The organism is Desulfatiglans anilini DSM 4660 (assembly GCF_000422285.1).
GTDB classification, from domain to species: Bacteria; Desulfobacterota; DSM-4660; order Desulfatiglandales; family Desulfatiglandaceae; genus Desulfatiglans; species Desulfatiglans anilini.
Map to the genome: position 1 here is coordinate 1 of NZ_AULM01000005.1, position 57,671 is coordinate 57,671.

A 57,671-nucleotide genomic window follows, 5' to 3' on the forward strand; every position below is an offset into this window, starting at 1 on the left:
AGATGCTGCTGGCCGCTCAGCATGGCCTCGATGCAGTTGGCCAGGTCTTTATAGTGTTCCGGTGAGAGGTCGACGGTTCCGAGGTTGAGTATCAAGCGCTGTCTCGGTCCGTTCTTTGTCCGAACGTTTTCGACGAGATGCAAATACTCGTAGACCTTCTTGGAGTGGCGATTGGATTTACGTACCCGTTTAATATACATGCTCAGAGGCATACCACTTATAGAGCCGCCTGTAAAGCAGAAAATGCAGCGATGGGTCACTACAGACGCCAAAAACAAGGCCTGAATACTGAAAAATCAACTACTTATGTCTGTAGATAGGTTGATTTTAGGGCCAAAATAACCCCCAATCTGGGATTTTTGGCAAACTTGGGTTAATTCCGGTAAGACCTGCGAAAGCGGTGCCCAGCTGGTTCGACAACCACAAACGATCCTTCCAGTTCCTTGAAGCTGTACCGCTCCAGGACACGCTTCAACTCCTTACGCACGGAATCGATGGTGGATGGGAGCACACGGAGATAGATGACGCCCGAACCAATGCTTTTTACAAAGACAAGGTGTCCAAAGTCTTTGTCCCTTGTTATGAGAACGGCCTGACGCTCCATGGCCGTGCGCAAAATGACCTCGCCGGAGAGCCCCGAAAGTCCCAAATCATATACGTTTGCTACGTCATGGTTAAGTGATTTCAGGAAGCGTCCAGTTACGGCGTAGACATCCTCATCAAGAAGAATTTTCATATGGATGCTTCCTGCAAAAGCACTTTCTCAGAAGCCACCAGTTGCACGACATATCTGACACAAGCCTTGATATCATCAATGGTCAGTTGTGGATAATAATCTTGAATAATCTTATCGAATGATATCCCTTCTTCTATAAGTTCCAATATATTCTGAACAGGTATCCTCGTTCCTGCTATACAAGGCTTCCCGAAATGAAAATTTGCGTCGACTGTAATTCGCTCCTTCATGATACTTACCTCTTTTTGAAGCCAAGGCAAAAATGTTTTCAGCAGTAAAAATAACGTCCAATTTTGTTAATGAAATTATATCTGAGTTTATCAAATATTTATTATCAATTTATTGTAAATCAAAAGCATGCAGCTATCACCTCTTTATCGATTGATTTTAGAATACTTCAAAAATTAATTTTTTCCACCTAAAAGGTCGACTATGACCTTTACCAGCCTTATGGTTTCTCAAGTGCCCCATTCCGTCCTGGATTTTTGGACTTCCATGTTCGCATTTGCCCATTGGCCCGAGGCACACTGTTCCAGGGCGTCTACATGCGAAAAGGAAAGCTTGTCAATCACGACCGCGTCTTTGTCTTCTATGACAAGTAGAATATCACCGGGCCTCAACCCGAGGCGTCTGCCGAGTTCTACGGGTAAATCGGTTTGTAGATTGTTGCTTACTTTTACAAGGCGCACGGTTGAACCCCCTGCAACGCATTTGCTACGTTATATAATCATTATATAATAAAACTATTGGCAGGATAACGTCAATCCAGTCACGCTCGCCTCTTCGGTGCGGTTCAGCGGTTTGTCTCTATTCGAGCCCGTATTTCTTGATCTTGAGGCCGAGCGTCTTGCGGTTGATGCCGAGGATCTCGGCGGCCTTGATCCTTTTTCCGCGGGTGAGGCGCAGGACGAAGGCGATGTACTTCTTTTCGAGTTCCTCGAGGGTAAAGGGCTCCTCCGAGAACATCTGAAACTCGCCCTGGCGCTGGGAGATGAAGGCGGGCAGGTCGCGTGCGCGGATGACCGGGGTGTCCTCCAGGATCAGGACCCGCTCGATGGTGTGCTCGAGTTCCCGGACGTTGCCGGGCCACCCGTACTCCTGAAGGATCTCCATCGCCTCGGAGGAGACCTCGGGGAGGGCGCGCTTCAGCTTGCGGCAGTACTTTTCGAGGAAGTGGTGGATCAGGAGCGGGATATCGTCGGTGCGCTCCCTGAGCGGCGGGAGCCTGAGCGGGACGACGCTCAGGCGGTAGAAGAGGTCTTCCCGGAAGGTCCCGGCGGCGACGCTTTCGGCCAGGTTCCGGTTGCTGGCCGAGAGGATCCGAATGTCGAGGCGCGTCTTTTTCTGATCCCCGACCTTCATGAACTCGCGCTCCTGAATCACCCGGAGGAGCTTCGCCTGGATCTTGAGGCTCAGGTTGGAGACCTCGTCGAAGAAGAAGGTCCCGTGGTTGGCGAGTTCGAAGAGCCCGTGCTTGGTCTGGATGGCGCCGGTGAAGGATCCCTTGACGTGCCCGAAGAGCTCGCTTTCGAGCAGCGTCTCGACGAGGGACGAGCAGTCGACGGCTACGAACTCCTGGTCCTTCCGGAGGCTCTTAGCGTGGATCGCCTGCGCGACGAGCTCTTTGCCGGTCCCGCTCTCGCCCGTGATAAGAACCGTGCTGTCCGTCGGCGCTACGCGCAGGATCTTTTCGAAGATCTTCTTCATGGGACGGCTCTGCCCGATGATGAGGCTGTCCTTGGAGTCGATCTGGAGGCCCTTTTCCCCCAGCGCCCCGGCATGGCCCTGGTCGCCCTCCGGCGGCCAGACGATCTTTTTGAGGGCGGCGTCGAGGTCGTCCAGGCGGAAGGGCTTGACGAGGTAGTCGAGCGCCCCCAGCTTCATCGCGTGGACCGCGGTGTCGATCGTCGGGTATCCGGTAATCATGATGACGGGGAGTTCGGGATGGGCGGTGCGGATGCGCTTCAGGAGTTCGACCCCGTCCATGTCCGGCATGCGGATGTCGAGGAGTGCCAGGTCAAAATGCTCCCGGCCGAGCATCTGGAGTGCCTCCTCGGCCGCGCTGACAGCGACGGGCTCGAGTCCACGGCTCTGCAGCGCGCGGCTGATGCCACTCCGGACGACCGCCTCGTCGTCGACGAGGAGGACGCGGCGGATGGATTCATAGGTCATCGGGCTTCCTTTTCTGGCTTCGATCCGGAAACACGGGTTGTCATTCAGGATTGCGGTAACCCAATGTTGTCGGCGCCCATGCGATCTTCAGGACGCCAGAGCGGGCAGGAGGATCCGGAAGGTGGTGCCGCCCTCCGGGACGCTTTCGACATCGATGCTCCCGTGGTGCGCTTCGATCACGCCCTTCACGATGGCGAGCCCCAGCCCGGTGCCCATGACCTGGCGCGTCCTGGGGTTCTTGACCCGGTAGAACTTGTCGAAGATCTTGGGCAGCTCCTCCGGCGCGATGCCGATGCCCCGGTCCTGAACCTTGATTTCCACGTACTCCCCTTGACCCTCGGCGGTGATGGTCACCTCGCCCCCGTCGGGCGAGTAGTTGATCGCGTTGCTGATGAGGTTCGTCATGACCTCGTCCATGTGCTTCGGATCGGCCGAGATGGGCGCCAGGTTCCGGGCGGTGAAGCGGATCGTCACGCCCTGTTCGCCGGCGCGAGGCTCCATCAGCGCGACCGTCTCCTCGATGATCTTCTGGAGGTCGGTCGGGACACGGGTCTGCACGTTGTGGGCGGACTCGATCTTGGCGATGTCCAGGAGGTCATTGATCAGGTCCAGCAGGCCGTCGATCTTCTTCATCCCCCGCGCGATGAAGTCCTTCTGCTTCGGGTCGAGCGGGCCGGCAAGCCCCTCCAGCATGACGCTCTGCTGCTGCCGGATCGAGACGAGCGGACTGCGCAGCTCATGCGCCACCATGTGCACGAAATCCGTCTTCATCGCATCGAGCTGCTTGAAGGGCGTGATGTCTTCGAGCACCGTCACGGTCCCCACGACCCCGTCTTCGGGGCCGAGGGCCGGCGCGGAGATGGCCCGCAGAAACCGCCGCCCGGCCTGGATCTCCCGGGCGACCGTGGCATCCGGGGCGGACTCGCCCGACTGGATCTTCTTGAGCGTCCCGATCAGGTCCTCGTCCTGCAGGAAGGCCTTGACGGAGGCGGGGAAGGCCGTGTCGGGTCCGAGTTCCAGGAGCCGCATCAGCGCCGGGTTGTGAAGCACCACTTCGAGGTTCCGGTTGGTCACCATGATGCCGTTCGCCAGGCAGTTGATGATCGTCCGCAGCCGGCTCTTCTCGAGGCTCAGGTCGTAGAGGTTGCGGCTGTTCTCCTCCTGGAAGCGCTTCGCCTGCTGCTCGAGGCGCCGCTTTTCCGCGGCCCGGGCGATGGTCAGGAGGAAGGGGTCGATCTGGAACGGCTTCGTGATGAAGTCGTAGGCGCCCTTCTTCATGCAGTTCACGGCCGTGTCGACCGTGCCGTGGCCCGTGATGATGATGACCGGGATGTCGGCGTAGCGCTCTTTCAGGATCTCGAGCAGCGTCTCCCCGTCCATGACAGGCATCTTCAGGTCGAGCAGGATCACGTCGACGGGCTGTTTCTGCAGGATGTCGAGGGCGACCTGGCCGTTCTCCGCTCCGGTGACCGTGTAGCCGCGGGTCGAAAGCACGCGGTTGCAGCCGTCCCGGATGGTCTTCTCGTCGTCTACCACCAGAATGTCGGGCTTGTCATCCGTCATCGTCCAGTCCAATGAATACGGGTTTTTCCTCTTCCCTGCACGAGTAGTCGAGCGGGAGTTCGATCCTGAAGGTCGTGCCGCCTCCCGGCGGGCAGTCGAAGGAGATCTGGCCGCCGTGGAGTTTGATGATGTTCTGGGAGATGCTCAGGCCGAGGCCCGTGCCTTTTCCCACGGGCTTCGTGCTGAAGAAGATGTCGAAGACCTTGTCGCGCAACTCCTCCGGGATGCCCGGCCCGCTGTCGGAGACCTCGATGATGAACCGGGACGCGCCCTCTTCGTAGCGCGCCTTGATCCCCAGGTGGCCCTTGTATTCCATGGCGTCGGCGGCGTTGATGAAGAGGTTGGTGAAGACCTGTTGGAGCTGCCCCATGTCGCCCAGCATATCGGGCATCTCGGGTTCGATCTCCTTCGAGACGCGGATGTTCTGGAAGGTCGCCTGGTGGACCAGGAGGTTCAGGGTCTTGGTGATGAGCTGATCGAGGCTGAAGGAGGCGACCTTGCCGACGGACTGACGGCTGAATTCGAGGAGTTCTGCGACGATGTGTTTGCAGCGCAGGGTCTGGTCGATGATCTCCTGGATGTCCTTCAGGTGTTCCTCGTGGTCCTGGAGCGCTTCCTTCAGCAGTTCGGCGTAGATGAGGATCCCGGAGAGCGGGTTGTTGATCTCATGGGCGACCCCGGCGGCCATCCGGCCGACCGAGGCGATGCGCTCGGACTGGACGAGGTGCACATGGGCCTCCTCGAGGTCCCGGCGCATCTGAAGCACCTCGCGCATGTCGGTGAAGACGCCGACGCTGCCGATGTCCCTCCCTTCGATCGTAATGAGCGAGGCGGTCAGGGTGATCGGGATCTTCTCCCCGTCCTTCGCCGTGATCTGCATGCTCGTCGGATTGAGCTTCCCGGGCGGTCCGTAGAGGCCGCTCCGCATCTTCTTCATGTTCGCCCGCGCGACGTCCATGTCGTAAAAGTTGCTGAGATGGCCGTGGTTCATGATCTCCTCGGCCGAAAAGCCGGTCAGGCGCTCCATCCCCTCGTTGAAGATGAGGACGTTCCCCTTCGTGTCCACAACCACGATGCCGTCGACGGTGCTCTGGATGACGTTCTGCAGAAAGATGTTGCTCTTTTCGACCTCCTTCTCGAGCCGGATGCGGTCCGTCACGTCCCGCGACGCCTCCAGAAGCTGCACGGTCTCGCCCTTTTCGTTCAGGATGGGGGAGACGGTCACCACCTCGTAGCGCGTCTCCCCGGTTTCGTCCTCGAACTCGTGGATCGTGCTGATGGTCTCCCCGGTCTTCTGCACCTCCTCGAGGTAGCACGCCCGCCCGCATTCCTTGCAGGGCTGGGTGAGCCCGTAACGCAGCTCGTAGCAGTGCTTGCCGAGGATGTCCTGGTAGTCGAGGCGGTTCTCGCGCAGGAAGGTCTTGTTGACCGTGTGGATCGTCATGTCGGTGTTGACGACCATGATGCGGTAGGGGAGGGAGTCGAGGATGGTCTGGGTGTCCTGCACGGTGCCCGGCGTGCAGACTTCGTGCGGCTCCGCCGCGTGCTCCCGGATGAGCGGCTGGATCAGGAGGCTGGAGATCTTGCGGTCGATCAGCTGCACCCCTGCGGGTTTGCAAGCCGCAACGGCGGCCTCGGCCTCCGGCCGGTCCCCCGTCACCAGCAGCGCGTCCAGCCCCGGCCGTTCGCACAGGTCCTCGTAGCGCTCCGTCGTGTAGATCCCCATCGACCGGGCAAGCTTCATGCCCGCCGCCTTCGGGTCGGGGTCGGCCACGCCGATCACCTTGACCGCCAGCCGCTGCCTGGGCCCCTCGTAAAGGCCTGTCAGGATCTCGCAACTGCGCTCTCCGCCGCCCGCGAGCCCGACACGGAGCATCTCCGTCGAAGGCCCTCGGCCGCCGCCAGGTTTGGCCGGAGGGATGACGTGCTTGTGGGGATCGGGTTTCAAGGCATCGGGGTCTTTCTCCAGCATGTGGCAGGTTTCGTCCCGGGCGGCGCACCTCCGCTCGATGTAGAGGATCTTTCTCTGGAAGGGCATCTCAGGCAAGGCGGTCACGGACCTTCCGTTCGAGATCGCGGATGATCGCCTTCATTGGCGCTCCGGCCTGGACGGGTCCGGACTCGTTCCAACCCTTTTCCAGGGCCTCCCGCTTCTTGTCCTGGAACTGCTCGAGGCTTGTCGAGAGGGCCTCCCAGGCAAACAATTTTTGAAGAATGTGCCGCTCCGGCGCCGAGAGGTCTTTGTCGGTGTCGAAGCTCTGGCCGCTCTGCGTGGTGAAGATCATGGGGTGCGCGTTTCCGGAAGAAAGTTCGGATCGAGAATGCTCCGGCTATTATCGGGAATATCGATCGGAATTCAAGGAAAAAAGATCCGCAGGCCTTTTGCGGAGCGGACGCTTTGCCCATTGCATGCGGAACCGGGTTGGGGTAAGAATGATGCTCATCGACGGAAACAGACTCATTCTGATATCATAGAATTTTGCGACGGGCATGGTTTGCCGGCTGCCATCCTTTCGGGATGGTCTCCGAAGCCGCTGCGAAGTGCGAGCATCGAGTCCGTCCCCTCGGGGATCACTCATATCAGGTGGTTGATATTCGCTATGTTCCGGGATTGAATCCGCCCCCTCGGGAATCACTCCTGGTGCTGTTACAGGCTGTGGGAGTTCCCTCCGATTTCTTCGCGATCGACCCCGGTGCTTCCCCAGCCTGCGGCGATAGAATCCGACCTCTTGGGCAATGGCCCCCGGTTTGTCTGACGTGCATGGCCTCGACAGGCCTCGCTCCCGGAGCCCGAGCCCTGCCAGGCGGCCTTGCCGGCCTCCACGTTCAGCTGAACCGAGCACAAGGCTCCCTGCGGCCCATTGGAAAGATTGCATGATGGTTGCAGACAACCCGCATAAAGGAAACCCGCTGCCGAATCATGTGCCCGGGCGGACGCCGCTGGATTCGCTCCCGATGCTCGGCCTCTACCTCCGCAACCTCGGCGCCAACCTGCTTGGGTTCGGGATTGTCCTGGGTCTGAATCTCCTGACGCCGCTCGGCTATTTTCGGGATCAGACAAGACTCTTCCTGATCGAGGGTGGCTGGATCCGGCTGCTCGTCTGGGAAGCGGCGATCATGCTCTTCGGGGCCGGCCTCCAGTACCTGCTTCAGCGGCCGCTCTCGGCTTATGCCTCCTGTCTCCGAAAAGGTGACAGCCCGCCTCCGGCCATGCGTGAGCGGGCGGAAAGGCGCGCCATCAACCTGCCCTTCGTTATCGCCCTGGCCAATTTCGGGATGTGGGTGGCTATCCCGGCGCTCCTCGTGACGGGCATGTGGCTCTGGTTCGACACCCGCACCGAGTCGGCGATCTTCGGTTACTTCCGCTCGGTGATGGTGGGGATGATCACGGCCACGGCCTCCTTCTTCCTGCTCGAAGACTACCTCCGCCGCGGGATCCTTGCGGCCTTGTTTCCGGAGGGGAGGCTCGCGGCCGTCCAGGGGACCATCAAACTCCCGATCCTCAGACGCATCCGTTTTCTCTACAGCGCCGGCACCCTCATCCCCATGATCATGCTGGTGGGAACCCTCTACCTGAGTCTGAAAGGCGCGGGGCATCTGCCCCCCGCCGCCCGCGAGGTGGCGCAGGAGATCCTCATCTTCTGCTTTTTCGTCTGTACGGTCTTCGCCCTCTTCGCCCTCCGCCTCAATTTTCTGGTCGGGCGATCGATTTCAAAACCGCTGACCGGGATGATGCGGGTGATTCGAAGCGTGCGGCAGGGGGATTTCACCAAGCGCATCCGCGTCGTGTCGAACGACGAGATCGGGATCCTCGGGGATGCCGGAAACGCCATGATCGCAGGCCTCGCCGAACGGGAGCAGATCCGCGAGACCTTCGGCCTCTACGTCAGCCCCGAGATCCGCGACGAGATCCTCTCCGGCCGAATCCCCCTCGAGGGCGAGCGCCGGATCGGGACGCTGCTTTTCAGCGATCTCCGCGACTTCACCGCGTATGTGGAACACCATTCCCCCGAGGAGGTGATCCGGAGCCTCCGCGCTTACTTCACCGAGATGGGGGCGGCCGTCCGCGCCCACAACGGCCTCGTCCTCCAGTACGTTGGCGACGAGCAGGAGGCGGTCTTCGGCGTCCCCGTCTATTGCGAAGACCACGCCGACAGGGCGATCCTGGCCGCGCTCGAGATGCGCCGCCGCCTGGCTTCCCTGAACGAAGAGCGCGTCCGCGCCGGCCTCGTTCCCTTCCGTCACGGCATCGGCATCCACACCGGGGAGGTCCTGACCGGAAACACCGGCAGCGAATCCCGCCGCTCCTACGCCCTGATCGGCGACACCGTCAACATCGCCTCCCGCGTCCAGGACCTCACCAAGACCCTCAAATGCGACATCCTCGTCAGCGAAGATACCGTCTCGTGCCTGCGGAGCACATTTCCCCTCACCGCTGAACCGCCGCAGACCCTGAAAGGCCACACTCGGACGCTGGTCGTTTACAAAGTCGGGTGATGCGGGATGTGTCGGGGGGAGGGGGATCGTCCCGGCTGGGGATCAGATCTTCTGGAGGAAGCCATCGATCAGCTGTTTTCTCTTCGCCAGATGGAGGAGTTCGGGATCGCCCTGCTTAATCTTGCGGAAGGTGCGGCCGTGGCGGCGCAGCACATCGAGCAGCCGGCGCGGGTAATAAACGTAGATTTTCCATGAGCCGCGGCAGGCCGGATAGAGCACCGCCATAGTCCGTTTGGGCAAAAAGACTCTGTTCAAGAGGATCCCGAGCTTTCCGCCCAAGCGCTCGTATAGGATGAGGTCCGCAAAGGGTTTCGGTATCGTCGAGGCGATCCTGCTGTTGGTGAACACCTGTGAGACCGCAGCGTTTAGAATATCCGCCGTGATGTCCGCCGGCTTCAATCGGGCCGTGATCCCGCCCGGCACGGGGGCGTCCACCAGTTTCTTCGCGAGCAGCAGGGCCATGTAGACGCCGCGGCCCCAACCCCATCGCTCGGAGCGTTCCAAAACGGCGTCCCAATCGAAGCGGTCGCCGCACCAGAGCAGCAGTTCGGCGATGTCGCAGGAGGGGCGAAGCCCGAAGGCGAACTGGTGATGATAGGAGGTGTGGAGACAGAGGTGGAGGAGCATGTCTTCGGGGCAGAATGCCAGAACATTCGTCCCCTGCAGCTTCACCGGAAGGGCCCGTTTCCACAGCTCATCGGGGTCGATCCTGTACCGCCTGTTGGAGTGGGTTACGTTCCAGTGGATTTCAAAACCGGCCTCGCCTTCCTTGATGAGGCGGGGGAGATGAAGGTGGATTTCTTCGGCATCCTCCTGGTTGACATCCACCCTGGGGGCATAGCCCAGTTCGCCGGCCAGTTCGGCGATGCGTTGGACATGCTGCGGCCGGGCCAGCAGATCGATGTCGTTCATCTCCCGGAGTCCGATGTCACGGTACACCGCGTCAGCCAGGAACATCCCCTTGAGGACGATGACGGGAATATCCTCCCGCTCCAGCAGCCTCGCCAAACGCCGAAGCGCTCCGTAGGCTCGCAAGTTCCGGAGGGTCGTATCCAGACAGGCTTGCCGGAGGCTTGACCTGCATGCATCCGGTAAATGATGACTCAGCCCTTTTTCCCGCAATCGGTAATAGAGGAGGGGGCTGATCCGCATGATCTTCGCGAGTGCGAGAAGCCGGTCCCAATCGGACGGGCCGAGAAGGGCCGTCGCCGCCGGCTCCGGAACCGCAGGATTCCTGTTGAGGAGTTCCAGCAGCAACCGCTCCGTTTCGTTCAACCATGCGAAGGGATCGATCATCACTTTGCGGCAATTTCCTCTTTCAGGATGGTTCGGTGGATTCAGCCAGCGCCGCGTCCCTGTCCGTCTGCCGGCGCCACGAAGCGGCGTAGCGCCCGTTCATCGACAGGAGCTCGTCGTGGGTGCCTTCCTCGATGATGCAGCCGCTGTGCATAACATAAATCCGGTCGGCCCGCAAGGCCGTCGTGAATCGGTGCGTGATGATGAGGGCCGTCCTGCCGGCGGCCAGGCGGCGGAAGCGGCTCAGCCAGTCCGTCTCCGCCCAGGAGTCCATGGCGCTCGTGGGCTCGTCCAGGATGATGAGGGAGGCCCGGCGCAGGAAGGCTCGGGCGAGGGCAAGGCGCTGCCATTCCCCCACGCTCAGTTCGGCTCCGCCGAACCACTTGCCGAGGAGGGTCCGGTAACCGAGGGGCAGCCGATGAACGAAGGCTTCGGCCCCGGCGGCCCGGGCCGCCCCTTCGATTTCGCCCATGCCCGGCGCGGCGGCGAGGTCGCCAAAGGCGATGTTGTCCCCGATCGTCTCATGATATCTCACCGGTTCTTGGAAAAGCACCGTGATCCGCCGGCGCAGCTCCGGGAGATTCAGATCGCGCAGGTCCAGGCCGTCCAGCAGAATGCGGCCCGCGTCCGGGTCGTAGAAGCGGCAGAGGAGCTTGATGAGGGTGCTCTTTCCCGCCCCGTTTTCGCCCACCAGGGCGGCGATCCGCCCCTTGGGAATGAGGAGGCTGAAATCGGCCAAGGCTGGATGCGGGCTCCCCGGATACCGGAAAGAGACGTTTACGATCGAGACCTCGCAGCCGCTGCCTTCGGGCAGAGTCGAGGGCCTTTCCGGATCCTGGATCTGTGGCATCAGTTCCAGGTATTCGAAAAGGTTTTCGAGGAACATCATGTTGCGGTAAATCTCCCCGGCGTTGGAAAGCAAGTCCCGCATCATGCGCTGCCCTTGTGAGAAGGCCAGATAGAAGAGGGTCAGTTCTCCCAGCGTAACGGTCCCTCGGCTCGCTTTCCAGGACATCCAGGCGAGCCCTCCGGCGAGGGCCGCGAGACCGAAGACGCTGGCCCCGATTCTGCCGACAGCCTCCTTTTTGGCCAGATCGCCCCGTTCGCGGCGCAGGCCCTCCCTCAATCGCCGGAAGGCATCGCGAAAGGGGATCCCCAGGCCGAAGAGACGCAGTTCCGGCGCAGCGTTGCGCTCCGTGATCATCCAGTCGTAATAACGGCAGCGGCGCTCCGCTGCGGTATTGCGAACCCGCCAGGCATGGAAGCGCAGGGTGTTGCGAAAGACGACGAAGAGCGCCGGAAGAGTGCTCACGAAGAGGATTAGGGGCAGCCAGGGACCGAAGCGCAGAAGAACCAGGCACATGGCGGCCAGGGTAACGCCGTTTTGCAGAAAAGCGCCGATGTTTTCGAGCATGGCCGCGGGCCGGCTTACGGCGTCGATCCGGGCGCGATGGAGACGATCGTAGTAATCGGGGGAGTCGTAGAAGGCGATATCGAGGGCGAGGGCCTTTTCGTGAATGCGTCCGTGGATGTGGTCCTGAACCTGTTCGGATTGAACGGTGCGCATCCAGCCGGTGATGCCTCGCAGCGCCTCGCCTGCCAGAAGCGTCAAGACCGTCAACCCCACGAGGAGCAGAAAGGGCGAAAGGGCCGTCCAGGAATATTCCTTCCCGAGAATGGCCACCAGACCATCGACGACGGCCCGCGTCAGATAGACCGTGGCCACCGGGAGAAGCCCCTGCAAAAGGATCAGGGCCAGCCAGGCCATGGCCCAGACACCCGCGGCGGCCCAAACCAGCCGCAGCGCCCGCGGGAGATAGGGAAGCTGCTTCAGCGCCTTGTCGAGCTTAGCCTTCATCGGGACAGTCCCCAAAGGTCGAGACGACGCTGAAACGGTCCGCTCCCTCTCGGCCCGTGACGATGACATCGCCGCAGCGAAGCCATGCATGGGCGCACAATCGGGCGTTTTCATCCTTGGCCACCCCCAGGTACAGGGTGGTGGGCATACTGCGCCTCCGCAGCATGGCCTTTCCGGCTACCGCCTGAACCAGGCACTGGCACTCCCAGGGAAGGTTCCGGGCCGCGCGCTGGACCGCACGGGTGACGGCCATGGCCTTGGCAGCCTCGGAAAGGTCCAGGTTCGCGGCGGTCGTTTCATGCCGGTAGGTGCCCAGATAAGGGGCCAGCCGGCGAAAAGGCAGCAGCAGGACAGCCAGACGCGCCAGGCCGAGCCAGAAGGCCGCCTCCAGAAGGAGCCCGCGGCCCGTGGGCATGCGGATGAACCGGACGATCCGCCGCACGAAAAGCCTCATCGAGCTGAAGTCCTCCCTTCCTCTATAACCATACGAACCGCCGCCGGTGACTTGCGCTATATCATATCATCCAACATATTTGTATATCAAAATGAACGGTGGAGCTACGGTCCAAGGATGCGAGGAAAGGATTTTATCAGGGAATTCTATTGACACACACAGTGGGTCAAATATAAAATTTCCGCGCTGGTCATATGCTTTTCCCAACTGATATTACTCCCTTGAGCTACGGCAAGAAAAGCGTGTAGAAGCACCTTTTTCGACGGAATCTTTCCTGGCAGACTCCGTCATGCTGTGTGAAGAGACTCTTTTCGGCAAAACGTGCTGCCCATACCGTTAAGTGGAAAATGCACCGTTTGAAAGAGTATTGAAGATCAGCTTATTCAAAGAGACCGCGACAGGCGCTGATTGTTAAATGCTCTATCGACTGATTGAAGGGAAGGCTTCACGAGAAAGAGTGTTTTTGCCGGGAATCTTAGAAGGAGCCGTCTGTTGATGGTCGCACCCTTTGGCGCCAGGTTCATTTTGGCCCTGATTGCCATCGTTTTAAGAAAGGCTTATTTCGCCGAGGCGCCGTTCTCGAAAGAAACTTGTTCGACTGCTGAGTATTTCTCCATCGATCATAGGCGCACAAGGCTTGTATCCACCAATATTTTTTTGTGGAGCGGAGTGACTAACCAAGGTATTCGACCATGCATGGAGAATCCACGGTTTTTTCGACGAATAAGCGCGCGATGACCCAACCTGTTCCGGATTTCGTGATCCGGGGTGTTCCCCGGCAGGAGGACATCAACCTCGTGACCGGGTGGCACAGACAGGGACTGTTTTACGGGCCCACGTCCATCCTGGACGAAGTCTATGTCCACGCCGGCTTCCTTGCCGGCTTTTTCTCCCCCCATCCGCCGCATTGCCACGAACACGAAGAACTGCACATCGCGCTGTCGGATCATGTCGAGATTTTGAGCCGTGATGCCGGTTCCGGGGTCGAGAAGTCGGTGCTGGCAGACAAGGGTGCCCTGCTGTATCTTGACGCCAGAGTTGCCCACACGATGCGGAACAGGGCTGCCGATCCTGTCGACTATTTCCACGTCAGGTGGAAAAACACGTCCAGGACCTTTTCTTCGGGGATAAGAAAGGCTTTCGAGTATTCACCGCGCAAAGGGAGCAGAGGGTTCAAGCGGACCACGGGCGAAGGCACCGAGACCGTTGAGATCTATTCCGGGCCGACGCGTTACTTGCCGGGTTTGAGGGTGCTGTTTACCAAGGTTCTCGCCGGAGGCAGGATCCCCTTGCATCATCACCCGCACGAGGTGATCTTTCTGTTCCTGAGCGGCTCCGTCGAGATCCTCGGGAAAAGGATGGATGCCCCCGGTTTTGCGTTCACAGGCAGGCAAATGCCTCACTATGTCTTCAATCACGGACCGGCGCCCGCCGAATATTACGCACTCGAGCTGCATCCGGAGGCATGACGCTTTGGTGGGAGGCCACAGCCACGCCCTTTCGCCCGAAAAGGGCATTTTTTCCGAAACAGAGCACGTCTACAAGGCCTACGGCCTCGAGTTTTTGTCCCAGGTCCGCGTGCCTCATTTTCCGGAGGCCGTCCATTCCGGGGACCCGGACGTGCGCATTAGACACGGGGAAATTTTCGGCCCTGGATACACGCCCCCGGCATCGATCCAGATCGATGCTTCGCCCGGACGGCTCCTGTTGCGCGGGGCGAGGAGCGCCACGATCCTGGTCACGGGCGGGAACTCGATGACGATCGAGCCGCTCCCGAACGGAAACGCCGCAACCATCATGCAGATCCTTCTCGGGTGGGGGTTGGGGGGCCTGTTCCACCAAAGGAACCTGCTCCCCCTGCACGGCAGCGCCCTTTGCAGGAACGAGAATTGCTTCGTCCTCTGCTCCCCCTCCGGCGGGGGCAAATCCACTCTGACGGCGTCATTCCTCAACCGGGGTTTTTCGTTTCTCGATGACAATATCGCGCTGGCGGATTTCGAGGACGGCAAGGCATACATCGCATCGGGGTCCCCGGAGCTCCGTTTGTGGGAGCATGCAATGCCGGTGCTCGACTTCGAACATGAGACGGCGGGGCGCATAAGGCCCGATATGGACAAGATCTCGATTATCGCTCGAGGGAACTTCAGAAGGGAAAAGGCCCGCCTCCGAAAAATTTTCGTGCTGAAGAGGGGCGACGGAGCGGAGGTTTCTTTCATTGACCTCACAGGCGCTGCGAAATTCCAGACATTGCTGGAGAGTGTTTTTTTTGTTAGAATTACAAATTATTGTAAAAGCAATAGAGGATTGTTCCGGCTTGTATGCCGCCTTGCTGAAAAGGCGCCGGTTACGGAAATCAGGCTTCCCGCTAGACTGCCGCCGCCCGATGACCTCTGCGATATCATTCTCGGTGCTCGTGTGCTGCAGTGATGGAGGACAACGCTATGAAAGAAATGACGCTTGACACGGTTGTCAAGCGAAACGAAGATATATTCATGGGCAGCATCGACAACGAGACGGTTGCGATGAGCATTCAGAACGGCAAGTATTACCAGATGAACGAGACCGCTTCCCGCATTCTTGGTCTGCTCGACCAGGAGCGCTCCATCAGTGAACTGTGCGAGATCATGCAGGGATCATACAGGGTCGAGGCTCCTGTTTGCAGGGGGGACGTTCTTGACTTCGTCGAACGGATGGCGGAATTGGGGTTGATAGAAACGATATAGCCGGCGCGTCTTTTTAATGGGTGGATGGGGCCGGTATCCTGGTAACGCTTGACAGGGGTCTGTATTTCGTATTAGAGTCCAATCGACAAAAACAACCGGGAAGGGGGCGAGCATGGAAAGGAAAACGGATTTACAGGAAAAGGGCGCCGGTGACTTGCGGCGGGAGTGGCAAAAGCCTTCGGTGGAGGAACTGGACATCAATGCGATGACTTTGGCAGGCACGACCGGGGACGGATCCGACAACCAATCCTATAGCTGAGGTTGTTGCAGATCGTACGCAGCCGATCCTTGCGATTGGATTGAAGGAAACGATCCGGGATCCTGAAATGCTTGCGGAATTACTGGCTAAGAAAGTATTTTTCTCCGCCGGCCTGTTGAGGTCTTCGCAGCAGGTCCGCACTTTCAACAGCGCCGGATGACAAGCATCGCCCTGGCGAACGAAATGGGTGGAGGATGGGGCCATCTGCTCACCCTCCGGACGATAGCCGAAGCGTTCTTGCAGCGAAAGTGCAGGATCACCTTGCTGTGCCGCGAGGCCGAGAAGGCTCGATGCGCCTTTTCGGGGATGGACGTCGCCGTTGAGCAATCCCCGGCGTGGCCACCTCGCTTCACGGGCTTTTCCCTGAACTTCGCCCAGAGTCTCTGGCGGAATGGGTATCGGGACGACGAGGCCTTCGACGCGCATTTCGCCTGGTGGTCGGGCAGGTTCAGGGCTCTGAAGCCGGCCTTCGTCCTGACGGATTTCGCCCCCACCGCCCTTTTGTGTGCCCTGGCCCTTGGCCTCGCGCGGGGGGCGGTCGGCACGGGTTTCACCCTTCCTCCTCCAACCACGCCCACCCCCTTTTTGCACCCATGGCTCGAGGTCTCAGACGAGGCCCTCCAGCAAGCCGACGACAGAGTCCTCTGTGCCATCAGGCGCCGTGTGCCTGCTCTCCGCTCGGTGGCCGGGATCTTCGATGGGGCCGCCCGGTTTCTTTGCGTGTTTCCCGAGATGGACCATTTCGAGATCCGGTCCTCGGAAAGATATCTCGGTCCTGTCTTCGGGCCGAACTTCCGCCATGAACCTCCACGTCAGGACGGGGCCGGGCCCCGCGTCTTCGTTTATCTGAGTGCGGCGAACCGGTGTCTGAGCGACATCCTGGGCTATCTCAAGACCCTCGGTTTTCCCGCAATCGGGCACATCAGAGATCTTCCTGAATGCCAGAGAAAGGCGTTCGAGTCGCCGACACTGCGGTTGAGCGGCCCCCTCATGAACCTGGACCGGGCCGCTGCCGAATGCGACATCGCGGTGACGCAGGGGGGGCTTCACACAACCGCCCGGATGCTTTTGGCCGGAGCGCGCCTCCTGATCTGCCCGGAGCAGCTCGAGCAGACGCTCCTGGCTTACCGGCTGAACCAAAGGGGGCTCTGTGAATTCGTGAGCTGCTTCAGCGAGCCGAAAACAGTCGAACAGAGATTCGATCTCGCGGCTTCTTCGAAGCGTCTTGGAAAGAACGCCGGAGCATTCGCCGCCAAGCATGCCGGGTATCATTCAGCGGATACGGTGAGGGAGATCGTCGATACATGTCTTCGAGCGGTATAGAAAAAGGGGACAGGATAAGCGCCGACTGCCTGACGGTCTATCCGGCGGAGGCCAGGCTCGACCTCTCCAGCCTGTGCCAGCTCCGCTGCGTGCTTTGCCCCGTGATGTCGAGAGGAGGGCGGCCTTTTATAGGCCGCGGCGTGATGCCGCTCGCCGACTTTGTCGAGTTCGTCGAGAGCAACCCCCGGATCCGGCTCATCGAACTCGGAAACTCGGGGGAGGTCTTTCTCAATCCCGATCTCCCCGCTATTCTGAGATACGCTGCGGAAAAAGGCGTTGCGACCCGCATCGCTGAGGGAGCGAACCTCAATGACGCCTCTGACGAAGCCCTCGAGGCGGTTGTCCGCTGCAAAGTAAGGTTTTTGAGGGTGGCTGTGGACGGGGCGACACAGGCGACCTACCGTTTATACCGCGTCGGCGGGGAACTCAGGAAGGTCCTGGGGAATATCCAAAAGATCAACGCCTACAAGAATCGATACAACACCAGACTGCCGCACCTGATCCTGCAGTTCATCACCTTCCCGCACAATGAACATGAAATGAAGAAGATGGCATTCATCGCCCGGGCGATGGACATGACCCTTGAATTGAAAATCAACGTCTTCCACGGATACCCCCCTCTGTCCAATCCAGGGGCGCTGACCGATCTGCTCGGGTATTGCGACAGGGAATCCTATCAGAGAAAGACGGGGAAGCCGTATATGAGGGAGATTTGTCTTCAGCTCTGGAGATCCCCGCAGGTCAACTGGGATGGAAGGCTTCTCGGGTGCAGCGGCAACAAGAGCGTTGCGTACGCCGACTACGCCCTCGGCAAAGCGTTTGCGAGGGAAGTCAATAACCCGCACATCCAATATGCCAGGAGAATGCTCATGGGGATCGCGCCCCAGCGGGACGACATCCCGTGCTCGGTCTGCGAACTCTACGCCGATTACCGGAGATACGGCCAATGGTTCACGCCCCGGGAGATCAGGGCCTCGATGGAACGCTGGCGGGAACAGGTGCCCGAGAATGAAGTGCTATGACCTCTTGAAGGTCGACCCGGTGAAGGCGCGGCTCGATGTATCGACCGTGTGCCAGCTCAGGTGTCTTTTGTGCCCAACCGACGAGAACAACGGCCGGGCCTTTCTCAAGAGCGGCACCATGCCCCCCTCGAGATTCACCCGTTTTCTCGATTATAACCCGCAGATCAAATGGGTCGAGCTGGCGAGCTCCGGCGAGGCTTTCCTGAATCCCGATCTGCCGGAGATTCTGAAAAGCGCGCATGAACGGGGAGTGGCAACGAACCTCGGGGGAGGGGTCAACCTGAACGACGCCTCCGAGGAGGCCCTCGAGGCGCTTGTCAGGTACCAGACGGTCCGCGTCCGGGTTTCGGTCGACGGCGTCACCGAGGAGACCTACCGCAGATACCGCATCGGCGGAAGCCTCGGGAAGGTGTTGACCAATATCAGAAAAATCAACCATTTCAAGCAGAAATACCGCTCCCCGTTCCCGGAGCTGCTGCTCCAGTTCATCCTTTTCGGGCACAATGAGCACGAGTTGGAAAAGGTCTTCGTGCTGGGCAAGATGTTGGACATGAATGTCTTTATCAAACTGAACAGATGTCCGGATCAGCTTCCCGTGAGGGACAGGGAGAAGATCCGCAATCTGATGGGGTATGCCGACAGGGGGGAATTCATCGAGGCCGTGGGGATCCAGTATTGCCGGGATCTGTGTCTTGGCCTCTGGAAGGCCCCCCAGATCAACTGGGACGGACGGCTTTTGGGATGCGGATCCAACACGAGAATGGCCTTTGCCGAAGATGTCCTCGACGGAACGTTTCTGCAGGAGATAAACAATGAGCGGATGACCTACGCGAGAAGAATGCTCCTGGGAAAAGCGCCGCCCTGCGACGACATTCCGTGCTCGGGCTGCGCCTTCTACAAACAGATCTCGGAGCACAAGCTCTGGTATACTCCGGAAGAGATCGGCGCCGTTGCATCAAAACATGGGGTCTGCTACGAGCCGTGAGGCCCTGAAAAGCCTGTCATCCGGTCATCCCCGGTCCGTCAAGCCCGTGACGAAACGCCCCGCCATCACGCCCCTGAGAAGAAGGAACGCCGACCTCTGGGAGGCCTGCGCAGCCGCGCCCCCGGCCTGGAGACTCCGCCAGGCGGCCCGCAGCGCGTTGACATCCAGATAGGCTCCCACTGCATCGTGGGAAGCTAGGGCGGCCAGTTCCCCTTCCATTTCCTCCCGGTGATCCAGAAGACGCAGGGGCACGTCCGCCGCCTGCCTGCCCCGGACGGTGTTTTCGATCAGCTCCTGCGAAAGAATGCCCCTCATGGAGCGCCGCAGGAGCATCCGCTCCCCGCCGTCCCGGCTGTACTGGTCGTCCGGTATGCCGAGACAGAAGGTGATGAGCCGGACATCAGCCGTCGGGTCCCGGACCTCCATTCTGAAAGCGGCCCCCCACTGGTGATGGATATAGCCTGCCGGGGCGTTCATCATGATGGTTTGCCGCCGTTCCCATTCGGGGTCCCTGGGGCGCGCAAACAAAGGGTTGTGGTTTTCTGCCTTCATCGTCTCGCGCAGCCCCATGCGCCGGGCGAACTCCGGGTGGATTGCGCCGTATCGGCTCCAGGGTGCTTGCCAGGGGTGGACCACCTGCCGGCAGCGGTACCACAGGGGCCCCAGGATGGGCCCCAGCAGATGGCTGCGGATCGCCCGGTACCAGGAAAAGCCTCTTGCCTTTTTGTATTCCCTCAGCGCGCGCATGCCCTCGTCCGAGCGGCCCTGGAGCAGAAGAAAAAGGATGCGGTGGCTCCCGCCGCTCCAGGAAACCCCTCCGTTTCCCATCTGCCCCGTGAGGAGCACCCTGATCCCCATCCGCTGGGCCTCCTCGTGTATGGATCGAATCCAGAACAGGTTTGTCGCCGCATGGAGGGGGTGGCCGCAGATGCGAAGCCCGGCCCGGACGCCCGCAAGCGGGGAGACGCCCTCGGCCCGGATGGATATGTGCTGGATGTTCTCATATTTTTCGGCCAGAGTGTGGGCGAGGGACCATTCGTCAGCCAGGGCGCCGGGGACTAGATGGGCCGCCGGATGGAGCGGAACCGATGTGAAGCTTGGAAGGGTCCGGCGGTCCGCCTCGAGCATCTCCGCAGCGAGGGCCGTCACGGAGCTCGAGTCCAGGCCTGCGCTCAACTGGGACCCGACGGGCCGATCGCTCCGGAGCCGCACCCGCACGGCCCGACGGAAAAGCTCCAGAAATCCCTCGCTGTACGCCTTGTCCGAAGTTAAACGGAAGGTGGGGGCGTCCTCGATGCGCCAGTAGGTTCGAACCTTCAGAGCATGCGGTGTCACGGACATCTGGTGGGCGGGCGGGAGCAGGCGGATGTCTTCCCAATAGGTCCGTGAACGATCGGCCTCCTGCCCCGGGAAGACCGTCAGGTACCGGGCAAGACGCCATTCGTCCAGTTTCCATTCAAACCGGCGCAGGGCCAGTATGGCTTGCGCGGTCGAGGCGAAGGCGAAAAAGGGCGGCCTGTGGAAATAGAAAAGCCCCGTGTTGCCCAGGTGGTCCCGGGCCAGAAAAAGCCGCCGCTCCCGCCCATTCCAGGCGGCAAACGACCAGTCGCCGAAAAGGCGCCCCGGCGCTTCCTCCCCCCAGAGAACGAAGGCCATGGCGGTGAGATGCCCGTCGCCGAGCGTGGCCCGCTCGTTCGCAGGGATATGAAGATCGCGGCAGAGTTCGCGCCGGTTGTCCAACCGCGCGGCAGCCGTGACAAGAATCCCAGCAACGGGCTCCTCCCACGGCATACGTTCGTGCCGGGCCTCCGGAGCTACGGAGAGCCGGGCATGCCCCAGCAGCGCCTCCCCCAGGCAGCGGCTGGTGACGCCGTCAGGCCCCCAGGCCGCCATGGCTTCGGCCATGGCACGGAAATTTTCCTGTGGGATAGGTCTGCCGTCAAAAGAAACCAATCCAAAAATACCGCTCATAGGCCCCCATCAGCGAGACCGCAAACATCGCCTCCCGCATTTAGGATCTGACCAATACGCTCGAATGCTGCATCGGCCTCAGCTAAGACACCCTATGGTGCTTTCAGCATTCTTTCTTCCTGGCTCCGCAGCAGTGCCACTCGCTCAAGGGCCGTTTCCGGATGGCGACGGTTGGCCGGCTGGATGGAGGTTTTATCCATTTCGCTATGTGCCCTGGAGCCTGGTTGCGGACGCAGGCTGAAAACGTGACTCAATCCCGGGCAGTTTATAAAATAATCCTCTTACCCTTACAGATTCCAGTTTTTCAGATGGAATTTGAGAGATCATCAGTACGAAGCCCTTTTCTGCTCTGTTGCCCAATATACCAAAAACCGGCTGAGGAATAAATCTTTCCAGAACACGCCTCAAGCAGCGTATCCTCTTTATTGGGGCGGGTTTGCCGTGTCGTCTGTTCGAACCTGAACGATGACATACTTTTGTGGGTACAGATGAAAATTTCTCACTCTGTCTCTTACCCTCATCAGGGGGAATCAATCAAAACAGTTGCATTTCAATGGAATACGTTTAAAATTATGAACAGTAGTCGATGTGCGGTTTTTCGCAACGTCTTTCCATTTTTCGGCACAGCAATTGTTTTTGATCCATACGCATTCGTTTCCATCCGGAAATGGTCTTTTTGACCAATCTCGGTGTCAATTGCGCGCTTGGTTGTGCGGCGACCTGCAGGCCGCCTACGCGCAACCGCTTGATTTCCTTGATATTGGCCAAACCGGGAGCCGCCGCGAAGGGGTGTGACTGAGCGCGCGAAGCGTGTGAAGAAAAATCTTCATTTTCGGATTGTAAAGGGGCTTGTACCGGGACATCATTTCCGGATGGACACGCGCATTAGTTGACCCGGTTTTTTTCTGCCGGAGGGCCTTCGCTCACGGCTCTAGAGACAACATGAAGAAATCCATCATTCGTCTGCTGCGGACAGTCTCGGCTTTCCCGACTGGATCAGGCGCTGAAGCAGGGCAGGGATCTCTGATCCGCGCGCATACGGCGGGCGGGTTTACCATCGTGGAGATGATAGCGGTGCTGGTCATCCTGGGGGTGCTGGCATCGGTCGCGGTGGCCCGCATGATGACGGATGACGGAGCGGAAGTCCGCAGGGCGGCCGAAACACTCAAGATGCACCTGCGGCAGGCCCAGTTCCGGGCCATGTATTCTGACACGAGCTGGGGTGTCCATTCGAACGGCGGCAGCTACTGGCTATTCGAGGGTCCCAACACCTCCAATCGAGTCATGTTCCTCGGGGAGGGTTCCGATACGGTTACGCTTCCCTCCGGAGTGAGCTGCGGTTCGTTTACGGTCTCCTTCGACGACTGGGGCGTCCCTTACAACGGGGCGAGCCCCCAGAGCGGAAACGAACTGTCTTCAGCCAAGACGATCCAGATTGCCTGCTGCTCCAAGACCATATCCATCACGATCACCCCCAACACCGGATTCATCGAATGAAAAGCGGAGTCCGTTCGTCCGGCTTCACCCTGGTGGAAGTGATTGCGACCCTGGTCATCATGGCCCTGGGAGGGGTCGCGGTGTTCACTTTTCTCCACGGCGCCGTTACCCGCAGCTCCGAGCCCGTCGCAATGGCTCAGGACCTTGCCTCCGCGATGGACACGATGGAGGAGATCACCGCCCTGTATCATGATTACAGGAAGGGAGACCTATCGTGGCAGGCTTTTAAAACGGATCTGGGCGATTACCCTGTGACCACAGCGGATAAGGAAGATGCCATGGGAAATCCGGGTTTCGAAATTGTAATGGTGACGGTGAATACGGGCTGCCAATCCTTGTCCACCTTCTTTTCGGAATGAGACATGGTGAAACGAGACCGTGAACGACATCCGGACAAGAAGGGCGGCTTCACCTTGGTGGAAGTGATCGCGGTTCTTCTGATTGTGGGCATCCTCGTCGGTACCGGGGGCTGGGCCGTGGTCCAGGGTGTGCAGGGTTTCCTGATGGCGCGCGACAGCGCGGTTTTGACGCAAAAGGCGCAGTTGGCCCTGACGAGACTTACCAACGAGTTTCGAATTTGTTACGACTGCTTTGGGAATGCCGGCGGCATCTCCTTGCCTTTCACCTTCAATACCAGCCGGGGTGGGCGGACGCTCGATCTTTCGGGTGGCCGCCTCACGATCGATGGGGATGACCTGATTGACGAAGTCAGCGCCTTCGCCTTGGCCTATGACGACTTGGGGCGGATTCGCATCCAACTGAGTTTGACCCACCAGCAAGGGGGTGTTTCGATCCCCTTTGAGACGTGGGTCTTCCCGCGCAATATCTACAATTGAGAGAGAGCGCTCATGAGAAATTTCCTGAGACCGGCGAGCGACGCATTCCTTCTTCGACATATCGTTGATTTTCACGGTGGTGTCCTGATCGCCGCCGTGGTGGCTATCCTTTTGGTTGGTGTGCTGGGTGCCGGGGTTGTGTCTATGGTCGGCACCTCGAGCCAGGAAGAGGTCCGTGCCAACCACGGGGAGCGCGCCTTTCTTCTGGCGGAATCAGGATTCAGATACGCGGAATCAGTTTACAAAAGCAAGTTACAAAGTCAAGGCAAGGCCTCCGCAAAAACCGCCTTGCTCGCATTGCACAATCAAACGAAGTCCGCTCCGGGAGGCGGTACATTCAACCTGCAAGTAATAGAACACGTATACGGCAGTTCTGCAGTTGCTGACGGCTCCCAGACAATCTATGAACACAAAGACATTGTGCTCAATCCCGGCTTCAACCTAACGCCCTACAACGGTGTCTTTCTCCACAACGAATCCTGGTATCGCTATCGTGAGTTCGATAAACCTAATAATACTTTAAAGGATGTTATCCAGGCAAAGGCGGGAGCTGTGTTCCCGATCGTTCTGGATGATAATCAGAACATTGACTACTTCTATAGTGATACCATCGAGATCCTTTCTACTGGTGTGTTTCCAGATTCTGACATAATGAAAGTTTCACGGAGGGTAGCCTACTGGTGGCCATTGCAGAGCGCTGGTGGCGGAGGCGGTGAGGAACTTGGACCTTTCAGCGGTGGTCCAGATGTCTGGGAGGATTTCGATGATGGAACCACCTCTTTCTACGACGATCAAAATGATATGCTGGGATCTTTCGAAATTTATGATGGATCAATGAATGTTTCAGCGGTTCAGAATGATTCTCAGGCGGCTTTTTTGACGATATACAATACTTCTAATGTGAACATGAATTCGGACTACGAGCTTCAAGCGAAAGTCAAAGTGGCAGATGGTTCTATACACATGGCTGGGATTACATTCCGTAAGCAGGTAGTGAATGTAACCCCTTCCCAGCGCAAAAGTTACGGTTTGTCGTTTCTTCGTGGAGGAGGAGATAAAAAAGACGGTATACCGGATCTTAAAATCAATGACACTGGCAAATTATACCTTGTTCTATGGGAGGCTCCCAAAAATGCGCCTCCTGCAGGGAAAACCGATGTAATTGCATACAAGGAAATTAAATCAGACTATGTATTCAATAATGGGGTACTTGCAGACTGGTCGACACTACTCGTCCGGATCAGGCAGGAAGAGAATTGCAATTTGATTACTGCTTTTTACACGGATGCATCGGGGAGTTCGACAACCGGTGGAGATACAGAACCGCGGAACAAGGTCAGGAAAAGAAGTCCAAGAGATGGAATTACGCCATCGAAAGGGCAGAAATACCTACCCTGGCCACCAAACGACATCACCAACTGGACACCCTATGTCGACTATCTGACTCTGGTAACCTGGGACTGGGTGAATCCGGACAAAGCTGTTCTCATAAACGATAAGTACGACCCATATGTCAGCAATAAAAACAAATATGGGAATATTGTGATCAAGACACCTGAAGATGAGCTGACGTTTACAAAACCAGCTTATGAGTTGGGGTTGCACGCCTTTGGTATAACTAAATACATCACTGACGTTTCATTCGATGATTTTGCGTTCAGGCTAGCCGAACCAGAAAATGGCCCGGATGTCTACATTCCACCTATTGTGCTTCAATAAATCCATAGTATAATTGGGGATAATAAATTTTTCACTTAAGCGAATTGGGGTCTGGAAAGTTGTTATACTTTTCCAAACCCCAACGCAAGATGCGATACTGATATTAAAAACCTGGGGATGCGCTTATGGTGCGGTCCAGGTTCCTGTTATCGTTGGAGCTGATCCGCCTGAGTAAGTTACGGTAACAGCGGATGTTCCTCCAGAAGAAGGCCAAGTGGCTCCTACGCATGCAATGCTGTCGATGGTATCCCCTTCTATAGTAATATCAGCACAGGCAGCCGCTGGACCTGCTGGAGCCCCTGTTTTGCCAAGCTGGCTTGCAGCCCAGCCGAGAGAGAGTGCCGAGTACGCTGCGGCAAGGCCTGACTCTGCAACTTTATCAGCTGCTTCTTCCTGCAAACCGTAATACCGTGGGATCGCTACTGCAGCCAGAATTCCTATGATGATTAGCACAGCAATAATCTCTATCAGCGTAAAGCCTCCCTGAGATTTTCTAATGTCTTTTGCCTCCATTTTTTTCTCCTTTCGCTATAAGATTATTAAGGTGATTTGGTTTAGATCATTTGTATCGAATAATTTGAGCGGTTTGCCGATATTAAAGCTAAGAACCTCCTTTCTATGTGGAGTCAACCATATCTCTTGTTAATATTTCTATCCAAGATGGGCTTCGACGAAAATGTCGTTAAATTTCCAGTATCCGCTATCCGGTAAACAAACTCTTTATTTTTAAAGGTATGAGAACATCTCCAACAAACCGCCAAGATAGCATCTATGCAACGAGTATGCCATTTGTTTGTTTAATAGGAGAATCTTTTCAATGATAAGGTACGATCTTCATTTAACAGGTAAAACCCTAGCAGGAAAAGGGATGTTAAATTTACGTTTCTACTGTCTAGAAACATCTTGCTTATATGCGAAGAATGCTTTGATCCAACGAAAAACGTTGTACGATCTACATTTTATGAAGATGTCTGATTGATTTGTACAGAGCTTTTCCATAAAAAAAATGCAAAGGCTATTCCTCCGAGTTCGTTTCATCGAAAAATGGTGATAGCTTGACCTTTTTCAGGAAATATTGACAAACGTGAGCCGCGCAATCTAAGGAAATTTTTAAATTTCGGCCTTGATTGCAGCCACATCGATTCCGTATTTCTTCACCCTGTGCCACAGGCTCCTTTGGTTGATGCCGAGGATTTCCGCCGCGCGTGCCTGGACGCCTCCAGTAGAGTAGAGGGCGTCGATGATCAGGTTTCGCTCGATCTCAGCGAGCTTTTGGTTGAGCGTGGCATCCGGCGGCAGGTGGTCGAGCGGGCCGCCGGCCTGTTGGACCAATTCTGGCGGGAGGTGCTGCGGTTCGATCGGAGCACCTCCCGCCAGAAGGGCGGCACGCTCGAGGACATTCTGGAGTTCGCGGATGTTGCCCGGCCAGTGGTGGGCCGTCAGGGCGCGAAGGGCCGCCGGGGTCAGGGCGCCTGCGGGCGGCGTCAGGTTGTTCAGAAAATGGTCGGCCAGGAGGCGGATATCTTCTTTCCGGTGCCGCAAGGGCGGCAGGTTGAGATCGAAGACGTGAATGCGGTGATAGAGATCTTCGCGGAATGCGCCCTTCTGCACCATTTTGGATAGATCCTTGTTGGTGGCAGCCAGGATGCGGACATCGACCTGAACGGTTTGGTTGCCGCCGACGCGCTCGAAGGTCCGCTCCTGGAGGACGCGCAGGATCTTGGCCTGGGTGGCGGGGGGCATGTCGCCGATCTCGTCCAGAAAGAGCACGCCGCCTTGGGCGGCCTCGAACTTGCCGGTTTTGCGGCTTGTGGCGCCGGTGAAGGCGCCTTTTTCATGCCCGAAGAGCTCGCTCTCGAGGAGCCCTTCGGGGATGGCTGCGCAGTTCACCGTGACGAAAGGGCCTTTGGAGCGAGGGCTCAAGCGGTGGATGGCCGAAGCCACCAGCTCCTTTCCCGTGCCGCTTTCGCCATGGATCAGGACGGTCGTGTCCGCCGGGGCCACCAGCGCGGCCTGTCGGAGGGCGGTGCGCAGGGCGCGGCTCGAGCCGATGATCTCGGGGAAAAGGCGGGCGGCTTCTTCGGTGTCGAGCGCGCCGGTCATCTGCTGGATGGCCTCTTCGAAGCAGTCGAGTTCATCCTTCTCGGAGATTACCTCGCGTTTTGGCTTAGGGTCGGCAGCAGGCGGGCTCGCTTCCCGGAGGGCCCGTTTGATGGGTTTCAAAAAGAGACGCACGATCATGATCCCTGCAAAGGCGGCGAACCCGACGCTCGAGAGGAGGGAGGCTAAAAGGGCTGGGAGGGAATAGGGGAGTTGCTTCTGCCCAACATGAAACCCGACGAGGAAGGCCAGGAAGGCCATGCCTCCCACGATAAACGGAATGAGGACCTGAAGGCTGAATCGGTATTGCTTCATAGGAATCGACAGGATCGGTCCGGGTCTGGCGAACCGGCCCTCTTCATCTTCCGCATCCGTCCTGGGGCTTCAATGCCCGAATGGAGGTGCAGGAGCACGTTTCATTAACGTCAAAGTGAGCGCAAGCCCCGGAGGGATGCGATGGGTGCCGCTCTAAAATTTCGCCTGGACCTTGACCATGTCCCACATGGGAACGAAGATCGCCAGCGCGAAGAACAGGACCACCGCCGCCAGGCCCACGGTCAGGATGGGGCCGATGGCGTCGGTCAGGCGCTTCATGGCGAAATCCACCTCGTCGTCGTAGTGGACGGAGACCTCGCGGAGCATCTCGTCCAGTCGTCCGCTTTCCTCGCCCACGGCCACCATGTTGATCACCATGGGGGTGAAGTAGCGGGCCTGCTTCAAGGGGCCCGCGATCCCTTTCCCCTGTTCCATGCTCTCCTGGATGCGCCGGAACTCGCGGGAGATCACGGCGTTGCCGATCGTGCCCGAGAGGATGCGCATGGATTCGAGCACACGGATGCCGCTTGCCTGCAGGATCGCGAAGATGCTCGCGAAGCGCGACATGGCGCTCTTGATGAAGAGGGGCCCGACAAGCACCATGTTGATCAGAATGAGGTCTCGGACGTACCGGCCTGCCTCGGTGCGGAGGGCCAGAGCCAGAAAGACGAGAAGGGCTGCCAGCCCTCCCAGAAGACAAGGCCAGTAGCTCGAGATTGCTTGATAGAGGATTATGCAGATCCGGGTGGGGAGCGGGATCTCCACACCCGCGTTGATGAAGATGTTGATGAACTTCGGCACCACGAAGGTCAGGAGGACGAAGAAGGCGATGAAGAGGAAGGTCATGACGATGATCGGGTACTGGAGGGCGGCCCGGATGTCCGATTTGACCTTGTGCTCGTGTTCCACGATGTAGATCAGCCGGTTGAAGACCTCCGGGAGGTCGCCGCTCGACTCGCCGGCGCGCACCATGGCGACATAAAGGGGGGAGAAGATCCGCGGATGGGCTTGAAAGGCCTCGAAGAGGCTTTTCCCCCGTTCGATGTCGGCGGCGAGGGCGTTGATGACTCCTTTTAGGCGCTTGTTCTCGGTCTGGCTTTCGAGGATCTGAAGCGTGCGGACGACGGGGACGCCGGCCCGGAGGAGGGTTCGAAGCTGCTTGGTGAAGAGGATCAGGTCGAGGGTCTTGACGGATCGGAGCCGGTCGAGGAGGCCGATGCCGTTTGCGGCCGGGGCCGCACCCGGCAGTTCGCGGATGCGGTCCGGTATCAGGTCGCGGTCGAGGAGCATGGTGGCGGCCTGCTCCCGGTGTTCGGCCTCGAGCCGGCCGGAGCGCTTGTGGCCGCTCACGTCGATCGCTGTGTATCGGAAGGTCGGCATACGTCCTTAAACCATGACGGCCGAGGCCGCCTCCTCCAGGGTGGTGATTCCGCGGACGACCTTGTCCATGGCATCCTCTTTGAGGGTGCGCAGCACGCCCGCCTCCCGCGCCGCGCGGGTGATCTCCTGGGCGGAGCGCCGCTGAAGGATCATGCCCTGGACCATCTCGTCGTTTACGAGGACCTCGAAGACCCCTGTACGGCCTCGATACCCTGTGTACATGCAGTTCAGGCAGCCGCGCCCTCGCTGGAAGTCCGCGTCTTTCACATCGGTCAGGCCCCACTGCGCGAGGGCCTCCGGCGGGGGCTGGTAGGATTCCCTGCAGTCGGGGCAGACCTTGCGCACCAGGCGCTGGGCGAAGGAAACGAGCATCACCGAGGCGGTCAGGAAGGGTTCGATCCCCATGTCCAGGAAGCGCGTGACGGCGCCTGCGGCGTCATTGGTGTGGACCGTGCTGAGGACCCTGTGTCCGGTCAGGGCCGCCTGGACGGCAATGGTGGCGGTTTCCGAGTCGCGGATCTCGCCGACCATGATGACATCCGGGTCCTGCCGGAGGACGGCGCGCAGGCCGCTCGCGAAGGTCATGCCCGCCTGGCGGTTCAACTGGGTCTGACGGACCTTCTCCAGCCGGTATTCAACCGGGTCTTCCAGGGTGATGATGTTGATGTCGGGCTGGTTGAGCTCTTTCAAAATGGCGTAGAGGCTGGTGGTCTTCCCGCTGCCCGTCGGGCCGGTGCTGAGGATCATGCCGTAGGGTTTGCGGATCATGGCCGCGATCTTTTCCTGGTCGAAGGGGGCCATGCCGAGGGCCTTCAGGGAATAGACCCCTGTGGACATGTCGAGGAGCCTAAGCACCACGTTTTCGCCGTAGATGGTCGGGATGACGGAGGCGCGGATATTGACCTCCCGGTCGTGCATGCGCACGGTGAACCGGCCGTCCTGGGGGATGCGGGAAACCGCGATGTCCATGCCCGCAAGGATCTTGATGCGGGAGGCCAGAGGCAGAAACAGCGACTTGGGAGGGGCGGGGACCTCGTGCAGCTTTCCGTCCAGGCGGAAGCGGATCTGGATATACTCCTTCTCAGGGCTGATGTGCACGTCGCTCGCCCGTTCGCGGATGGCCTGGGAGAGGATCGAGTTGACGAGGCGCACGACGGGCGCCTCCTCCGCCATGTCCTGCAGGGAACTCAGCTGAAGATCCTGCATGCTCCGCGGGGGCGCGGCCTCCAGAGATTCTCCGGCCTCTTCGGGTTTGTTCTGTTCGATGCTCTCGAGGATTCCGCCGATGTCGGAAAAGGCCCCGTAGAGGTTGTTGAAGATCTGATTGAACTCCTGCTCGCTGCTGAGCACGGGCTCGACCTCGAGGTTGGTGTAGACCTCTATGGCGTCCTGGGCGACGACATCCAGGGGGTCCGTGACGGCGCAGTAGAGGATCCGCCCGTTCCGCTGGAGGGGAAGGACCTGGTAGCGGGAGGCCGTTTCCTTCGGGAGGATGCGGGAAAGGCTCGGATCGATCGGGAAGCGCGTCGGCGTGTATTTTTCCAGCCGCAGCTGCCGGGCGAGAAGCTCGATCAGCACGGGCTCGGAGACCAGGCCCTCGCGGACGAGGTACTGGCCGAGCTTGAGGCTGCCGCGCTTCTTATCCGCCAGGGCCTTCTCGACCAGTTCCTCGGTCAGGATCCCGGCCTCGACCAGCATTTCTCCCAGACGCTTGCGTTCCCTCACTTGGACCTCGCTTGGGCTTCCCCGGATGGGATGCTCCCGGACGGCGGAGCGGCCGCCGCGCTGAGAGACGGCCGCACAGGGAGGATGCGGGGGGTGATGAAGATCAGGACATCCTCCATCTTGTTTTGTTTTCCCGTGTGGCCGAACAGCCAGGTCAACCCCTTGATGTTTTGCAGGTAGGGGATTCCGTCGCTGGTGTCCTGGTCGGTCTGCTTCGAGAGTCCTCCAATGACGGTCGTTTGACCGCTCTCGAGGATGAGGTTGGTTTCGGCCCGCTTGGTGAGGATGGTGGGGTTCCCGAGGACCGTGCGGGTGAAGTCGAGCTCGTCCTTGGTGGTGACGATGTTCAGGCGGATCGTGTCCCCCTCGATCACGCGCGGTGTGACCAGGAGGCGCAGGGCGGCGGTCTTCCACTCGATCGAGATGTCTTTGTCGAGTCCGGTGCCGGTGATGGACTGATAAGGCACCTCGGCCCCGCTCTCGATGAGCGCGGGCTGGTTGTCCATCGTGGTGATGGAGGGGCGCGAGAGGATGTTGAGCTTCCCGTCGGTCTCGAGGGCGGAGAGCTCCACATCGAGGACGTACTTTCCGAACTTCTCGTAGAGGTAACCGAGCGTGAAGCCCGAAGGAAAATCGTCAGGCCCGAAATCCGCCGGGAAGTTGTTGGATATGCCGGTGGTGGGGTCCACCCCCTCGGAAAGGGTTTTGTCGAAGACCCCACTGGTGTTGGAGCCGGGGGTGATCCAGTAGTTGCCCGCCCGATAGAGCCCGCCCCACTGGATGCCCAGTTCGCGGGCGACCTCCCGGGTGGTCTCGACGATGTGGGCCTCGATCAGGATCTGGGGAGGCGGACTGTCGAGTTCACATATGAGCGCGAGGACTTTTTCCGCGTCGTGAGCCAGGGCGTGGACCAGCACGGAGTTGGTCTGCTCGTCGAAGAGGATGTTTCCGATGGGTTCTCCTTCCTGGTTTCTGCTCAGGAGGGCCTCGAGGTTTTCCTTGAACGTCTTGTCAATGTCCGGCTCCCGCTCCTCTTCGATGGTGCGTTTCTTGGAATCGCCGCTCGTGTCCTGGTCGGTGATCTTGCGGCGGGTGAAGCTGTAGTAGCGGAGCGGCACGATGCGGGTCACCATCGGCTCGAGGGTCTGGAGATCGCGGCGGGCGGCCTGCATCTTGAGGTCCGTCTCGAGCTGGTGGAGCTCGTTTTCCTTGTCCTGGGCCGATACGACCCGGATGATGTCATTTTCCCATTTCCAGCCCAACCCATGCGTGGCAAGGATGCCGGTGAAGACCTGACTCCAGGGGGTGTTCTCGACATTGATGCTGATTTCGCCCTTGACGCTTTCACTCAGCATGATGTTTTGCCCGGCGGCGCGGGCGAGGGCTCGCAGCACGGCCGGCACGGAGGCGTTGTGCATCCGGAGGCTGACCTTCTGGGTGGGAAAGGGCTTTTGATAGGTTCGGGCTTTAGGCTGCGGCTGCGGCTGAATCGGGGGAAGGGCTTCCGGCTTGGATGCCGGGGGGGCGGGCAGGGCCTGGCTGCGGGCCTGGTTCGTTTCGGCCATCTCCTTCCACTTCCGGTATTCAGCGTCGAGCGGGGAGGGCGGGGTCACCGCCTTCTCGCCGCATCCAGCGGCAAACAGAATCAGGATCAACCCAGCGGTGAGGCGGGCCAAGGGGCGTATCAACCGCAACGAATCGCGTAGGTTCGACATGTGTTTCATCCTCTCCTGATCGATGCCGGGAACAAACCTCGAAGGTGGCTGGAACGCCGGGCTGTTTCTATTCTTCCAGCTGAAGCACGAAGCGCTGGCCGTCTGTTTTCCGAACCAGAACGACGCTGGTTCGGTGGATTTCCTCGAGCCTGTAGTCACCCGGATCGATCCATTCACCCTTTTGGTATTCGAAGTCATCGATGATCGCCAGGTGCGTGTCCCCGAATTCCACAAAACCCGAATACATGAGCCCCAAGTCCTCCGCACTTTCCGAACCCCCTGTTTCTTCCTTGTGGAGGAAGGTCTGCAGGGCATAGTCCTGGTCCCAGAATGGGTCCGGCGCCCATTCGAGGGTGGCGGTTTTGGCGATCTGTTGGACCTTCTCCTGTTCGGGGCTCTTGCGAAGGTTTTTGGCCATATCTGCGACGAACGCGTTCAGGTCGACGTTCGCCTCAGCCGGGGGCGGACCCTTCAGGGAGGCGGCCTTCCCGCCGGCGAAAAAAATCTCATAGGCGCCGTAGGCGAGCACGAGCGCCATGATGATCACGAGGGTTATCTCCCGTTTGGCCAATTGAATCACCCCTCCACTGTCTGGGTCTTTGTCAGGATGACCAGGGTCAGGTCGAAGAGCTTCTCTTTGCCGGCCGAGAGAATTTGCAGCTGTTCGATCTTTTCGACGCAGCCCAGGGCATAAATCTGGATCAGAAAATCCCGCAGATTCGACCAGCCGCCCAGAAACCGAAGGCTCAGAGGCATCCGCTCCCCTGTGCCGGGGCTGCCCGGTTCGGGGCGGATGGTCTGCATCTCCATTCCGTGTCCGCGGGCGATGGCATCGATCTGCACCATGAGGTCCTCCAACTCCTCCAATGCGAGCGGAGAAGGCTCCGGGAGAGGGAAAGGCGGGTCGCCGATTTCCCGCAGTTCCTTCAACAGGTTTTGAAAGAGGGGGCCGAGCGTGTTTTGTTCGGCGATTTCCGCTTCCAGTCCCACAATGTGCGCTTCCGCTTTGCGCAACGCCTGATGAGAAGGGTAGACGGCCAGGAGAAACAACAAGGCCACCCCCGCACCGCACAGGATGAGATAGCGGATGCTCTGTCCGGGTATCAGGTCAAAGGCTTTTCGGTCCATAGACGGTCATCCGCATCACAAAATGGGTTTGCTCCGCCCCGCTGTCCACGAAACGGCGGGTCTGCTTTTCGACAACGGCGTTCCCGAAGAGGGGCGATGTTTCGAGCGCCGCCAGGTAGGCGCTCAGACGGATATCGAGGCTACGTTCCTCCCCGGACAGGATGCCCTCGATGACGGCGATCTTGACCACCGGAGAAGGATCCTGGGCCGGACCCTTCTTGGGATCGGGGGGCGCGGCCTTGTCCGGGGGGTTCTCGTCCGAGTAGCTGAACCGGACCAGTTGGATGTGCCCGGGTGTCTTGGCTGCGATTTCCTGCAGGATGGACAGGAGGGCATAGCGTTCCGAGAAATCGAGGAGTTGTTTGCGCTCTGCCTGGACCTTTTGCGCCAGATCGAGCAGGATGGCCCGGTTCACCCGCGGTGTGCGCCGGTTCAGCTCGGTCTCGAGGCGGGCGATTTCTGAATGCCGCTGTTCGACCACATGCTCCTGCCAGAACAGGAGGCCAAGCCCCAGGGCGACAACAGCCAAAAAGACAGCGAAAATGGCCCGGTTGAGAAGGCTGATCCGGGCGGTTTTCTCTCTGTCGAGCTGCGTCTCGAAAAGATTCGGGGTTTTCTGGGTCGGCATGGCGACAGCCAGAACGGAACTCGAACGACCGAATGCCCCGGGATCGGATGGGGGCGGCGTGCGCCATGCCAACGCGCCTTGGAGGCGGTCCGGGTCGATAGGCTCGACCGGGATTCCAAGGTGCTCCTGGATGGTTCTCAGGAGGGGTTCGTAATGGGTGATCTCTCCGACGGTAAAGACCTTTTCCACCCGGTGGGTGCCGGTGCTCTGCGCAAAATGGCTGAAGCTCAGTTCGGCCTGGCGCACCAGGCGCTCGATGGGGGGGGTGACGATCTTCAGGATGTCCCCCGCCCCGAAGGGTGCCTCCGCGGGACCGGATTCATGAGCATAGGGGGATGGGGTCAGCAGGGAAAGCATTCTCCGGCCGTGAGTGCTGCCGAACTCCAAGGCCTCTTCTCCCAGGGTGAGGCTGTCCTTGTCCCGCTCGAGGGAGAGGCGCGGGGCCGCAGTCCCCTCCTGGATGCCGCTTGCCATCAAGGCTTCGAAGAAGCTTTGCATGCCGGTCCGGACCGAGCGGGTGAAGACCAGTCGCTGGTTGGAAAAGATGCTGATGCAGGAGCCTGTCTCCCCGACATGCAGCAGGCCGAGGAGGCCGCTGGCCTCTTCGCCCGGCATGATCTGGATCATGTTCTGGAGGGCGAAGGGAGGCAGGGTCACCCCCTCCAGCGGGAACCCGGCGCGTGAAAAGCGGGCCTTGAGGCCGTTGACTTCGCTCCGGGGCAGCGTGTAGGCGAGGACCTCGGTCTTCGGAATGCCTCCTTCCGCTGTTTGGCCGAGGATCTCGTAATCGAAGAGGGTTTCGCGGTCATCGAAGCTTACGACCTTCCGCAGGCCCCAATAAACGGCCTGGGTCAGCCGTCTGCGGGTCAGACGCGGCACCTGCAGACGGCGGATGTCGCAGGTGCTGGGTTCAAGAAGGGCCCAAATGGACACCCGCCGCTCGCTGCCGCAGAAGGCGTTCAAAGTCTCCCGCAGCAGGCGCTGGACGGCGGTGCCGGTCGGATCTTTCGCCCTGGTTTCGAGCGCTGTCTCGAGATAGTCGAGGACCTCCCACGAGCCGGGGATGCCGCTCTTGAGCTTGCGGAGCTTAAAGAGCCGCAGGTGGGTGTGCGTCATCTCGACGCCGACGAAGAGCCGCTTTTTGGCGGGCAGAAGGCCCTTGAGGAGTGAGGAAGGGCGGGGGCGCTCAGACGGCTTGCCGTCATAAGAGGGACCCTGGCTGGTATCCGTTTCCGTGCGGGCAGAGGTTGGCTCTGCCTGGGGGGACAACGGGGTGTCTTTGCCTCGCAAAAGGACCTCCGGATGGTTTCGCTTGTAAGTATTAGACTTGAACGTGCAGACAAGAGCGAAGCCATACTAGAGAAATCTGGGGATTATGTAAAGTGAAAAACCTCGTTGATATGCCTTTCTGCGAAAAAAAGCGGTATTCTGTCCTACACCGGTCGATGTGTTCAAGATTCTTGTTATGGGTTCTTCAGTCTGGTGCAGATAAATGATGAAAGGGGGTGGGACTTTCGGGATGAACTCTAAACGTTTTGAACGGAAAAGTTATTTCTCGATATTTGAACGAGATTCATAATCATTCGTTTGCCGTAGTTTGAGGCCCGCGCGTGCCTTGGCAAGATTTTCGCTCGCAGTGACATAGAATGTTGTGCTCGCTTCGATGGCCCGTTCGAAGGCATGCATGGCCCTTTCATAATCACCCTTCTCAAGGTGAACGCAGCCGAGATTATTCCAGGCCTGGGCTTCGCCACCGGCCTTTTTGAAGGCCTGGAGGGCCTCCTCCTCGTTTCCCGCCCTTGCCAATGCCACGCCGAGGTTGTTGTAAACCCGGTCATGGGCATACCCGTTTTCTATCGCCGCATAAAAGCAAAGGACGGCCTTGTCGAGAAGCCCCGTCCGCAGGTAGGACACCCCCAGGTTGTTGTAGGTGGATCCTTCGCCGGGTTGCAGGCCAATGGCCTTCTCGTAGAAGGCGACCGCTTCGGGAAACCGTTTTTGCCGGTCGCGAAGGAGTCCCAAGTAAGCGTATGCCTTCCAGCGTTCGGTGTCGATTTCGACGGCCTTCTCCAGATGCCCTTCGGCCTCGGCGTATCTTCCCGTACGGTACAGGGCCTGCCCCATCCCCTCTTGGGCCGGGGCGTGCTCGGGGTCGAATCGGAGGACCTTTTGAAACTCCTTCAGGGCCTCCTCGTCGTTCCCCGCCAGGAGAAAAGCGAGGCCCTTCTTGTAAAGCAGCCGCGGGTTCGATCCATCGGATGCAAGAGCCTTTTCATATTGAAGGAAGGCCAGATAGAAATCCCCTTGCGCGATATGGGCGTCGCCCAAACGTTCATAATCCGCCGGGGTGAGATCTGGCAGGACCGGTTCGGAGCGGTCGACGACAGCGGATGCAGCCCGGCTGCGTGCCATGAGCTCCGACCGGAAATCCTGCTTCCGCGTGCCGCAACCGGCCAGGATGACGGCCGCCGCAACAGCGAGCGACACGGCACAGGCCACCCGGAATCGGCGGGATCGAGTCGGCACAGCGGATGTTCTGAGGGTTTCTTGCGTCATCGCCTCATCGGTTCAGAAATATTTCAAAGACACGGATCATGGCCGGGGCGGCCAGAACCACGAAAAGCGCCGGGAAAATGAACAGGATGCAGGGAATCGTCAGCTTTACCGAAAGCTTGCCGGCGATCTCCTCGGCCTTCTGAAAGCGTTTGCTGCGAAACGAATCGGAAAAGACGCGCAGGCTCCGGCTGACGCTGGTGCCGAACTGTTCAGTCTGGTTCAGAACTGTAACGAGGCTTTCGACATCGTCGAGGCCTGTTCTCACGGCGAGGGATTTGAGGGCTTCTTTGCGGGATTTTCCCGCCCGCATCTCGAGTGTGACGAGGGTCAGTTCTTTGCTCAGCTCGGGATGGGCCAGCTTGAGTTCCTGGGCCACGTGGCCGATCGCGGCGTTCAGTCCCATGCCGGCCTCCACACAGATGACCAGCAGATCGATGGCGTCCGGAAGCCCTTTGAAGATGGTGGTTCTCCGCTTGGAGAAACGGTTCTGGACCCAGAGGTTGGGAAGGTAGAAGCCTCCGAAGGCGAGTGCAAGGCCGATATAGAGGGTGAGCATAGGGCTCATCATTTTGAAGAGGAGCAGGCGCGCCAAAAGGAAGAGGAGGGGCGCGCCGATGCCGAGCAGGGTTTTCGCCCCCCAGAAGGAGGCGAGCACGTGCTCACCGTAAAGGCCTGCGCGGGCGAACATGATCCTGGAGGCGGAGGCATCCACGGATTTATCCGATGCGGCCTTGCTTCCGAGCGTCTTCAAGAAAGTCAAAAAGGGGTTTGCTTTGGGCTCCCGCTTTTCGGCCGGGGCATCGGGGACGGGCTCGGGGATGATTTCCAACTCCCTGATCTTGCGAATCAGCCTCTGCCGCCGCTGCCGATTCCGCGCGGAGTGATACGAAAGGCTGAGCAGGACGATAGTCACCAGAAACGCGAAGAGCGCAAGCATGATCGGGGGCTGGAACAAACGTGAAATCTGTTGGAAGATTTCCACCGGCTACACCTCGATCCTGATCATTCGGCGGATGACAAGGATGCCCAGGAACATCATGAAAACCGCGATGCCGAGAAAGAGTTTCCCCAAAGGCTCGGTCAGAAGGATGTCGATATAGCCGGGGTTGATGAAAAACAGTGCGACGGCCACCAGGCAGGGAATGGCGACCAGCACCATGGCCGTGGTCTTCCCTTCGGCCGAGATGGCGCGCACCTTGCCGCGGAATTTAAATCTCTGCCGGATGATGTCCGCAAGGTTCTCCATGACCTCCGCCAGATTTCCCCCGGTCTCGCGCTGGAGGATTACAACGGTCACGAAAAGGGACAGGTCGGGGTTGTCTACCCGCGCGGCCAGATTCTTCAATGCCTGTGTCACGCTCGGCCCGAAATTGATCTCATCGAGGGTCTGATCGAATTCGGGCCCCAGAGGATCATTGAATTCGTCGGCCACGATCTTCATGCCGCCGGTCAACGCGTGTCCGGCCCTGAGCGAGCGGGCAATCAGGTCCAGGGCATCCGGCAGCTGGCGTTCGAACTTGGCTATCTGCTGCTTGTGCCTGAACTTCAAATAGTAAAAAGGTGCGGCGGCCGCAAGCAAGGCGGTCAGCAAGCGTACGGCCGGATGGGTGAAAAGCAATTTTCCGAAAAGGAAGGTCGTCATGAAAAGAAGCAGGGACAACAGAACGAAAAAACCAGGGGGGTAGGAGGCCCTTGCCTGAACGATCATCCGGTCGAGCTTCCGGATGCCGGGCATGACGGCGAGTATCTTGTCCAGCAGGGGGACGCTGCTCAGCGCCCTGTTGCGCTCGATGTCGACGGTTTCCCTTCTTTGCTCGTAGGTCGAAAGGGCCTTGACCCTTTTTTTGGTCTTGACGGCATAGGGGTTCCTGAGCGTCCTGAACGTATACAAGAGGAGCTCGAGAACGACCACCGTAACGAGGAAGATGAGAATGCCGACAGCCAGAAGCTTCACGGGTGCGCTTATCCCCTCAGACATCCAGAATGTTGGAGGGATCGAAGAGATTCGGAGGCACTTTGACCCCTGCCACGGTGAACTTTTCCATGAAATGCGGCCTGATGCCGCTGAATTGGAACCGGCCTTTCACCCTGCCGTTCTCTCCGATGCCGGTTTGCCTGAAGGTGACGATCTCCTGCGTCGTGATGACGCTCCCTTCCATGCCGGAGAGCTCGATCAGGCTCATCATCTTTCTCGTCCCGTCCGAAAGCCTGGCGATGTGCACGATGATGTCGATAGCGCTGCTGATGTATTTCTTGATCGACTGGCTCGGGATATCGAAATTGGCCATGGAGACCATGGTCTCGAGGCGCAGGAGGGCGTCCCGGGCCGAGTTCGCATGAATGGTGGTGATGGAACCGTCATGCCCCGTGTTCATCGCCTGCAGCATATCGAGGGCCTCCCCGCCGCGAACCTCACCGAGCACGATCCGGTCGGGTCTCATCCGGAGGCAGTTTCTGACGAGATCCCTCTGGGTGACCTCGCCTTTGCCTTCGATGTTCGGCGGCCGGGTTTCGAGCCGGACGATGTGGACCTGTTTCAGCTGCAGTTCCGCTGCATCCTCGATGGTGATGATGCGCTCCCCTTCAGGGATGAAGCGGGAGAGGATGTTCAGGAAGGTCGTTTTTCCGCTGCCGGTTCCGCCGGCGATCAATATGTTGTGCCGGGTCTGCACGAGGCCCCTCAGAATGTCCGAGATCGTCTCCGGCACAGTCTTGAAGCGGATCAGATCCTCTATCTCCAGGGGCGTGACAGAGAACCGCCTGATGGAGAGGATGGGGCCCTCCAGGGCCAAGGGCGGGATGATGACGTTTACCCGCGAGCCGTCGGCGAGCCGTGCGTCCACCATGGGATTGGATTCGTCCACCCGCCGCCCGACGGCGGAGACGATCTTGTCGATGATGCGCATAAGGTGCTGATTGTCTTTGAAACGGGCGTTGGTGGGCTCGAGCTTCCCGAACCGCTCGACGTAGACCTGGTTGTAGGCATTGACCAGGATATCCGAGACGGTCGGGTCCTTCAGCATGGGTTCGAGCAGACCCAGCCCCAAAACCTCGTCCTCGAGCTCGGACAGGACCTTTTCCCTTTCCGTCAGATTGAGGGGAAGCTCGGAGTTTTCCTTCAGGATCTTCTCGAGCAGACTTCGGATCCTGGATCGGAGCGTTTCAGGGTCCAGACGGTCGAACACCGAGAAATCAAGGGTGTCCAAAAGGCGATCATGGACCTTCGACCGGAAGTTGAAATACTCATCCGGCAGCTGTTTGGGACTCGAGGGTTGTTGGGTGGCGGGTCGGGCATTGAATCGCATATCAGGTGTTCACTCCTTAACGCTTGAGGAATCTCAGAAACTGTCTGCCCTTTGAGGCTTTTTGCCTGTCCGGAGGGATGAGGGTATCCGTCAAGCGCTTCAAGGCATTCGATATCTCTGCTTTAGGGGCGAGATCGATCAAAGGTTTCCCCAGGTTGATGGCGGTCATCGTTGTGTAATAGTCATTTGGAAGAACGAAGAAAAAATCTTGGCCGATAGCCTCCTCGGCATCCTTCAAAGCGATGTCCGATTTCTTCAGGCATCGGTTTGCGATGACGTTAATGTGCTCTTTCGGATATCCGAGTTCCTTGTAGGAATGCAGCAATTTCCTTGTGTTGGCAAGGCACGGCAGGCTCAGAATGCAAAGGAGCAGTAAATGGTCCGCCATCTCGAGGATGGCGAGAGAGGTCTCATCCGTGGAGTGACCGGTATCGACGACGATAAATCTGTAAATTTCCTTGAGCAGCATGAGGATATGTCGAGCGATCTCAGGTGTCGCCCTCTCATTACCGCTTAACGAATGGGGCGAAGCGAGAACATCGAGACCCGATGAATGCTTGGTCATGACGCTGGCAAGAAACGTATTGTCGAGCCGGTCTATATTCCGTGAGATTTCTCCCCAGTGATATTTTGGATGAATATCCAAAAAAACCGGTATCTCTCCGGAAACGAAGTTCATGTCGACCAGAACCACGCTCGGGCGTGATTTTCTTTTTGCCAGGTTGACGGCCAGGTTGACGGCTGCCGTCGTGGTCCCCACCCCGCCTTTGCTCCCGGTTACGTGAAGGATCTTGCAGCTTTGCTCATCGTCCACGCCGGAGGTCGAAGGCGTATGCCTCAGCCTGAACCCTTCGAGCGCGTGCTTTACCTCCTCGACTGGAATGGGTTGGGGGAAGAATTCCTTCACCCCGAGCCGCATGGCGCGTCTCAGCAGACCGGGATCGACTTTGTCGGAAGTGAGAAAAATCTCCCCTACAGCCTTCTTCTCGAGGAGCGATTCGATCAATGCGAACTGCGCTTCGACCTTATCTCCCAGTTCCAGGATCAAGAGATCGGGCCGCCGTTTGTCCGTGGGATTCAGAATGTCGAATCCCTCTGTAAATCTGATTATCTCTTTGAAGGTTTCCGTGTTTGTGTTATCGGTTGACAAACTGACCAAGATGGTGTCTTTGGGCATCAAAGCTCCTATGCCTGCAATATATATAATCTGTGAAATCTGTTTGATCTATCAATAAAAGCAATCTGCTACTGCACCAGGACCGGATGTTTCGCCAGAATGCCGAAATTGTTCATGGATGAGTTTCCAGTCGGCTTATGCGGGCTACAATCAGGGATGAAGTATATGGTGTTTTTCATGAAATCAGCCGGCGTATTATTGCTGTAAACTGAATTCAGGCGAAAATGTTTGGCGAAGGAGATCCAACATGCCTCTCTTCCTTCGGCAGTGCCGAGATCGATCGAATTTCCGTCGGCGTCCATGAGGCAATCCGCCGCCTGGCTCCAATCCGAAATACCCATTTCCGGGAGGCCTTCCATCTCCACAGGGATATCGTTAAACTTTGATACGGAGGCGTTGTCTTTCGCCCATACGATATGAAGCGTCAGCACCCCCACCAAACCCAATCTCCCGCTTGGATTGCGGCTGTCTCCGCAGTCGATGACGGGCAGCGTCACCTTCCAGGGTGTGGTTTTGTTCGTGATCTTTTCCCAGCAGTAAACCAGATCGTCATATAATGGCTGCACGGCCCCGCCGGTGGTTGAAAGCCCCAAGTTGAAGAAGATCGGATCCGTGTTTCCGCCTTCACAAACGGGGCGGTCGATAAAGGGGAGGATATCGTTCGTATTGGCCCCTCCGTCCTGGTCCAGGTTCGCCCATGCCGCGGTATTGAAGGTATCCGCGTTGTTGCCGCTGTTGGTGGTGCGTCCGTAATCGCATGTGTACTTTCCGTGGACGCTTTGATCGTGCGTGATGGCCTGTGCGCAGAGGGTGAAGGGCAGATCCACGTCATATGGCTCTATGGAGCCGGCGAACCCGATCCATGCAACCGCAGTGGCCTCCAGAGCGAACCCTTCATAGCCGAAGATCCGCGCGAAAAAGGCCGTCACAGGGGTGCTCTCCCGCTTCACAGCCACTCGAACCGCATTGATAAAGTCCGTGTTTTCGGCCAACTGCTCATCGCTGACATCCCAGAGTTCGGTCGGCAATGTGGAGGCGTTCTCCACAAAGGTGTGGCTGATCCAGTTCCAGTGTCCTCGCTGGATGTCGCCGGTGTTGGAAGCATAATCCTCTCCGGTCTCGATTGCAACCCCCTGGCTCAGATGGGCGATCGCCGTTTCATAGGCGGTCTCGTTGGCCCCGGGATTGACAGCCGAACCGTCCTCGAGGTAAAGGACCTGCGCGCCGGCCAGGGCGGCGGCATCGGCGGCATTCTGAAGCTCGTTCTTGGCCGCCAGCAGATTGGCGATGTCGATGGCCAGGGCGGCGAACCCGATCAGGATAACGATAGAGAAGGCGGTCAGGATGGCGACCGCACCCTTCTGGTCCCTCAGCATGGCGGGCAAAAACATCTCATCGCTCCTCTGCTTCTGGAGTCATCAGCTCGAAACGCTGTCCTGGTTCTCTTTGCGCATGACACTCGTGGCGCTGAGCGTGATCGAGCCGTCCAAGGTCCCGGAGAAAAAGGCTGTGAGGAAATCCGGCAAAATAAGAAAGGTGTAGGGGTACTGGATGGTGACCTGGATATGCTTGTGTCCGTTCAAATCCACGGAGGGATCGACGTCAACGGTGGCGGTGCTGCCGGCGCAGCCAAGGGAAATGAGGTTGTCCAGGATATACTGATCGATGATTCCCTCTATGTAATCCTGAGTGGGGTCTTCCTCGCGGTAGAGACTCCCCGCGCGGGCGCCTTCACGACTGGCGTTGGTGATCATCGCCTTGTCGTAGAGGAGGATGCTGAACTCGATGATCCCGATCAGGATGAGGAGCAGGAGAGGCAGGATGATCGCGAATTCTATGGCGGCCACGCCACGCACATCCTTCATGCCTGTCGGAAAGCGAATAGGGGATGATGATTTCATAGCAGCCTGTTCCCCGTGCGCAGTCCCGTCCAAAATACGTTCCAATTCCCCGCCTGCTTTATGCGGGCCTACATGCCGGAGGACCCGAAGCTGATGCTGTAAACCGGCCTGGGCGCCGCCTTTTCAAAACTCTTGTGATATTTGTTCATGATGCTGCCGGCCGTCTGGCCATCGATCGCTTCGACCGGTCGAGCACGCTCTTCCGATTCTACGGGATGGATGATCTGGCTGTCCCTGACGGTTTCAAAGGATTGCCCCCAACGGGCATCGAGCGGCATTTCCTTTTTGACGAACATCTCCTTGCAGGCGCAGCCAATCTGCAGGCTGAGAAGAAACGCCGCCAATTGCAGCCATATCACATGTCTGGTCACCACGTCGCTCTCCCTTGCGAGGCTGTTGGCGATGTTGCGATCCAATGGAGCGCCTCACGAAAACCGCTTCGTGTTCGAGCTTCATTTTCGGATGAAAGTTCTAGTTAGATTCCGGCAGGCTGTAGCCAAATGGCCCCTCCACTTCGCCGTGAATCGTCGGCATGCGCTTGTCTCCGCGCCCCTCGATCAAGCCTTCCAGGAAGAATTCCTTGTAACTCGGCTCTGTGAAATGCTCCCCCGGCAAAACCACATCCTTCGGCTCGAGGGGCTTAACGAGGTGAGGCGTTGCGATGATCACGAGCTCCGTCTCGCTCTTCTGAAAGGAGCTGCTCCTGAACAGTGCACCGAGGATCGGGATGTTGCCGAGAAGCGGGTATTTCTGAACATCTTCCTTGATGGTTTCCTGAAGCAGGCCGGCGATGGCGAAGCTCTGGCCGTCGCCAAGTTCAATGACGGTGGCGGCCTTCCGAGTGCTCAGACCCGGGATGACGTAGCCTTCCAGGCGCAGGGCGAAGCTGAAGTCGAGTTCGGAAACCTCCGGTTCGACCTGGATGCTGATCTTGTCCTCGTTCAAAACCGTGGGGGTGAAGACGAGTCTCACACCGAATTCCTTGAACTCGATGGTGGTTTCCCCGAACCCGCCTGAAATGGGGATGGGGTATTCCCCTCCAGCCAGAAAGGAGGCGGTCTGCCCGCTCTGGGTGATCAGGGTGGGCTTGGCGAGGATCTTTACCAGGCCGTCCTGGTTGAGCGCGTCGATGAAGCCGGTCCAGGTGACGTTGCCGGTCGTGAAGCGGAAGAGGGCGTCCACAGCGGAGCTGTAAGCCAGCCCCAGTGGACCAGCCCCCAAGACCGCATCAGTTGGCTTGACCACCTGGCTGAGTCCTCCGAGCGTCGTGATCCCGAAATTGCCGCCCCTGGTGACCGCAGTGATGTTAATCCCCAGCCGGTTGGCGATGGTGCGCTTCATCTCGGCTATCCGCACTTCCAGCATGACCTGGTGGATTCCGCCCACTTGCACCAGGTTGATGATTTTCCCTCTGGTGTCGTCAGCGTTTTTCGGCGTGAAGGCCTCGGCGAGAGACAATGCGTGGGAGAGCTTTGCGGTGCTCGAAACCCTTCCCAAAAGGGTGATGGAATCGCTCGTAGCGATCACTTGCAGATCCTTTTCTTCGGGGAAAACCTCGTGCAGCTTCTCTTTGAGGCGCGACACGTCGTAGACGACTTCGATGTCGCGCACGGTAAAGCGCTTATCGTCATGCCAGATAATCAGGTTCGTGATCCCGGCGGATTTTCCGGTCAGATAGATCTGATGGGGCGAAACGACCACATATTGGAGGACGGCCGGGTCGGGCTCCGATATCCGCGTGATAGGCCTGGGCGTTTCGAAGATCATCGAACGGCCGGAAACGAGGGTCAATTTTTCGGCCTCGGACAGAGAACCCTGCGCTCTTGCGTTTCCATCGATTGTTATCAGTACAGTCAGGAAGGGGAGCAGGATTGCTGCAAGAGCGATGGCAGGCAAACCCGGTCGAACGCGAAAATGAGCCGTCATGGGTTTTCCTCAATTGCCGGTGAAGGGAATACTCAACGTGGACACCTGCCCGTTCCGTATGACCTCTATCGTGTGCTGCCGCGGCAGCCGCTCGAAGGTGACCGCCGGCGCCGGCTCCGGCTCGGATACGGCCTGAGGGGCCGTGTAGGAGGCAAGAGTCCCTGAGATATCGGCGCCTTGGGTGAAGACGATATCCTGGTCCATCAGATTTTTCAAGGCGAATTGGAGCACGCCCTGTGTGGCGGCAAGGCTCAATTTTTCCCCCTCTTCCGCCGTTACCTCCAGGGTGTAAACGTCCACCGGGTTGGGTTTCCCTTCGGCGTCTTCGACCATCGTCGAACCGGTGGCAAGGACCGGAATGTTTTGAAGCACGACCTTGGTAACGTCCTTATCCTGGTCCCTCTCGGGGTCTTCGAGTGTAGCGAGGACGTCCACGCGGCTGCCCGGGGTGATGAACCCGGCCAGTCCCATGACCTTATCCCCGCGGACGGCGACGGCCCGTTTTCCGGGCGTTACAACCGCCGCCACTCCCCCAGTCTTGACATCGATGGGGGCGAGGCGCGACTCCGTGACAGGTTCCTGTTCCTTGAACGAGGTGATGGTCACCCGGCCTTCAAGGAGTTGAGGGTCGGAAAAATAACCCTTGGGCACGCTTTCTTTCAGATATTTGACCGTCTTCAGCATCTCGGGCTTAAGCCTGGTTCCCCATGGAATATCACCCAAGGCTGCCACAACCGGAACCGCCTCGGTCGGTTGGACCACAGTTACCTGTGTTGATGCACCCTGAACGCGCAGCCAGCGATACAGGTAGAGACTCACCACTCCTGCAATGATCAGCGCCAGCAAAAAAGGAATGACCGCTTTCCACCTTCCCATCTCGGACCTCTCAAAAACCTGTCGAAAAAAAGTGCGGGGAAGTCAGCAGCCCGTTCGGGCTGCCAAAAAAACGGAGGAGGGTGATCACCATGAGATCAGACGGTAGCCCGTGACTTCGGACAGCATAAAAATAAAAGTCCCCGCTGCAATCGCAATCCCGTAAAACAGCTTGGGTTTCGGTGCGTTGCTTGGGGATTGAGCGGAGCTGAACTGCCGGGTGTAAAAAAAAGTTTTGAGTGTCGTCGCATAGCTTGGAAGGGCTTTTCGGGCATAATCTCGTTTGACGGCCAGGAGAATAACGGCGTAAATCCCACCGCAAACAGCTGTAAACAGAGTTACCAGGACGACGCTCTTTGCGCCGAGTACCGCTCCGATCGCACCCAGAAGTTTGGTGTCACCCGCCCCCATGACACCCATTAGGTAGGGCAAGAGAAACAGACCAATTCCGGCACCCAATCCACCGACGCTGAAAAGCAGTCCATCTAACCCATTAATTATAAAGTGAAAAGACAACCCCGCAACCATGGTTCCAAATGTAATGAGATTGGGCACTTTATGAATTCGGTAATCATAGATGGCAGCAATTAGCAAAATTACAGTCATACACAAGTGAATTATTATGGGAGAATTTGCTAAGTGGTCCATAAGATACTTCGAAAGAATGGATAGATATGCCTATATCTGTAATAAAAGGATAAGGTGTAAAATGCGATCACTAAATCACCAGACCCTCGATATGGTCAAAGGTCTGGTGACTTTCAGATTTTAAATGTCCTAACCTGCGGTGTCAAGTGCAGTGGAAACATCGCCGAATATGCCAGTTAAACTGTCACCTAGTGCTCCTAAAGCAACAATTATACCAACCGCTACCAATGCCGCGATCAAGCCGTACTCGATAGCCGTCACACCCTCTTCATCCTTCAAGAAACTCCATAATCTCGACATGTGCAGTCCTCCTCTCCCCTTGGAAGTCATGTGGTGCTCCAAAAATTAAACCCGAACCGAAAAAGCCTTCCTCCTTGGACCAACCGAGTTTCCGTGTCACTGTTTTTTAGGTTTATCCACCCCCTTCCAATAAATAAGTGGCCAAAACTTTCGCGCAGAGTCCGCCTCCTTGGCAGGTGTTCATCAAAGCGCTGCAGGATCGATTCGTTATGCCAGGCATGCCTTTAGCCACTCCTGTAGGGTGTGTCTCGAGCAAGGATACGAGCCAGCGCTTCAAAAAACCGAGGAGCACCCTGAGAAAGCAACTTGAGCTCATTCTCAGTGGAGGCTGAATGTTCCCGCGAATAGGGGAGGGAAAAGTAGAGGAGGAATCAGGTAAGCAATCACTCCTTTGCTCGGATGGCATGGGATACCATCGAAGACCAGCACAGCCCGGAGTTCAGGCCATACAAAGAAGCAACTCCATCACCTGTCTCGACACTCACTAAAGGCAACCCGGCTGTCTCGGAGAGACCCTAGGCTTTCCGTCCCCACCTCGCGATGGCTTAGGCTTTTTCTATAGCTGAGTCGACTTTTCTAGATAAGATGTTATGCAGAGTATAAAAGGACAGCCCTTATTGTCAAGTAAAAAAATGGTTTAGGGGGGAATCCTGCAGGAAATGTGAGAAAAATTCCTGCAAAGGGAACAGCTGGAGGCGTGGATGGCCCGACTTTCTGATTTGCGGTCAGCCCGATTTTGTCTGTCCAAAACAAGCGCTCGCTTGGAGGCGGCCTGAAGGCGGCGCGTAGCGAGAGGTGGACATTGACGCCGAGAATGGCAAAAAGAGGATTGCCGGCCCGATTTGAGGGCGGTGATGCCTTGTGTATAGTCCTTGCGTGGATTTTCGGGGTATGATAATTATAATAAATTTATTTTGCAGACAAAGCGAGGGGTGCACGTGGCTTTCAGGAAGGACGAGTTCCGTTCGAGATACGATTCCCATCGCGTTCTCTTGCGGGGCATGGAGGCGTAAGGGGTTGGCCAAAGGGTCGAACGGGAGTTCTGCTCCGCCTGAGGTGCGGAAGAAGATCGTCTTTCCCGAACAGGAATTCTTCCAGAGCCTGGTCGGGGAGAAGAACCGCAACCTGCAGCTTTTGGAAACGAAGCTCGGGGTGGCGGCCCATGTCCGTGGGAACAGCGTCCTGCTGGAGGGCGGGGACTGGGAGGTGGAGCTTGCCGAGACGACGCTGCGCCAGCTCTACGAACTGATCAAGGTGCGCTACCCTGTTTATACGAATGACGTAGACTACGCGGTGCGGATCCTTCGGGCGGACCCGAAGGCGGACATCAAGAAAGTCTTCCGCGACGAGGTCTACATCCCATCGAGCAAAAAACTCATCACGCCGAAGACGATCCACCAGAAGGCCTACATGGATGCGATCCGGCGCTACGACATGGTCTTCGGGATCGGCCCCGCAGGGACCGGTAAGACCTACCTGGCCATGGCCATGGCGATCTCCTTCCTGTTGAAAAAATCGGTCAAACGGGTGGTGCTGGCCCGGCCTGCGGTCGAGGCGGGGGAGCGCCTGGGGTTTCTGCCGGGTGACCTGGCGGAGAAGGTCAACCCCTATCTCCGGCCCCTTTACGATGCCCTGCACGACATGATGGATTTCGAGAGCGCCTCGCGGCTCCTGCAGCAGGGCGTGATCGAGGTGGCCCCGCTTGCCTTCATGCGGGGCAGGACATTGAACGACTCGTTTGTGATCCTCGACGAGGCCCAGAACGCGACCCCCGAGCAGATGAAGATGTTCCTGACGCGGCTCGGGTTCAGCTCGAAGGCCGTGATCACGGGGGATGTCACCCAGACGGACCTTCCCGAGGGGAAGATCTCGGGCCTGGTGCAGGCCCGGAGGATCCTCGAGGGGATCAGCGGAATTTGTTTCATCGAGTTTTCGCGCGAAGACGTGATCCGGCACCCATTGGTGCAGGAGATCATCGACGCCTATGAGCGGACCGAGAGCGGAAAGGCTCCGGCCGGCAATGGGCCCAGCCCGGAGGCGGCATGAAGATTCTGAACTTGCGGACCGGAAAAGACGCGGCGGCGAAACAGCGCAGCAAACCCCCGGCCAGGCGGCGCGAGAAGCCCTCAGGGGCGAGGTGGCTGCCTCGGTTTTTCAAGGACCCCGAATCGCAGCGCTGGATGATCCTGATCGGACTCAGCTGCGTGGTGGCGCTCTTGATCTACCCGAGCGGCTTCAGCAGGACGGTGGAATACAAGGTCGGGGACGTGGCGGAGCGGGATGTCAAGGCCTCACGGGACTTCCTGGTGGAAAACGAGCTCCTGACCGCGAAGAACCGTCAGGAGGCGGAGAAGGCGGTATTGTCGGTCTACGACTTCGACCGGAGCGGCGGGAACCTGGTCCAGCGGGTGAATGAGGCGTTTCGGGTCGGGCGGGAATACGTAGCGGCTGTGAAGGCCGTGGCCGAAGCCCGGAAAAAGGCCGAAGAGGAGGCGGCTGCAGGGGAGGCGGAGAAGACCCCGCCGGCAGAGCCGGAGTCGGAGGTCTTGAACGAGGCCGCTGTGCGCGACGGCTTTTTCGAACTCCTCGAGCTCCCCGTGGACGAGGCGGTTTTCAGGACCTTGATGGCGGCCGGGTTTCCGGAAGAGGCCGAGAAGTGGGTGGTGGAACTCGTCCGCCCGGTGATTGAGAGGGGGGTCGTGAGCAACAAGTCGATGCTCATGAGCCAGAGCGAGAAGGGAATCCTCCTGCACGACATCCAGAGCGGGAAGGAGACCGAGGTCAGCGACCTCACGACCTTCTACAGCCTCGAGAGCGCGCGGCAGACCATCCTGTCGCGGCGGGACGAGCTGCGCAAGGCGATGCTGCCGAGCGCCTTGGTCAACCTGTGCCTCGATATGGCCGCCGCGGTCGTCAAACCGAATCTCACCTTCAACAAACGGGAGACGGAGATGCGGGTCGACGAGGCGCGCAAGACCGTCAAGCCCTTCTACTATGTCGTGAAGAAGGGTGAGATGCTGGTGCGCGAAGGGGAGCGGGTGACGGAGGAGCATGTCCGCAAGCTGGCGGAGCAGAACAAGCGGCTGAGCCGGGAAGGCGGGCTGGGGAGGATACCGGCGATCGCGCTCCTCTTCATGCTGCTTCTATCGGGCATGTACATGACAGGGCTGATACGGCGGAAGATTCCGACGAGCGAGACGCGGGACCTGCTCTTCAACGCCCTGGTCATCCTGACGGTGTTTCTCCTGCTGCTCGCCGCCGACATCGTGTCGCAGGAGGTCGCGCGGGGGTTCCACTTCTTCAGCCCGCGGGCCCTGCTCTACGCCGCCCCGGTGGCGAGCGGCGCGATGCTGGTCTCCGTCTTCATGGGCATGCGGGTGGCGGCGAGTTTTTCCGTGGTGGCGGCCGTGCTGGCATCGATGGCGGTCGGGGGGCAGGCGGCGTTTTTCATCTATTTCTTCGTGAGCGCGCTCGTCGGGGCCTACGGCGTCACGCACTGCCGGGAGCGCGGCGTCTTGATCCGGAGCGGTCTCAAGGTGAGCCTGGTCAATGTGCTCATGGCAGGGGCCATCGAGGCCATCGTCGGGAATTTCTACTCGGTCGAGAGCCTTATTGCGGCTGCGGCGGCCTTTGTAGGCGGGGTTTTGGCCGGGGTCGTGACGACCGGACTGCTGCCGTTGATCGAGATGTCCTTCGGGTATACGACCGACATCAAGCTCCTGGAGCTGTCGAACCTGGACCAACCGCTCCTGAAGGAACTGATGGTGCAGGCGCCCGGCACGTATCATCACAGCGTGATCGTGAGCAACATGGTCGAGGCCGCGGCGCCGGCGGTCGGGGCGAACCCGCTCCTGGCGAAGGTCGCCGCGTATTACCACGACATCGGCAAGGCCCGCAAGCCGCTCTATTTCATCGAGAATCAGATGGGCTGCGAGAACCGGCACGAACGGCTGGCGCCATCCATGAGCGCCCTCATCCTCATCTCGCACGTCAAGGACGGGGTGGATCTGGCGAGGCGCTACAAGCTCGGCAAAGAGATCACCGACATCATCATGCAGCACCACGGGACGAGCCTGATCCATTTCTTCTTCGAGAAGGCCAAGGAGCAGGCCGAGAAGAAGGGCCTGAAGGCGCAGCAGGTGAAGGAAGAGGACTTCCGCTACCCGGGCCCGAGGCCGCAGACCAAGGAGGCCGGCCTCGTGATGCTGGCGGACATCGTGGAGGCGGCGTCCAAGACGCTGGTGGATCCGACAGGCGCCAGGATCCAGGGCCTGGTCCAGAAGATGATCAACAAGGCCTTTTCCGACGGGCAGCTCGACGAATGCGAGCTGACGCTGAAGGATCTGCACGAGATCGCGAAGAGCTTCAACAAGACCCTGAGCGGGATCTTCCACCATCGGATCGAGTATCCGGATGCCGCGAAGGCCGCGCCGCAGCGGCTGCGGGAGAAGGCGGCCCAAAGCGCCGAGGCCTCCGAGCGGCGGTCGGTGCCGATGGAGCGGGCGGCCGACGGAAAGTGGGCGGTGAATGGACATACAGATACAGTTCCGGAGGCGGATCAGAGACCTCGGCGTCCGGAAGATCAGAAGGAAACTGGAGAGAGCCTTAAGCGTCTTGGGCTCTGAGGCGAAGGAACTGAGCGTGCTGTTCGTGGACGACGCCGAGATGGCGGAGTTGAACGAGCGCTATCGCAGCCGGAGCGGCCCGACGAATGTGCTCTCCTTCCCCATGGGAGGCGACCCTTTGGAGCCCGAGACCGTGATGCTCGGGGACGTGGTGATCTCGGTCGACACGGCGCGAAGGGAGGCCCGAGCGGCGGGTGAGAACCTGGAGGAGGCCGTGGACCGGCTGCTTGTCCACGGACTGCTTCACCTCCTGGGTTATGACCACGAACGGGGGGAGGCGGAGGCGTCGGCGATGGAGCGCGAAGAACGAAGCGTGCTTGCACGCATGCGAGAGGAAGCGTAATGGCGAGATTGGCAGTGAATGTGGATCATGTGGCGACGGTGCGGCAGGCGCGCGGAGGGCGGGAGCCGGATCCGGTCGCGGCCGCCGTGATGGCGGAGCTCGCGGGGGCGGAGGGGATCATCTGCCACCTGAGGGAAGACCGCCGGCACCTGCAGGACCGGGATCTGAGGGTCCTTCGCGAGGTGGTGCAGACCCGGCTCAACATGGAGATGGCGGCGACCGACGAGATGATCCGGATCGCGGGGGAAGTCAAGCCCGACCTCGTGACCCTGGTCCCGGAAAAGCGCCAGGAACTGACGACGGAGGGCGGACTCGACGTCTACGGGAGCAGGGAACGGTTCAAGGATGTGGTCCAACGGATGCACGGGGCGGGGATCCAGGTGAGCTTTTTCGTCGACCCCGATACGCGGCAGATCGAAAGCGCCGCCGAGTGCGGGGGGGACATTGTCGAAATCCACACCGGCGCCTACGCGGAGGCCGCTACGGAGGCTGCGGCGCGGGGGCAGCTGGCGACGATCGCCACAGCCGTCAACGTGAGTTCACAGCTCGGTCTGCGCGTGAGCGCGGGGCACGGTTTGAACTACATCAACGTCAAGCGCTTCCACCGCATCCCCTTGATCGAGGAGTACAGCATCGGGCACACGATCGTCGCGCGGGCGGTGCTGGTCGGTTTCGAGCGGGCCGTGCGCGAGATGCTCGAGCTCGTCCGGAATTTTTAGCGGGACCGGCGCAGAAATGATCTACGGGATCGGCGTCGACCTGGTCCACATCAGGCGGATCGAGAAGGCGCTCGAACGGTGGGGGGAGCGTTTCACGCATCGGGTCTTCACCGCGGGGGAACGGACGCGCTGTTCGCGGCGCCCGCGGCCGGCGGCGGCCTTTGCCCTCTATTTCGCGGCGAAGGAGGCCTTCTCGAAGGCGATCGGCCTCGGGATGCGCCAGGGGGTGCGTTGGGCGGACATCGAGGTGGTCCATGACCGCCGGGGGAAACCAGGGCTGCGCCTGGCGGGTGCGTCGGCGGCGCACTGCCGGCGGGAGGGGGTCGCTTCGGCCTATTTGAGCCTGTCGGATGACGGGGCCTATGGGATCGCGATGGTGGTGCTGGAAAAGGCTTGCGGAGAGGCCGCGGGCGGGGGAAATTTGGACCTCGTGAGAGCGGGATTCGGCGGGGGATCCGCCGGGAGCAGAGAGGGGAGGAGACCCATGTTGATCGCCAGCGATATCATGACCACCGATGTGGTGACGGTGAAAAAGGAGACGCCGCTCAAGGAACTGGCCACGATTCTGTATCAGCGGCACATCAATGGTGTTCCGGTTGTGGACGACGATGGGAGGCTTATCGGGATCATCTGCGAGAGCGATCTCATCCGCAAGGACCGCAAGCTCCACATTCCGACGGTCTTCACGCTCCTCGACGGGCTGATCTTCCTCGAGCGGCCGAAGAAGATGGAAGAAGAGATCAAGCGGCTCGGGGCGAGCGTCGTCGAGGACCTTTACAGCCGGGACGTGATCACGGTCGAGGAGCGTACGCCGATCGACGAGATCGCGACCATCATGAGCGAGAAGAAGGCCTACACGATCCCCGTGATGGACGGGGAGCGGATCGTGGGCATCATCGGCAAGGCGGATCTCATCAGGACGCTTGTAGGGTGAGCCCCGATCGTGTTATATACCGTGCGGCCTCGGAGCGCGATACGATCGCCTTCGGACGCCGGCTCGGGAGGCTGCTCGAACCGGGGGACGTGCTGGTGCTGAGCGGGGATCTCGGGGTGGGGAAGACCTGCTTTGCGAAGGGCCTGGCCCAGGGGCTGGATGTCCCGGCCGGGCAGGTGATCACGAGCCCCTCGTTCGCGCTCGTCAACGAGTACGAGGGCCGGTGCCCCTTCTTCCACATGGATGTCTATCGGCTCGAGCGTGTGGAAGAGATCGTCGCGGCCGGGCTGGAAGAGTATCTTTATCAGGGAGGGGTGACGGCGATCGAGTGGGGTGAACGGTGCCCCGAGATCCTCCCTGAAGGGCATCTGCTCGTGAGGCTGAGCATCCTCGGGGATCTGTCCCGGGAGATCGTCATGGAAGGGTCCGCCGGGCGGGCCCTTATCCTATTGGAAGGCGTGAATCAATTGCTGGGTTGAGGTTGACGAATGGCACTAGTGGTACAGAAGTTCGGAGGAACGTCGGTCGGCAGCATCGAGAAGATCCGGAACGTCGCGCGGAGGGTCATCGACACGTTCAAAGAGGGGAACCGGATGGTGGTGGTCCTGTCGGCCATGGCGGGGCAGACGGACGGGTTGATCAAGCTGGCGAAGGAGATGACGCCCGATCCCGACCCGCGGGAACTGGACGTCCTGATGGCGACGGGCGAGCAGGTGAGCGTGGCGCTCTTTTCGATGGCGGTGAAGGACATGGGCTACGATGCCTGTTCCCTGCTGGGATTCCAGGTGGCCATCCACACGAGCGACCTTTACGGTAAGGCGCGGATCCATGAGATCGACCACGAGCGGATCACGCACGAGCTTTCGGCGAACCGGATCGTGACCGTGGCGGGCTTTCAGGGGTTGGACGAAGCAGGAAACATCACCACGCTCGGGCGCGGCGGATCCGACACGACGGCGGTGGCACTGGCGGCGGCGCTCAATGCCGATGTCTGCGAGATCTTCACCGATGTGGAAGGGGTGTACACCACTGATCCGCACGTCTGCCCCCAGGCGCGGAAGATGGACTCGATCTCGTACGAAGAGATGCTCGAGATGGCGAGCCTCGGGGCCAAGGTGCTGGAGATACGTTCGGTGGAGTTTGCCAAAAAATTCAACGTGCCCATCCATGTGAGGTCCACGTTCAGCAACGAAAGGGGTACGATGGTGATCGGTGAAACGAAGGACATGGAGAAGGTGGCGGTTTCGAGCATCGCCTACAACAAGAACGAGGCCCGTGTGACGATCCGGCGCGTGCCGGACCACCCCGGGATCGCGTCGCAGATCTTCGACTCCGTTTTTAAGGCGGGGATCGTGGTCGATATGATCGTCCAGAACACAAGCGAGGACGGCTACACGGATCTGACCTTCACGGTGCCGAAGCCGGACTTCATGAAGACCATGAAGCTCGTGAGCCAGGTGGCGGAGAAGATCGGCGCCGAGAAGGTTCTCGGCGACGAGAACATCGCCAAGGTGTCCATCATCGGCGTCGGGATGCGGAGCCACGCGGGCGTCGCCAAGAAGATGTTCGAGACCCTGGCGGCGGAAAACATCAATATCATCATGATCAGCACCTCCGAGATCAAGGTCTCGTGTGTGATCGAGGAGAAGTACACGGAGCTGGCGGTGCGTGTCCTGCATGAGGCGTTTGGTCTCGAGAATCCCTAGAGACGACCACCGTCTGGTGCGCGGCGGTCTGCTGCTCCTACTGCTGCTTTTGATTCCCCAGGCCCTGGCGGCGTTGTTGGATTCCGCTTCACCCCCCATTTTCAGGGGTGAGGCGGTTTTTGTTGAGGTCGTGCAGGCGGGGGGCGAAGCGTCGGTCTTCGCCTTCGAGCGGGAGCCGCGGCTCTCGGAGTTGACGGCCAGGCTCGCAACGGAGGGAAGAGCGGGTTCTGCCCGGGCCGGTGGGGAGAGGCTCCTACGCTCCGGAGATCGGGTGGAGTTCTGGGAAGGGGGCCCAGCGGCTGTGGTCATGCCTCAGGGGATGTCCGCGTTTTTCAAATGGACTCTCCGGATCCCCATCGAACTGAACCGGGTGGACCTGGAAGGGTTGACGGTCCTGCCGGGAATCGGCCCCAGGCTGGCCGGGCGGATTGTGGCGGAAAGGGAACGGCGCGGCGGGTTCAAGTCGCTCGAGGAGCTGATGCTGGTCGAAGGGATCGGGCCGGTGACATGGTCGAGAATCCGGCCCTATCTGACCCTCGAGGATTCCCGTCCTTTGGCTCGGGGCCCACTGCACCGATCGAGCCGCTTCGATCCGGCGGCGGTGTGCCCGCCGAGTGATCCCGGGCTCTATCATTGCGGGAGGGGGCGGCACGCGCCGGTCGAAATCCGGCTGCACGCTGAACAGGCCGAGCTTTATCCACGTGCAGATTCGAAGGCTGGACGTGGAGCGGCTCGGCTGGATCGCGTCTCCTCTGTTCAAATGTGCAAAGGTCCATTGAACCGGTCGATTCTGCCGCGTCGACAGGCCCTGCCGGAAATGCCGCCGGCGGATGGTTTCAGAGGAAAAGGCATCCGGCCCGGCTGGGTTCGATCAGAGGCGGCCGCAATGCGGAAGAGGACGTTTTGCTGATTCTGGGCATCGATACATCGTGTGATGACACCTCCGCCGGCCTGCTGCGGGACGGGCGCGAAGTGCTCGCCAACGTGGTGCACTCGCAGATCGCGCTGCATCACCGGCACGGCGGCGTCGTCCCGGAGCTGGCCTCGCGGGAGCACTTGAGGAACCTGATCCCCGTGGTCGAAGAGGCCCTGAAGGCCGGGGAGGCGGACTTCAGGGATCTCGATGCGATCGCCGTAACGCAGGGGCCGGGGCTTGTCGGAAGCCTGCTGGTCGGGCTCTACTATGCCAAGGCGCTGGCTTTTTCGCTCGAGATACCCCTCATCGCGGTCAACCACCTCGAGGCCCATCTGCTTTCGATCTTCCTGGAGCCCGAGACGCCGCCCTTTCCCTATGCGGCACTGACGGTCTCGGGCGGGCACACGCAGCTCTACCACGTGCGGGGCTACGGGGATTATACGCTCTTGGGGCAGACGGTGGACGACGCGGCCGGGGAGGCCTTCGACAAGGTGGCCAAGATCTTCGGGCTCGGGTACCCCGGCGGGCGGGTGATCGAGGCCCTCGCCCGGAGCGGAGATGCGGGGGCGATCCGTTTTCCGAGGGCCTGGATGGGGAAAGAGTCGCTGGATTTCAGCTTCAGCGGCCTCAAGACGGCCGTCCTGCTTCAGCACCGGAGTTGGGCCGAGGCGCCCGAGGCGGAGCGGGCCTGCTCCCTGGCGGACATGGCCGCCGCTTTCCAGGAGGCGGTGGTGGACGTCCTCGTCCAGAAGACATTGGCGGCCGTCGAAAGAATGGGTGTCTCAGCCGCGGCGGTCGCGGGGGGCGTCGCCTGCAACGGCCGTCTGCGGGGGCGCATGAGCGCTGCCGCACAGGAGAGAGGAATCTCGGTCTTTTATCCCCGTCCGGCCTATTGTACAGACAATGGGGCGATGATCGCCCTGACCGGGTACCACCGTTTCCTGAAGGGTGAAACGGCGGGTCTCGACGTGGATGCGCGCTCCAAGTTTCCGATGGATGACCTTCCGGGGGGGCGGCGTGGTGAACTGCAGGGGTAAGGAGTTGGGTGTGAGGTGAAGCTCAGCCGGCGAATCCGCTACTGGTATTGGCGCGTCACCCGCCTGCGCGGAACTCCGCACGAACTGGCGCTCGGCCTGACCGTCGGCGTCTTTGCCGGCTGCATGCCGATCCTGCCTTTTCAAACGGCACTGGCGATTGCGCTGGCCATCCCGCTGCGCGCGAGCAAGATCACCGCGCTTCTCGGGACGTGGGTGAGCAACCCCCTGAACTGGTGGTTACTCTACCTTTACAGCCACAAGCTGGGGGCCTTCGTGCTCGGCATCCCGAACGGCAACGGGGTGTTTCGTTCCATCCTGGGGATGATCCAGAGGGGCGAGGAGCCGATGGACATCGCCATGCAGATCCTCGGCGCGGGCGGAGAAACGGTGGCGGCCTTTCTCCTTGGGGGGGTCATGATCGGGACGGTGTTCGCCTTGCCCGCGTACGTGATTTCCGTGCGGCTCTTCGGTTTTTTCCAAGAGGTGCGGCGGCGCCGGCGTGAGAAGCGGGCCGCGCGCAGAAGGAGCACATGAGGGCTGAAGGGGATTTCAGGGCACGCAAGAGCCTCGGACAAAACTTCCTGATCCACGAAGGAGTCGTGAACCGGATCGTCGCGGCAGCGGCGCTTCAGCCCGGTGAACCCGTCCTCGAGATCGGGCCGGGGCGGGGGGCGCTGACACGGCTGCTGGCGCGATCGGCCGAGCGCGTGGTGGCGGTCGAGAAGGATCCATGGCTGGTGGGCTACCTCGGGGGGAAACTCGGCGCCTGGGGGCTGAGGCATGTCAGGCTGGTGCAGGCGGAT

At 59.3% G+C, this 57,671-nt stretch carries 55 protein-coding genes and 1 riboswitch (1 of these 56 running past the window's edge); of the genes, 23 read left to right on the forward strand and 32 right to left on the reverse strand.

Going from position 1 to position 57,671, the window contains the following annotated elements:
- The 7 genes from H567_RS27765 to H567_RS0106705 form a co-directional block, all read right to left on the reverse strand.
- On the reverse strand, positions 1-200 hold a 200-nt coding region (locus H567_RS27765; RefSeq protein WP_492211718.1), incomplete at its 3' end, for an IS1634 family transposase N-terminal domain-related protein.
- Between the two features lie 173 nt (positions 201-373).
- Positions 374-736, reverse strand: coding sequence for a DUF5615 family PIN-like protein (locus tag H567_RS0106675; RefSeq protein ID WP_028320814.1), 363 nt, complete (start codon positions 734-736; stop codon positions 374-376).
- On the reverse strand, positions 733-966 hold the full coding sequence (locus H567_RS0106680; protein WP_028320815.1) for a DUF433 domain-containing protein: 234 nt from the start codon (positions 964-966) through the stop codon (positions 733-735). The genes H567_RS0106675 and H567_RS0106680 overlap by 4 nt, the downstream gene beginning before the upstream one ends.
- Before the next feature lie 577 nt (positions 967-1,543).
- Positions 1,544-2,908, reverse strand: a complete 1,365-nt coding sequence (locus H567_RS0106690) for a sigma-54-dependent transcriptional regulator (protein ID WP_028320817.1) — start codon at positions 2,906-2,908, stop codon at positions 1,544-1,546.
- Between the two features lie 87 nt (positions 2,909-2,995).
- The gene (locus tag H567_RS0106695) at positions 2,996-4,471 is read right to left on the reverse strand and encodes an ATP-binding response regulator (RefSeq protein WP_028320818.1); all 1,476 of its coding nucleotides are present in this window, start codon (positions 4,469-4,471) and stop codon (positions 2,996-2,998) included.
- Positions 4,461-6,527: an ATP-binding protein gene (locus H567_RS0106700; RefSeq protein ID WP_028320819.1), complete on the reverse strand. Its 2,067-nt coding sequence runs from the start codon at positions 6,525-6,527 to the stop codon at positions 4,461-4,463. Before H567_RS0106700 ends, H567_RS0106695 begins: the two co-directional genes overlap by 11 nt.
- Positions 6,511-6,756, reverse strand: a complete 246-nt coding sequence (locus H567_RS0106705; RefSeq protein WP_028320820.1) for a hypothetical protein — start codon at positions 6,754-6,756, stop codon at positions 6,511-6,513. The genes H567_RS0106700 and H567_RS0106705 overlap by 17 nt, the downstream gene beginning before the upstream one ends.
- A gap of 589 nt (positions 6,757-7,345) precedes the next feature.
- Here H567_RS0106705 and H567_RS27005 point away from each other — a divergent pair.
- Positions 7,346-8,968, forward strand: a complete 1,623-nt coding sequence (locus tag H567_RS27005; protein ID WP_161626574.1) for an adenylate/guanylate cyclase domain-containing protein — start codon at positions 7,346-7,348, stop codon at positions 8,966-8,968.
- A 42-nt stretch (positions 8,969-9,010) separates the two neighbouring features.
- On the opposite strand, the gene H567_RS0106725 is transcribed toward H567_RS27005, so the two are convergent.
- From H567_RS0106725 to H567_RS0106735, 3 genes are read right to left on the reverse strand one after another with little or no spacing between them, the layout of a single operon-like run.
- Positions 9,011-10,264, reverse strand: a complete 1,254-nt coding sequence (locus H567_RS0106725; RefSeq protein WP_028320823.1) for a nucleotidyltransferase domain-containing protein — start codon at positions 10,262-10,264, stop codon at positions 9,011-9,013.
- 22 nt (positions 10,265-10,286) lie between these two features.
- On the reverse strand, positions 10,287-12,122 hold the full coding sequence (locus H567_RS0106730; RefSeq protein WP_028320824.1) for an ABC transporter ATP-binding protein: 1,836 nt from the start codon (positions 12,120-12,122) through the stop codon (positions 10,287-10,289).
- Complete coding sequence (locus H567_RS0106735; RefSeq protein WP_035253610.1) at positions 12,112-12,576, reverse strand: lasso peptide biosynthesis B2 protein; 465 nt, start codon at positions 12,574-12,576, stop codon at positions 12,112-12,114. Before H567_RS0106735 ends, H567_RS0106730 begins: the two co-directional genes overlap by 11 nt.
- Positions 12,577-13,310: 734 nt before the next feature.
- On the opposite strand from H567_RS0106735, the gene H567_RS0106740 reads away from it, so the two are divergent.
- The 7 genes from H567_RS0106740 to H567_RS23455 all read left to right on the forward strand — a co-directional run bounded on the left by H567_RS0106740 (position 13,311) and on the right by H567_RS23455 (position 18,888).
- Complete coding sequence (locus tag H567_RS0106740) at positions 13,311-14,045, forward strand: cupin domain-containing protein (protein WP_028320826.1); 735 nt, start codon at positions 13,311-13,313, stop codon at positions 14,043-14,045.
- A 7-nt stretch (positions 14,046-14,052) separates the two neighbouring features.
- Entirely contained in the window at positions 14,053-15,003 is a 951-nt protein-coding gene (locus H567_RS0106745; protein WP_153306079.1) for a hypothetical protein, read from the forward strand.
- 14 nt (positions 15,004-15,017) lie between these two features.
- Complete coding sequence (locus H567_RS0106750; protein ID WP_028320828.1) at positions 15,018-15,299, forward strand: PqqD family peptide modification chaperone; 282 nt, start codon at positions 15,018-15,020, stop codon at positions 15,297-15,299.
- Positions 15,300-15,411: 112 nt separating this feature from the next.
- Positions 15,412-15,558 (forward strand): paeninodin family lasso peptide, encoded by a 147-nt coding sequence (locus H567_RS28415; protein ID WP_153306080.1) that lies wholly within the window; start codon positions 15,412-15,414, stop codon positions 15,556-15,558.
- A gap of 156 nt (positions 15,559-15,714) precedes the next feature.
- On the forward strand, positions 15,715-16,881 hold the full coding sequence (locus tag H567_RS0106765; protein WP_028320829.1) for a hypothetical protein: 1,167 nt from the start codon (positions 15,715-15,717) through the stop codon (positions 16,879-16,881).
- Complete coding sequence (locus H567_RS28980; protein WP_051184553.1) at positions 16,863-17,903, forward strand: radical SAM protein; 1,041 nt, start codon at positions 16,863-16,865, stop codon at positions 17,901-17,903. The genes H567_RS0106765 and H567_RS28980 overlap by 19 nt, the downstream gene beginning before the upstream one ends.
- Positions 17,890-18,888: a radical SAM protein gene (locus tag H567_RS23455; protein WP_051184554.1), complete on the forward strand. Its 999-nt coding sequence runs from the start codon at positions 17,890-17,892 to the stop codon at positions 18,886-18,888. Before H567_RS28980 ends, H567_RS23455 begins: the two co-directional genes overlap by 14 nt.
- Positions 18,889-18,912: 24 nt before the next feature.
- Here H567_RS23455 and H567_RS0106780 read toward each other — a convergent pair whose 3' ends face one another.
- A complete protein-coding gene (locus H567_RS0106780; RefSeq protein ID WP_084516970.1) occupies positions 18,913-20,859 on the reverse strand; it encodes an asparagine synthase-related protein in 1,947 nt (648 codons plus the stop codon).
- Between the two features lie 570 nt (positions 20,860-21,429).
- Complete coding sequence (locus tag H567_RS28420) at positions 21,430-21,627, reverse strand: hypothetical protein (protein ID WP_153306081.1); 198 nt, start codon at positions 21,625-21,627, stop codon at positions 21,430-21,432.
- Positions 21,628-21,801: 174 nt separating this feature from the next.
- On the opposite strand from H567_RS28420, the gene H567_RS23460 reads away from it, so the two are divergent.
- Genes H567_RS23460 through H567_RS0106800 form a run of 4 tightly spaced genes read left to right on the forward strand, consistent with a single transcriptional unit; the run spans position 21,802 to position 24,911 of the window.
- Positions 21,802-22,356: a pilus assembly FimT family protein gene (locus H567_RS23460; protein ID WP_051184555.1), complete on the forward strand. Its 555-nt coding sequence runs from the start codon at positions 21,802-21,804 to the stop codon at positions 22,354-22,356.
- Positions 22,353-22,715 carry a type II secretion system protein gene (locus tag H567_RS23465; RefSeq protein WP_035253613.1) on the forward strand — a complete coding sequence of 121 codons (363 nt, stop codon included), beginning with the start codon at positions 22,353-22,355 and terminating at the stop codon, positions 22,713-22,715. Before H567_RS23460 ends, H567_RS23465 begins: the two co-directional genes overlap by 4 nt.
- A 3-nt stretch (positions 22,716-22,718) precedes the next feature.
- The gene (locus tag H567_RS0106795; protein WP_028320831.1) at positions 22,719-23,192 is read left to right on the forward strand and encodes a type II secretion system protein; all 474 of its coding nucleotides are present in this window, start codon (positions 22,719-22,721) and stop codon (positions 23,190-23,192) included.
- Between the two features lie 12 nt (positions 23,193-23,204).
- Complete coding sequence (locus H567_RS0106800; protein ID WP_028320832.1) at positions 23,205-24,911, forward strand: hypothetical protein; 1,707 nt, start codon at positions 23,205-23,207, stop codon at positions 24,909-24,911.
- A 123-nt stretch (positions 24,912-25,034) separates the two neighbouring features.
- Here the strand turns inward: H567_RS0106800 and H567_RS27775 are convergent, their stop codons facing one another.
- The 20 genes from H567_RS27775 to H567_RS27780 form a co-directional block, all read right to left on the reverse strand.
- Positions 25,035-25,424, reverse strand: a complete 390-nt coding sequence (locus tag H567_RS27775; protein ID WP_084516972.1) for a prepilin-type N-terminal cleavage/methylation domain-containing protein — start codon at positions 25,422-25,424, stop codon at positions 25,035-25,037.
- A 597-nt stretch (positions 25,425-26,021) separates the two neighbouring features.
- Entirely contained in the window at positions 26,022-27,326 is a 1,305-nt protein-coding gene (locus tag H567_RS0106805) for a sigma-54 interaction domain-containing protein (RefSeq protein WP_035253615.1), read from the reverse strand.
- A 153-nt stretch (positions 27,327-27,479) separates the two neighbouring features.
- Entirely contained in the window at positions 27,480-28,706 is a 1,227-nt protein-coding gene (locus tag H567_RS0106810; protein WP_028320834.1) for a type II secretion system F family protein, read from the reverse strand.
- 6 nt (positions 28,707-28,712) lie between these two features.
- Complete coding sequence (locus H567_RS0106815) at positions 28,713-30,431, reverse strand: GspE/PulE family protein (RefSeq protein WP_028320835.1); 1,719 nt, start codon at positions 30,429-30,431, stop codon at positions 28,713-28,715.
- A complete protein-coding gene (gene pilQ, locus H567_RS23470) occupies positions 30,428-32,146 on the reverse strand; it encodes a type IV pilus secretin PilQ (protein ID WP_051184556.1) in 1,719 nt (572 codons plus the stop codon). The genes H567_RS0106815 and pilQ overlap by 4 nt, the downstream gene beginning before the upstream one ends.
- 67 nt (positions 32,147-32,213) lie before the next feature.
- Positions 32,214-32,717 carry a hypothetical protein gene (locus H567_RS28985; protein ID WP_051184557.1) on the reverse strand — a complete coding sequence of 168 codons (504 nt, stop codon included), beginning with the start codon at positions 32,715-32,717 and terminating at the stop codon, positions 32,214-32,216.
- A 5-nt stretch (positions 32,718-32,722) separates the two neighbouring features.
- Positions 32,723-33,274 (reverse strand): type 4a pilus biogenesis protein PilO, encoded by a 552-nt coding sequence (locus H567_RS0106830; protein WP_028320836.1) that lies wholly within the window; start codon positions 33,272-33,274, stop codon positions 32,723-32,725.
- Positions 33,255-35,192, reverse strand: coding sequence for a type IV pilus biogenesis protein PilM (locus H567_RS0106835; protein ID WP_028320837.1), 1,938 nt, complete (start codon positions 35,190-35,192; stop codon positions 33,255-33,257). Before H567_RS0106835 ends, H567_RS0106830 begins: the two co-directional genes overlap by 20 nt.
- Positions 35,193-35,450: 258 nt before the next feature.
- Positions 35,451-36,458, reverse strand: coding sequence for a tetratricopeptide repeat protein (locus H567_RS23480; protein WP_084516976.1), 1,008 nt, complete (start codon positions 36,456-36,458; stop codon positions 35,451-35,453).
- A gap of 4 nt (positions 36,459-36,462) precedes the next feature.
- Positions 36,463-37,440, reverse strand: a complete 978-nt coding sequence (locus tag H567_RS23485) for a type II secretion system F family protein (protein WP_051184559.1) — start codon at positions 37,438-37,440, stop codon at positions 36,463-36,465.
- Between the two features lie 3 nt (positions 37,441-37,443).
- A complete protein-coding gene (locus H567_RS0106850; protein WP_051184560.1) occupies positions 37,444-38,412 on the reverse strand; it encodes a type II secretion system F family protein in 969 nt (322 codons plus the stop codon).
- Between the two features lie 16 nt (positions 38,413-38,428).
- The gene (locus H567_RS23490) at positions 38,429-39,763 is read right to left on the reverse strand and encodes a TadA family conjugal transfer-associated ATPase (protein ID WP_051184561.1); all 1,335 of its coding nucleotides are present in this window, start codon (positions 39,761-39,763) and stop codon (positions 38,429-38,431) included.
- Between the two features lie 16 nt (positions 39,764-39,779).
- A complete protein-coding gene (locus H567_RS23495) occupies positions 39,780-40,940 on the reverse strand; it encodes a CpaE/TadZ family protein (RefSeq protein WP_051184562.1) in 1,161 nt (386 codons plus the stop codon).
- Between the two features lie 68 nt (positions 40,941-41,008).
- Positions 41,009-42,331, reverse strand: a complete 1,323-nt coding sequence (locus H567_RS0106865) for a TadG family pilus assembly protein (RefSeq protein ID WP_028320839.1) — start codon at positions 42,329-42,331, stop codon at positions 41,009-41,011.
- A gap of 27 nt (positions 42,332-42,358) precedes the next feature.
- Positions 42,359-42,787 carry a TadE/TadG family type IV pilus assembly protein gene (locus H567_RS0106870; RefSeq protein ID WP_051184563.1) on the reverse strand — a complete coding sequence of 143 codons (429 nt, stop codon included), beginning with the start codon at positions 42,785-42,787 and terminating at the stop codon, positions 42,359-42,361.
- Between the two features lie 122 nt (positions 42,788-42,909).
- Entirely contained in the window at positions 42,910-43,257 is a 348-nt protein-coding gene (locus tag H567_RS23500; protein ID WP_035253621.1) for a hypothetical protein, read from the reverse strand.
- Positions 43,258-43,312: 55 nt separating this feature from the next.
- The gene (locus H567_RS23505) at positions 43,313-44,767 is read right to left on the reverse strand and encodes a type II and III secretion system protein family protein (RefSeq protein WP_051184564.1); all 1,455 of its coding nucleotides are present in this window, start codon (positions 44,765-44,767) and stop codon (positions 43,313-43,315) included.
- Between the two features lie 9 nt (positions 44,768-44,776).
- Positions 44,777-45,643, reverse strand: coding sequence for a Flp pilus assembly protein CpaB (gene cpaB, locus H567_RS0106885; RefSeq protein WP_028320841.1), 867 nt, complete (start codon positions 45,641-45,643; stop codon positions 44,777-44,779).
- 84 nt (positions 45,644-45,727) lie between these two features.
- Positions 45,728-46,288, reverse strand: coding sequence for an A24 family peptidase (locus H567_RS0106890; RefSeq protein WP_035253623.1), 561 nt, complete (start codon positions 46,286-46,288; stop codon positions 45,728-45,730).
- A gap of 129 nt (positions 46,289-46,417) precedes the next feature.
- The gene (locus H567_RS27780; RefSeq protein WP_084516978.1) at positions 46,418-46,588 is read right to left on the reverse strand and encodes a Flp family type IVb pilin; all 171 of its coding nucleotides are present in this window, start codon (positions 46,586-46,588) and stop codon (positions 46,418-46,420) included.
- Between the two features lie 486 nt (positions 46,589-47,074).
- A riboswitch (cyclic di-GMP riboswitch) is annotated at positions 47,075-47,149 on the reverse strand.
- 456 nt (positions 47,150-47,605) lie between these two features.
- On the opposite strand from H567_RS27780, the gene H567_RS23510 reads away from it, so the two are divergent.
- The 11 genes in view from H567_RS23510 to rsmA are tightly spaced (at most 16 nt apart) and all read left to right on the forward strand, a layout consistent with a single transcriptional unit that may run on beyond the window.
- Entirely contained in the window at positions 47,606-48,634 is a 1,029-nt protein-coding gene (locus H567_RS23510) for a PhoH family protein (RefSeq protein WP_051184565.1), read from the forward strand.
- Positions 48,631-51,213, forward strand: a complete 2,583-nt coding sequence (locus tag H567_RS23515; RefSeq protein ID WP_051184566.1) for an HD family phosphohydrolase — start codon at positions 48,631-48,633, stop codon at positions 51,211-51,213. The genes H567_RS23510 and H567_RS23515 overlap by 4 nt, the downstream gene beginning before the upstream one ends.
- On the forward strand, positions 51,203-51,556 hold the full coding sequence (ybeY, locus tag H567_RS23520) for an rRNA maturation RNase YbeY (RefSeq protein WP_035253624.1): 354 nt from the start codon (positions 51,203-51,205) through the stop codon (positions 51,554-51,556). The genes H567_RS23515 and ybeY overlap by 11 nt, the downstream gene beginning before the upstream one ends.
- Positions 51,556-52,275 (forward strand): pyridoxine 5'-phosphate synthase, encoded by a 720-nt coding sequence (locus H567_RS0106915; protein WP_028320843.1) that lies wholly within the window; start codon positions 51,556-51,558, stop codon positions 52,273-52,275. Before ybeY ends, H567_RS0106915 begins: the two co-directional genes overlap by 1 nt.
- 16 nt (positions 52,276-52,291) lie before the next feature.
- Positions 52,292-53,209: a holo-ACP synthase gene (gene acpS, locus H567_RS29570; protein WP_084516982.1), complete on the forward strand. Its 918-nt coding sequence runs from the start codon at positions 52,292-52,294 to the stop codon at positions 53,207-53,209.
- Positions 53,206-53,688, forward strand: a complete 483-nt coding sequence (gene tsaE, locus H567_RS0106925; RefSeq protein ID WP_051184567.1) for a tRNA (adenosine(37)-N6)-threonylcarbamoyltransferase complex ATPase subunit type 1 TsaE — start codon at positions 53,206-53,208, stop codon at positions 53,686-53,688. The genes acpS and tsaE overlap by 4 nt, the downstream gene beginning before the upstream one ends.
- Before the next feature lie 9 nt (positions 53,689-53,697).
- Positions 53,698-54,915, forward strand: a complete 1,218-nt coding sequence (locus tag H567_RS0106930) for an aspartate kinase (RefSeq protein ID WP_028320846.1) — start codon at positions 53,698-53,700, stop codon at positions 54,913-54,915.
- Entirely contained in the window at positions 54,887-55,825 is a 939-nt protein-coding gene (locus H567_RS29290; protein WP_084516984.1) for a ComEA family DNA-binding protein, read from the forward strand. The genes H567_RS0106930 and H567_RS29290 overlap by 29 nt, the downstream gene beginning before the upstream one ends.
- On the forward strand, positions 55,819-56,868 hold the full coding sequence (tsaD, locus tag H567_RS0106940; protein WP_028320847.1) for a tRNA (adenosine(37)-N6)-threonylcarbamoyltransferase complex transferase subunit TsaD: 1,050 nt from the start codon (positions 55,819-55,821) through the stop codon (positions 56,866-56,868). Before H567_RS29290 ends, tsaD begins: the two co-directional genes overlap by 7 nt.
- A gap of 15 nt (positions 56,869-56,883) precedes the next feature.
- Positions 56,884-57,402, forward strand: a complete 519-nt coding sequence (locus H567_RS27020) for a DUF2062 domain-containing protein (protein WP_051184569.1) — start codon at positions 56,884-56,886, stop codon at positions 57,400-57,402.
- On the forward strand, positions 57,399-57,671 hold the 5' end (the start) of the coding sequence (gene rsmA, locus H567_RS0106950; RefSeq protein WP_028320848.1) for a 16S rRNA (adenine(1518)-N(6)/adenine(1519)-N(6))-dimethyltransferase RsmA. It continues 573 nt past the right edge of the window; only the first 273 of its 846 coding nucleotides appear in the window; the start codon lies at positions 57,399-57,401; the stop codon falls past the right edge of the window. Before H567_RS27020 ends, rsmA begins: the two co-directional genes overlap by 4 nt.

What these genes read in the sequence shown, in the direction of transcription:
- H567_RS0106675 (WP_028320814.1), bottom strand. Translation starts at nt 736, where the DNA reads ATGAAAATTCTTCTTGATGAGGATGTCTACGCCGTAACTGGACGCTTC.
- H567_RS0106680 (WP_028320815.1), bottom strand. Translation starts at nt 966, where the DNA reads ATGAAGGAGCGAATTACAGTCGACGCAAATTTTCATTTCGGGAAGCCT.
- H567_RS0106690 (WP_028320817.1), bottom strand. Translation starts at nt 2,908, where the DNA reads ATGACCTATGAATCCATCCGCCGCGTCCTCCTCGTCGACGACGAGGCG.
- H567_RS0106695 (WP_028320818.1), bottom strand. Translation starts at nt 4,471, where the DNA reads ATGACGGATGACAAGCCCGACATTCTGGTGGTAGACGACGAGAAGACC.
- H567_RS0106705 (WP_028320820.1), bottom strand. Translation starts at nt 6,756, where the DNA reads ATGATCTTCACCACGCAGAGCGGCCAGAGCTTCGACACCGACAAAGAC.
- H567_RS27005 (WP_161626574.1), top strand. Translation starts at nt 7,346, where the DNA reads ATGATGGTTGCAGACAACCCGCATAAAGGAAACCCGCTGCCGAATCAT.
- H567_RS0106725 (WP_028320823.1), bottom strand. Translation starts at nt 10,264, where the DNA reads ATGATCGATCCCTTCGCATGGTTGAACGAAACGGAGCGGTTGCTGCTG.
- H567_RS0106730 (WP_028320824.1), bottom strand. Translation starts at nt 12,122, where the DNA reads ATGAAGGCTAAGCTCGACAAGGCGCTGAAGCAGCTTCCCTATCTCCCG.
- H567_RS0106735 (WP_035253610.1), bottom strand. Translation starts at nt 12,576, where the DNA reads ATGAGGCTTTTCGTGCGGCGGATCGTCCGGTTCATCCGCATGCCCACG.
- H567_RS0106740 (WP_028320826.1), top strand. Translation starts at nt 13,311, where the DNA reads ATGACCCAACCTGTTCCGGATTTCGTGATCCGGGGTGTTCCCCGGCAG.
- H567_RS0106750 (WP_028320828.1), top strand. Translation starts at nt 15,018, where the DNA reads ATGAAAGAAATGACGCTTGACACGGTTGTCAAGCGAAACGAAGATATA.
- H567_RS28415 (WP_153306080.1), top strand. Translation starts at nt 15,412, where the DNA reads ATGGAAAGGAAAACGGATTTACAGGAAAAGGGCGCCGGTGACTTGCGG.
- H567_RS0106765 (WP_028320829.1), top strand. Translation starts at nt 15,715, where the DNA reads ATGACAAGCATCGCCCTGGCGAACGAAATGGGTGGAGGATGGGGCCAT.
- H567_RS28980 (WP_051184553.1), top strand. Translation starts at nt 16,863, where the DNA reads ATGTCTTCGAGCGGTATAGAAAAAGGGGACAGGATAAGCGCCGACTGC.
- H567_RS23455 (WP_051184554.1), top strand. Translation starts at nt 17,890, where the DNA reads ATGAAGTGCTATGACCTCTTGAAGGTCGACCCGGTGAAGGCGCGGCTC.
- H567_RS0106780 (WP_084516970.1), bottom strand. Translation starts at nt 20,859, where the DNA reads ATGAGCGGTATTTTTGGATTGGTTTCTTTTGACGGCAGACCTATCCCA.
- H567_RS23460 (WP_051184555.1), top strand. Translation starts at nt 21,802, where the DNA reads ATGAAGAAATCCATCATTCGTCTGCTGCGGACAGTCTCGGCTTTCCCG.
- H567_RS23465 (WP_035253613.1), top strand. Translation starts at nt 22,353, where the DNA reads ATGAAAAGCGGAGTCCGTTCGTCCGGCTTCACCCTGGTGGAAGTGATT.
- H567_RS0106795 (WP_028320831.1), top strand. Translation starts at nt 22,719, where the DNA reads ATGGTGAAACGAGACCGTGAACGACATCCGGACAAGAAGGGCGGCTTC.
- H567_RS0106800 (WP_028320832.1), top strand. Translation starts at nt 23,205, where the DNA reads ATGAGAAATTTCCTGAGACCGGCGAGCGACGCATTCCTTCTTCGACAT.
- H567_RS27775 (WP_084516972.1), bottom strand. Translation starts at nt 25,424, where the DNA reads ATGGAGGCAAAAGACATTAGAAAATCTCAGGGAGGCTTTACGCTGATA.
- H567_RS0106805 (WP_035253615.1), bottom strand. Translation starts at nt 27,326, where the DNA reads ATGAAGCAATACCGATTCAGCCTTCAGGTCCTCATTCCGTTTATCGTG.
- H567_RS0106810 (WP_028320834.1), bottom strand. Translation starts at nt 28,706, where the DNA reads ATGCCGACCTTCCGATACACAGCGATCGACGTGAGCGGCCACAAGCGC.
- pilQ (WP_051184556.1), bottom strand. Translation starts at nt 32,146, where the DNA reads ATGTCGAACCTACGCGATTCGTTGCGGTTGATACGCCCCTTGGCCCGC.
- H567_RS0106830 (WP_028320836.1), bottom strand. Translation starts at nt 33,274, where the DNA reads ATGGACCGAAAAGCCTTTGACCTGATACCCGGACAGAGCATCCGCTAT.
- H567_RS23480 (WP_084516976.1), bottom strand. Translation starts at nt 36,458, where the DNA reads ATGACGCAAGAAACCCTCAGAACATCCGCTGTGCCGACTCGATCCCGC.
- H567_RS23490 (WP_051184561.1), bottom strand. Translation starts at nt 39,763, where the DNA reads ATGCGATTCAATGCCCGACCCGCCACCCAACAACCCTCGAGTCCCAAA.
- H567_RS23495 (WP_051184562.1), bottom strand. Translation starts at nt 40,940, where the DNA reads ATGCCCAAAGACACCATCTTGGTCAGTTTGTCAACCGATAACACAAAC.
- H567_RS0106865 (WP_028320839.1), bottom strand. Translation starts at nt 42,331, where the DNA reads ATGTTTTTGCCCGCCATGCTGAGGGACCAGAAGGGTGCGGTCGCCATC.
- H567_RS23505 (WP_051184564.1), bottom strand. Translation starts at nt 44,767, where the DNA reads ATGACGGCTCATTTTCGCGTTCGACCGGGTTTGCCTGCCATCGCTCTT.
- cpaB (WP_028320841.1), bottom strand. Translation starts at nt 45,643, where the DNA reads ATGGGAAGGTGGAAAGCGGTCATTCCTTTTTTGCTGGCGCTGATCATT.
- H567_RS0106890 (WP_035253623.1), bottom strand. Translation starts at nt 46,288, where the DNA reads ATGGACCACTTAGCAAATTCTCCCATAATAATTCACTTGTGTATGACT.
- H567_RS27780 (WP_084516978.1), bottom strand. Translation starts at nt 46,588, where the DNA reads ATGTCGAGATTATGGAGTTTCTTGAAGGATGAAGAGGGTGTGACGGCT.
- H567_RS23515 (WP_051184566.1), top strand. Translation starts at nt 48,631, where the DNA reads ATGAAGATTCTGAACTTGCGGACCGGAAAAGACGCGGCGGCGAAACAG.
- H567_RS0106915 (WP_028320843.1), top strand. Translation starts at nt 51,556, where the DNA reads ATGGCGAGATTGGCAGTGAATGTGGATCATGTGGCGACGGTGCGGCAG.
- acpS (WP_084516982.1), top strand. Translation starts at nt 52,292, where the DNA reads ATGATCTACGGGATCGGCGTCGACCTGGTCCACATCAGGCGGATCGAG.
- H567_RS0106930 (WP_028320846.1), top strand. Translation starts at nt 53,698, where the DNA reads ATGGCACTAGTGGTACAGAAGTTCGGAGGAACGTCGGTCGGCAGCATC.
- H567_RS29290 (WP_084516984.1), top strand. Translation starts at nt 54,887, where the DNA reads ATGAGGCGTTTGGTCTCGAGAATCCCTAGAGACGACCACCGTCTGGTG.